The following is a 57,249-nucleotide window of genomic DNA, read 5'->3' on the forward strand; positions in this document are numbered from 1 at the left end:
TCATCGTCCGCTCCCTCGCAGTGCCACCAGATCCGCCAGCTCGGCGTCGGACAGTTCCGTCAGCGCGGCCTCGGCCGACTCGCCGGTGCCGAGGACCGCGTCCGCCAGCTCCCGCTTGCGCGTCAGCATCTCGGCGATGCGGTCCTCGATCGTCCCCTCCGCGATCAGCCGGTGGACCTGCACCGGCTGCGTCTGGCCGATGCGGTACGCACGGTCGGTGGCCTGCGCCTCGACGGCCGGGTTCCACCAGCGGTCGTAGTGGACGACATGGCCCGCCCGGGTGAGGTTCAGACCGGTGCCCGCCGCCTTCAACGACAGCAGGAACACCGGGACCTCACCGTCCTGGAAGCGCCGCACCATCCGCTCGCGCTGCTCCACGGGCGTACCGCCGTGCAGGAACTGCGTGGCGACCCCGCGTGCGGCCAGATGCTGCTCGATGAGCCGCGCCATCTGTACGTACTGGGTGAAGACCAGCACCGCACCATCCTCGGAGAGGATGGTGTCCAGGAGTTCGTCGAGCAGCTCCAGCTTGCCGGAGCGGTCCGCGATGCGTGGCTGCTCCTCCTTGAGGTACTGCGCGGGGTGGTTGCAGATCTGCTTCAGCGCGGTGAGCAGCTTCACCACGAGCCCGCGCCGCTCGAAGCCGTCGGCGCCCGCGATCTCCGCGAGGGTCTCGCGCACCACCGCCTCGTAAAGCCCCGTCTGCTCCTTGGTGAGCGAGACGGCCCGGTCGGTCTCCGTCTTGGGCGGCAGCTCGGGCGCGATGCCGGGGTCGGACTTGCGGCGCCGCAGCAGGAACGGGCGGACCAGGCGGGACAGCCGCTCGGCCGCCGCCGGGTCCTTGCCGCTCTCGACGGCCTGTGCGTACTTGGTACGGAACGTACCGAGGCGGCCGAGCAGCCCCGGTGTCGTCCAGTCGAGGATCGCCCACAGCTCGGAGAGGTTGTTCTCGACCGGCGTTCCGGTGAGCGCCACGCGCGCGCGGGCGCCGATGGTGCGCAGCTGCCGGGCGGTCGCCGAGTACGGGTTCTTGATGTGCTGGGCCTCGTCCGTGACGACCATGCCCCACGCCACCTCGCCGAGCTTCGCGGCGTCGAGCCGCATCGTCCCGTACGTGGTGAGGACGAACTCCCCGTCCGCGAGGCCCTCCAGGCGCCGCGCGGAGCCGTGGAAGCGACGCACGGGCGTGCCCGGCGCGAACTTCTCGATCTCCCGCTGCCAGTTGCCCATCAGGGACGTCGGGCAGACCACGAGCGTGGGGCCGGCGGTCGCCGGGCTGCTCTGGCGGTGCAGGTGCAGGGCGATGAGGGTGATCGTCTTGCCGAGGCCCATGTCGTCGGCGAGGCACCCGCCGAGGCCGAGCGAGGTCATGTCGGCCAGCCAGTTGAGGCCCCGCAGCTGGTAGTCGCGCAACCGCGCGGCGAGCGCGGCGGGCTGCTCCACGGCGTCCTGGCGCGCGCCCTCGGGGTCGGCGAGGCGGTCGCGCAGGCCCGCGAGCCAGCCGGAAGCCTCGACGTCGACCCGGCGTCCGTCGACCTCCGTCGAACCGGTCAGGACGGCGCCGAGCGCGTCGACAGGGGTCACCTTGCGGTCCTGTGTCGCGCGGGCGCGGCGGACCTCCTCGGGGTCGATCAGGACCCACTGGTCGCGCAGCCGCACCACCGGGCGGCTGGCCTCGGCCAGTTGGTCCAGCTCCGCGCGCGTCAGCTGCGTGTCGCCGAGCGCGAACCACCACTCGAAGGCGAGCAGGGCGTCCGCGGAGAGCGTGGACGGGGCCGCGGACTGCGTACTGTCCGGCCGCGCCTCGGCCGTGCTCCGCTCCGCTGTGTCCGGTACAGGCCCGATCACCGCGCGCGTGGTGAACTTTCGCGCGAGGTCCTTGGGCCAGTGCACCTGGACACCGATCGCGGCGAGCGTGCGCGCGGCCCCGCCGAGCAGCTCGCCCACCTCCTCGTCGGCCAGTTCGATCGCGTCCGGCACGGCCGCCGAAAGCAGCGGCGCGAGCGGCGCCCACGCGCGCGTGGCGCGACGCAGCGCAAGGAGCGCGTCCATCCGCGCGTGCGGACCGAACGCCCCGGAGGTGGCCCCGGGCTCGCCCCACACCTCGGCCGCGTCCGCCACCAGAGCGGGGTCGCTCACGCTGTGCAGCTGGAGCACGGCCCGGAAGGCCGGTCCCGCCGCGTCCGGGTCCGCCGACTCCAGGCCGGGCAGTTCGACGCGGAGCGAGATGCGCACGCCCGCGTCGTGTCCGGCGGCCACCTCCGTGGCCCAGGCGCGCTGTCCGGGCAGCCGCTGGGGCGGGTCCGCCGCGAAGGCGGGGGAGCCGGTCGCCAGGGCGGCGGCGGGCGTGCGCGGCAGCCCGTCCGCGACCGCGTCGAGGAACTGCCGTACCAGCACCTCGGGTTCGGGCAGCAGCAACGGTTCGCCACCGGCGTCGAGCGGCACCGCGTGCGCCTCGGGCGGCATCGAGGCCGCCAGCTCACGGACGCGCTCCAGCTCGTCGGCGCCCAGCGGCCCGATCCGCCACGCGTCGTGGTCGGTGGCGGTGAGCCCGGGCAACAGCAGCCCGCGCGCGGCGAGTTGCAACGCGCGCAGCGCGGCCGTACCCCAGAAGGCGGCGGCCCGCGAGGCGTCGGCGCGGGGCCGGGCCCTGGTCAGGACGGGCAGCGCGTCGCGTACGGGCAGAACAACCGCACGCACCGCGTACGGCTCGGCATCGGCCCCCACCACCGTCAGCTCCTCGGCAGGCTCCTCGGCGCGGCCGGAGAAGACCTGCGGGGCGGAGCCGTCGGCGTGCCAGAAGGCGACGCGGCCGAGTCGGGCGGGGTCGGCGGGCAGGAAGGTGACGTGGCAGTGGGCGAGTTCGTCGATCTCGGAGGGTGTGGGCGCGGGAAGCCTGTGTACGGCGATGACACATTCCTCAAACTTGACTACTGCGGTTCCGGAATCGCCGAGAATACACCGGGCGACGTGCTGCCGGGCGGATCTACGCCGTGATCTGGATCACTTAACCCATGTGCTGGACTCGCTCGCCTCGCCCGTCTCGCTCGCCGGGGTGGCGTCAGCACCACCATGCCGCCGGGACAGGCCCCCGCCCGGTCCGGGTGGTGGCGCCATAGCGGCCAGGGGCCCCGGATTCGTACGTTTCATGAGGTCAGCGCAGGGGACTGCGGGAAACCAGCGACCGGAGACCGACCATGCCCCAGGCCATTGCGAACGCCGAGACCGGCGCGAGCGCCACCCTGCTCGCGCCCCCGCGCCCCACCGCACGGGGCAGCGAATTCGCGCCCCTCCTGAAGGCGGTCAAGGGACAGGGGCTGCTGGAGCGGCGCACCGGCTGGTACGCGCGGGGCATCGCCGCCAACCTCCTCGCCCTCGCCGCGACCGCGACCGCGATGGCGCTCACCGGAGACACCTGGTGGACCCTGCTGTACGCCGTGCCGCTCGCGGTGTTCTGGGCCCGGACCGCGTTCTTCGGCCACGACGCGGGCCACGCCCAGATAACCCGCAGCCGACGCGCCGGCCGGACCATCGGCCTGCTCCACAGCAATCTGCTGCTCGGTATGAGTTACGCCTGGTGGAACGACAAGCACAACCGCCACCACGCCAACCCCAACCACGTCGACAAGGACCCGGACGTCGGCGTCGGCGTGCTCGTGTGGACCGAGAAGCAGGCCGAGCGCCGTGAGGGGTTCGCACGCCGGCTCACCCGCAACCAGGCCCGGCTGTTCTTCCCGATGCTGCTGCTCGAAGGCATCGCCCTGAAGGTGTACGGATTCCAAGACCTGCGCAGGCAGCCCCGGCGGGAACGGGCCGTCGAGGGCACGCTCCTCCTGGTGCACCTCGCCGCCTACGCGGGCCTCCTGCTGACCGTGCTCCCGCCCGGCAAGGCGCTGGTCTTCGCGCTGCTGCACCATGCCCTCTTCGGGCTTCACCTGGGGATGACCTTCGCACCCAACCACAAGGGCATGGAGATGCCCGACGCCGACGACGACGGCTGGGGTCATCTGCGCCGCCAGGTCCTCACCTCGCGCAACGTGCGCGGCGGACCGCTCACCGACTGGTTCCTCGGCGGACTGAACTACCAGATCGAGCACCATCTCTTCCCGAACGTGCCCCGGCCCCACCTGCGGCTCGTCCAGCCGCTGGTCCGCGCCCACTGCCGGGCCGTCGGCATCCCGTACGCCGAGACCTCCTTGATCGACTCCTACCGGCAGGCCCTGCGGCACATGCACGCCGTCGGAGCGCCGCTGCGCCGGGGCGCTGCCGCGTAGCTGCCGCATGGGGGAATCGGACACGGAACCGGGCCACGGAATCGAGTCGGGGCACTGTCGCACCGATGCCGCATAGTGGAAGCAGACGGTCGGCGTGCCGCGCGGAAGCGGACGCCCGGCCGGGAACCGGAGGACGCGGCCACGCGTTCCCTGGACAGAGAGCGGCAGCAGCAGCGGCCGCGAAGGAGGCGACGGACATGTCGAAGCGCGCGATGATCGCCGCCGGTGGAGTAGTGGTGGGACTCATCCTGATCCCGCTGATCGGATTCCTGCCGGCGCTGCTGGTGCTCATAGGGGTGCCCGTCGTGGCCTATCTGATGCTGGACCCGAGCCAGCGCCGCAGGCTGCGCCACATCACCCGCAAGGAACTGCGCTGACGGTGGCACTGGGCGCGGGTCAGGCCCCGGATCCGGCCCTGGCCGGGCTCTGACGCTGGCTATGGCTCCCGCCCGGCCCGGCCCTGGCAGGCGTCCCCTCATTCGTCGAGGCTGCTCCCGGATCTCGGCTCGCCCGCGTAGTAGTCCCGCATCAGCTCTGTGGACCACTCCGGCTGGACCGTCCCGCCGCGTGGGCCGAACTCCGCCATGTACGGCTTGATGTCGAGCACCGGGGTGCCGTCCACCGCGTCCAGGCCGGTGACGTGGACGTCCAGCCCTTCCACCTTCACCACACGGCAGCGCGAGACGCCGAGCCGGTTCGGGCGGTTCTTGCCGCGCTGGGCGAAGATCCCGACCAGCGGCCAGTCGGCGTTTCCGCGCGGACGGCGCGCGCCCGACTCGATCTTCTCGGGCGCCACCCGGTCGAAGTGGTACACGACCTCCAGATGGGAGAAGTCCGTCAGGCCGAACAGCGCCTCAGGGCCGAACTGTTCGGCGTCCAGCCGGATCACCGCCGACTCACCGCCCCAGTGGTCGTCGGCCACTTCGGCCCGCCCGCCGACCACCCGCCCCACCGCCCGGCACACCACTTCCGCGCCGCGCTCGTGGGCTCCGTCCTCCACCATGTGCTTCCTCCCGTACCCGATCCGTATCCGACGGCCGGCTCCGTATGCGATTCGAGGCCGCACTTGGAACAGGGACGTCTCCCGGCCCACCTGCCCGAAATCGCATTGCCCATCGATCGAAAGGCTGCCAGGATCGTACGCATGATGATCCGAAAGGAGGCCTCACGATCCCACGGTGATCGTTGATGGCCCATTCCACTCCGCCCCAGCCGCTGACCCCCGAGTGGATCAGCACCCACTTCGACTCCCTGCCGTTCCCGGCCCGGATGCCCGCCCTCGCGCGCTACGCGCGAACGCTCGCCCCGGACGCGTACGCCACCCTGCACCGCGCGCTCGACGCTGGTGACCAGGACGAACGGCACACCGGACTCTTCCTCGCCGTCGCCCGCCGCGACCTCGACAGTGTGGCCGCCGCACTCGACGACCCCGCGCTGCGCCGCCGGGCGCTCGCCGCGGCCATCAGGCTGCCGGTGCCGGAAGAGCCGCTCGCCGCCCACGTGTTGAGCGACATCCGCGCGGTGCGCCACTCCGCGTACCGCGTACTGCGGCTCAGCCGCCGTCGCAGTCTCGCCGACCGGCTCCTGCCCGAGGTGCACGAACGCCACGGCGCCCAGGAAGCGGCCCGGCTGCTCATCGCCTGCTCACCCGGGACGGTCGCCCGCTGGCTGCCCCGGACGGATGTCCCGCCGGGGGTGCTGTCCACCCTCGCCCGTACCGCGCCGGCCGCCGTCGCGGCCCTGCTGATCAGGGAGTACGGCGAACGGGCCGACGGTCCGTATGCCTACCGCTATGCGCAGGGCAGGAAGCTCGTCGCCACCGTCGTCGCGGAACGCGCCCCGGCGGCGGGCCTGTCGCTGCTGCGCGACGCGCCCCGGCTCATCGGGGAACGTGCGGCCGTCGCACTCCTGCGACGCCCCGCCGAACTCCTCGACGTCCTGCGGGGCCTCCGTGCACTCTCGCCTGTCCCGCCGGGGGAGGAGGCCGGTCCCTTCGAACTGACCGTACCGGCGGGCCCCTTGGGGCAGGCGACCGTCGCCGCGCTCCGCGCCCTCCCTGCGCCCGACCTCGTCGAACTGGCCACTCGTTGCCGTGCCACCGGCGGCCATCTGCGGGCACCGGGACGGCAGGAGGTGGCCGCCGACCCCCTGCTCGCGCTGTTGCCCCCGGCCGAACGGCGGCGGCTCGTCTCCGAACAGGCAGGCGACTGCACGGGGCACCGGGTCCCGCTGGCCGCCCTGGCCGCCCTCGAACCGGCCGACCGCGCCGAGTTCAGTGACGCACGCCTTGAGCGCTGGAAGCGACGCCCGGTCCATCTCATCGCCGTGGCCGTCGGCCTGCCGCTCGCGGACGCCGAACCGATCCTGCGAGAACAGGCTTCCCAGCATCGGATCCACCAGCGAGTGTTCGCCTGGCCCGCGCTGCTGGCCTGCGCCGAACTCAAGGGAGATCCGGACGAGTTCGCCCGTATCGCGCTGAGCTGCGAACGAGCCTGGCACGACCAGGAAGAGGTACGGCGCTACACGCTCCAACAACTGGCGGGAACTGCCGCGCGCCTGCTGACCGCCCTACCCGAACAGGTCCTCCGGGACGCCACACTGACGGCCGTCCAGTCCCGCGACTCCAAGGCGGAGACGCTCGCCGCCACCGCGTCGCTGCTGCGCCGCACGGCGGAGAGCGCCGCCGGACGCGGCGACCGGGAGCGCGCGGCGACCGCCGCCCTGCTCCTCTGCCAGGTCGTCACCGACCCGCGTCACCGTGGCTCGTATCGTCCGCTGCGCGTGGATCTGGCCTCGGCACGTCATATCTGGGCGACGGCATCCCCGTCTGAGCCGGCCCAGCCGGCACCACCCGAAGACCCCGCTCTGCGCATCGCGCTGGCCGAGCTGCTCGCATCGCACCTCACCGAACTGCCGGACGCCGACGCCCTGATGCGCCGGACCGCGCTCACGGACGACGACCCACGGGCCGCCGCCCGGGCGGCCGCCGTGTGGGTGACCCCGGCCGGTGTGCGGGAGGACCGCTGTGCCCAACTGATCGCGGCGGACCCGTCGTTCGCCGCCGTTCCCGAAGTTCTGACCACGATCACCGAACGCCGCACCGACCTGCTCGCACCCGTCCTGGCGGCCGTGGAAGCGGGCGACGCGCGGGGACTGCGCGGCAGGATCCGGCCACGAGGCGGAACATGGGTGCCCCGGCCCAGAGCCGGAGCCACCGGACGCTGGCGGCCGAAGGAACGCCAGGAGTGGTACGAGGTGCTGGCGGCGGCCGCCACCGACGAGCGGGCGCCGATGCGCGTCCGCGCCGACGCGGCGACCCACCTCCGCTCACCCGCCCACCTTCACCCCCTCGCCGAGCACGCGGCCCAGCCGGTCTCGGCCGCCGCCCTCACCGCCCTCGGTGAGACCGGTCCGACCACGCCGGAGCTCCTGGCCACGCTGCTGCGGCACGCCGGAACCGGTGGTGTGCGCGGCCGCGCGGCCGTCGCCTCCCTGCGCCGTCTCCTGGCCGAGGCTCCCGACGGCCAAGCGATCGCACTGCTCACCCCTCTTCTCAACTCCCGGGCTGCGCCGGTTGGTTCCCGCAAGGAGGCGGCTCGTACGCTCGGAGTTCTGGGCGGGGAGGGCGTCGGCGCGGCACTGATCGAGGCGTGGGACCAGCCGCACCAGCACCGGGACGTACGGGCCGCGATCGCCCCGTTCCTGCTGCGGCTCGCGGACCGGGACGACATCGCCCGCCGACTGCTGGAGGGCGTGGGCGAACCGGCCATCCGGGACGCGGTCATCACGCGATCCGTGACGTCCGCCGTGTACATCGCGTTCCTCGCGCGCGTGGTCCGCGAGGGCGACGACGACAGCGCCGCCGCGGCCTGCGCCACTCTGGCCGGGCGGGTCGTGGGGGAGAGCCCCGTCATGCGCGACGCGGCCCATGCGCTGGGCGAGGCCGCGGTTGAGGAGAGGCGGCCGTGGAAGGTGTGGCATGCGGCGGTCGCGGCGATTGCGGGGATGAACTCAAGTGCCGTAGGTGCCGAGGGTGCCGAGGGCGATGAGAGTACCGACGTTGCCGTGGTCGCTGAGGCGGCTGAGGTCACTCGGGCTGCTGAGGTCGCGATGGGGCGCCCGTCGAGTGATGTTCTGGGGCATGTCCTCAGCGTCCTCGTGGAAACGGCGACGGCGAGTTCGAACACGGAGCACGTGAGGAGGCGAGACGCCCTGCGGCGACTCGAAGGGTGCGCGAACGCGGTCAGTTCGGGCTACGGCTCGTACGTGGAGGTGCGCCGCGCCGACGCACTGGCGACAGCTCTGGAGGACGCCGGGCTGCTGCGCGAGGCCGCGCGCCTCGCCCTCGACGCGGCGTGGGCCGCACTCCGGCGTGGCGACCCGGCGCCCGAACGGTGGGCGAAGGCGCTGCGGCTGGCCGACGACCACCCCGGGCGGCTGCCCGACCTGAGCGGGTTCAGCCTCGGAGCCACACCCGTCCGCCATGCCGAGACCACGCTCCGCACGGCCCGCATGCTGCGTGAACGCGGCACGCCGTCCGCCGGACTGCTGGCGGTGGTCCTCGTACGGGCATCGGGGGCGCGTACCGGTTGGGACGCGGCATGGCGCACCGAACTGTCCGCGCTCCGCCGCCATCCCGACCCCGATACGGCGATGGCGGCGCTGCTGACCGAGCCTGTCAGGGGTGGGTGAGGGGAGCGGAGCCGGGGCCGGGCTGAGACGGCGGGGGGCTTTGGGCGCGCGGGCGTCGCTCAGGACGGCCGTACGGCGATCGCGTCCAAAGCCTCCAGGAGCTCCGGCAACTTGGGCCCGCGCCCCACCGGCGTCACCTCGCCCGGCTCGTCGTCCAGCAGCACGAACGCGATGTCGTCGGTCCTGGCGACCATCGACCACCCAGGACCGTCAGCCCGCAACATACGCGCTCCACCCGGCGCGAAGCTCGACCGGACACGCCCGAGCGGGGGAGGGGAGTCGAGGTACTGACGTACCTCGACGAGGACTCGCTCTACGCGCGCGTTGAGGTTGAGGATGCCAGTGGCGGCGGAGGTGTCGGCGTCGGGCTCCTGCGGAGTCTCGGAAGCCGACGGTTCGGCAGAGTCATCCGATTCTGCGGACGCCGTCGGCTCCGCGTCCTCGCCGCCGCCGTTGCTGTCGGCCTCGCCTTCGTCCTCATCGTCGCCGTCGGCTATCTGACCGCGCCACATCGCCCACTGGAGGGCGACTTCGTCGGCGCCGAGACGCCGTTGCGCCGAGCCCCACACGCTCGTGTCGGGCGGTGAGAGCGGCGGCCGCATGGTGCCGTCTTCGTCCGGCTCGGGCTCGGGGTCGTGCGGCGGCGCCACTCCGGGCGCGGCGACGGCGAGTTCCAGCGGCCAGCCCGGCAGCGCGGCCAGCACCGTACGCTCGTCCGGAGACAAGTCGTACTCCATCCCGCAGTCCCACGACGCGATCGCCACCGCGACCAGCGACACGTCGTGGATGACCACGGTCCAACGGGCACCGCTCCCGTCCTGGCCGAGGACCAGGCCGTAGCCACCCGGGTACGGTTCGAGGCCGAGGGCCGCGCACGCCTCCGGGAAGTCGTCACCGAGCACGCTGGGGAACTGCGCGGGCGTGAGCAACACCGCCGTGAGCACATACAGCGCGTCGTCATCGACCGCGTCGGCTGCGGCTGTGGCAGTCGCGGCCTCGTCCGTCCCGGTCACGGAACCCTCCCCTTCGGATCGCTCGTCGGCGCACCATAACCAGTCGGTAACCCGATCGTCGAGGGTTTGCCGCACCGGAGGACGCCGCGAAGGAAACCGATGGGACCGGACAGGGCGAGAGGTCGGGCGCGGCGCGCGGAGAGATCGGGTGACATCGGAGGGGATGGGACGAGATCACATGGAATCGGCCCAGATCGCGTGTCCTGACCCCGCACCGACCCAGCCGGTACGGGGTCAGGCGACCGGCAACCCCATCAGCGAGCGCGCAACGGCCTGCGGCGACTCGTCGCGCTCCCGCGCCAGCGCGATGAGCGCCCGGCACGCCAGCTCCTGCACCCCGAAGGACATCGCCTCCGGCGACACCCACCCGACCGCCTCGTCGAGCGCCTCCTGGTCGTCGTCCGCGCAGGCCGCGACGTAGGTGGCGGCGGCCTCGAAGATGTTGTGCTGCCGCACGGGCTCGCGCCGTTCCGGCTTCCGGAATTTGCCGAACATACGAAACATCCGGACCGCCTTCCCTACGGGTGCGCTCGCCTGGTGCGAATCAACGTGCCTTTCTCAAGCTAGAGTTGACGACCTGGTGACAGATAGGGGTCGGAGCGGGTGGTTTGACGTGAACCGCCGGCGAGTGCCGTGCCGTGAACGGCTCACGAGCGGTTCGAGCCGCGCGACCCCGTTGCGCCGGTTGCGTCGGCCGTATCGGTCGCACCGCCCGGTTCGGGTGATCCAAGCGACCGGAGCGTGGCACGCAGCCACTTCAACTCCGCCGCACTCGTGGCCCGGGCCACGGTAAGAATCCCCTGCCGGAACGGGTCGTCCAACTCCTCTGCCCTGAGCGGCCGTTCGCCTTCGTAGAAGAAGCTCGCGGGCTCCTCAAGGAAGCGCAGTCGTCGCCGCAGCACCTCGGCCTGCCGGGCGGGCTCGGGCAGGTGCCGCAGAAACGCGAGCAGCGTGAACCACCGGTTCTCGTCCGTGATCTCGACCTGCTCGGGTTCCGCGAGCCGCCGCACCAGCTCCGCCCTGCCCTCGGCGGTGAGCGTGAGCGTGTGGCGGGGCGCAGCCACCGCGCCGGGCTGCGTCTCCCGCGCCAGTAGCCCCGCCTTCTCCAGCCGCTTGATCGCCGGATAGAGCGTGCTCTCGGCAACAGGTCGTACGTGCCCGGTCAGCGCGGTGATCCGTTTGCGCAGCTCATAGCCGTGCAGCGGCGCTTCGTACAGAAATCCCAGGATGGCGAGCTCAAGCATGCCCGCATTCTGCCGTATGAGCGCTGTACATCGGTGTCGTAATACATCGGTGTCGATGTATAGTCGCCGCACCGGAGCAAGCACTGGAAGCGCCTGGCGGGCGCGAGCAGAACGGGGGACGGAACCGTGCGACAGACGGCATTCGACAAGCAGGGCAGTCAGATCCGCTGGACCGAGTCGGAGGGACTGCCCGAGTTGGGGGGACTGCCTGAGGCGGAGCGGGTCGAGACGGGTCGACCGGAGGCGGAGGCGAGCCGTGGCGAACGCGGCCCGAACGCCCCCAAGCCGCCACTCGTGTACGTACACGGCCTCGGCTCGACATCAACCGTCTACCACGCCCACATCGCCGCCGACCCCCGCCTCGCCACCCGCAGGCAACTGTTCGTGGACCTGCCCGGCCACGGCATCAGCGACCGCCCGGCCGACTTCGGCTACAGCCTGGAGGAGCACGCCGACGCCCTCGCCGCCGCACTCGACGCGGCGGGCGCCGCCGGAGCCGACATCGCCGGGCACAGCATGGGCGGCGCCGTGGCCATCGTGCTCGCCGCCCGCCGCCCCGACCTCGTGTCCCGCCTCGTCCTCACCGAGGCCAACCTCGACCCCCACCCCACCCCGACGGCCGGGAGCAGCGGAATCGCCACATACACCGAGGACGACTTCGTCCACGGCGGCGGCTTTGCGGCCGTCCTCGACCGCATCGGGCCGCTGTGGGCGGCGACGATGAGGCTCGCCGACCCGCTCGCGCTGCACCGCACCGCCCTCGGCCTGGTACGCGGCACCCAGCCCACCATGCGCCACCTCCTGATGGGCCTGCCGATCGACCGCACCTACCTGGTAGGCGACGTCGACAACGACCTCCCCGGCCGCGAAGAACTCACCGCCTCGGGCGTCCACATAGAGGTCGTACCGAACGCCGGCCACAACATCATGTTCGACAACCCCCAGGCCTTCATCAACGCGGTGGCAGGCGGCAGCAGTCCGGCGGCGGGCCGCTACCAGTCCTGACCGGAACCGTCAGGCAGTACGGGACGGGGGCCCCTCCCCCCCTCCCTCCCCCCACCCCCGTCACCCCTCCCGCACGGCAATCGCAAGAAAGCGCGCGTCCTCGTCCACGTACGACACCATCCGCCAGCCCGCCTCCGCGAGCAGTGGCCGCAACTGCGGCTCCGCCCGGAGGTCGTCCGGTGTGATCTGCCGTCCCTGGCGTGCGGCGAGGGCCGCGCGTCCGATGGGGTGGAAGAGCGCCAACTGTCCACCCGGCCGCACCACCCGCGCCAACTCCCGGAGATTCGCCTCCGGTTCCGGAAGGTGTGAGATCAGGCCCGCTCCGAACACCGCATCCAGCCCCCCGGCTCGCAGCGGCAGCCTGGTCACATCGCCAAGCGCCAGCCACCCGGCCCGGCCACGCCCGGCCCGTACCGCCGCTTCCAGCATCTCGGGTGTCAGGTCGAGGCCGAGCACCGTGCCACCGGGTCCCACCGCGTCCCGGAGCGGCGGCAGTGCGCGTCCCGTCCCGCACCCGGCGTCCAGTACGACGGCTCCGGATCGCAGCCCCAGCTCCGCGACCGCCGCCGCGTACGCCGGCCCGTCGTCCGGAAAGCGGCTGTCCCAGTCCGCTGCCCGAGCTCCGAAGAATTCCTGAACGTGCATGTGGTCATCGGCCATATGCCCATGATCTCTCACAGGCGCGAACGGTCCACCGCTGACTAGTCTGGCTGAAACAAGTCCTCGGTGCGCACGTTCGAACGCGGCACGATCGTTCAGAGGTGCAGTCGTGTCAATTTTCAACAGCTTTCGAAATGCGCCCCAGTCGTGCGCCCCCGGCCGGACTACCGTCCCGGGGCCATGGGACACCTGGACCACGCCGCCTTCGGCTGGCTGACCCCCGTGCTGTCGTACGCGATGGCCTGTATCGGCGCTGCCCTCGGGCTGCGCTGCACCGTCAGGGCGCTCTCGGCGACTGGCCGCTCCCGCCGCAACTGGCTTGTCACGGCGGCGTCCGCGATCGGCACCGGCATCTGGACCATGCACTTCGTGGCGATGCTCGGCTTCGCCGTCACCGGCACGGACATTCGCTACAACGTGCCACTCACCCTCCTCAGCCTCCTCGTCGCGATGCTCGTCGTCGGCGCCGGGGTCTTCGCTGTCGGCTACGGCAAGGACCGAACCCGGGCCCTACTGCTGGGCGGCCTCACAACCGGCCTCGGCGTCGCCAGCATGCATTACCTCGGCATGGCGGCCCTGCGACTGCATGGCCAGGTCCACTACGACCCCGCGCTCGTAGGTCTCTCCGTGCTCATCGCGGTCGTCGCCGCCACCGCAGCCCTGTGGGCCGGACTAAACATCAAGTCGCCTGCCGCTGTTGCCGTCGCAGCCCTGGTCATGGGCGCGGCCGTGAGCAGCATGCACTACACCGGCATGATCGCCGTGAGTGTGCACGTCACCCCGTCTGGCGCAGATCTGCCCGGAGCGACTGCCATGCAGTTCATCTTCCCCCTCGCGGTCGGTCTCGGCTCCTATCTCTTCATCACCTCCGCCTTCGTCGCGCTCTCGCCCACCGCCGGTGAGCGCAGCGCCTACCGTTCCGCCGAACTCACTGATGTGGACGTGCCGCTGGCTTCCCCTCGTGACGCGATCGCCCCCTGACCGCATTCGAGCCTCTGGCCCCGTTCACCCCTCGCCCATCCACTCTCCACAACGACCGCTCATGGCCCGAAGTTCCGCTCGCAGAACAGCCGTTCCCAGATTTTTTGCAGAACCGTTCCCGTAAGCGAGGCGATCCGTGCGCACACCCCGCAAGGCCCCGGGCGCCGCCCCTGGGCCGCTTCCCCCGTCACCCTCACCCGCACGCGGCCGACGCGCGCACGCCGGGCCGCCCGCTGCCGAGGACCACTCCGCAGGGGCCGGCCGGATCGAGGGTCCAGGGGTGTATGAGCGAGTTGTTCGCGCTCGCACGGAATCAGGGGAGCCGGGGGATCCAGGGGTGCGCGGGCGGCTCCGCCCGACGACCGTCCGGGCCAAGATCGTGTCTCTGCTGATGGTTCCGGTCGTCTCGCTGCTGGCCCTCTGGGGATTCGCCACCGTCACGACCGCGCAGGACGTCTCGGCCCTACGCCAGTTGCGCCGCGTCGACGAGCAGGTGCGCACGCCCGTGGCCGCTGCGGTCGCTGAGCTCCAGGCTGAACGGCGAGCGGCGGTAAGGTACTTGGCCTCCCCGGCCGACGACCGTGCGGCCGCGTTCACCCAGCAGGCCAAGCGCACCGACGGCGCGCTCGCCGAGCTTCGCCTCGGTGACAAGAACACCGTCGCGGACGGCGGCGACCTTCCCGGCGGCGCGGCCGACCGGCTGCGGCAGTTCGTGTCCCGCGCCCGGCAACTGCCGGCCCTGCGGGCGAACGCCCTTGGCCGGAAGGCGGGCTGGGGTGCCGCCTACCAGCAGTACACCGACACCATCGCTCTCGCCTACGACGTGACCGGTGCGCTCACCGGTATCAAGGACGGCTCACTCGGCTCCGACGCGCGCGTGGTCCACGAGTTCAGCCGTGCGGCGGAAATGCTCGCCCGTGAGGACGCCCTGCTCAGTTCGGCCCAGCTCGCGCGCACGTTCACCTTTGCCCATCACACCGCATTCGCCGGTGCCGTCGCCTCGCGCCGCACTCTCACGGAAGCCGCCGCAGCCGACCTGGACGGCGCGGAACGCGCCGCCTGGCGCACCCTGAGCGGGCAGCCCGCGTACGCAGCGCTCCGCGCAGCCGAGGACAAGGTGCTGACCGCGACGCCCGGACGCGACGCGGCCCAGGCCGTACCGGAGGCTTCCTGGGACGACTCGCTCACCACTGTTCAGAAGGGCATGCGCGACATCGAGTCCGGTGCCGCGCGCGATGTCGTGGGCCGGGCCGATCCGTTCGCCCGAGGGCTGCTCACCCCGGCCGGGGCGGCCGTCCTCTTCGGACTGGTGGCTGTGGCCGCCTCCCTGGTCATCTCCGTCCGGATCGGCCGCGGTCTCGTCGTCGAACTGGTCAGCCTGCGCAACACGGCCCTGGAGATCGCCCGGCGCAAACTCCCCGCTGCCATGGGTCGGTTGCGGGCGGGCGAAGACCTCGACGTCGAGGCCGAAGCACCCCAGGGCCCGGCGTCCGAGGACGAGATCGGCCAGGTCGGGGAGGCGCTCGGCACCGTACACCGGGCCGCGCTGGCCGCCGCCGTGGAACGCGCCGAACTCGCCAGCGGCATCTCGGGGGTCTTCGTCAACCTCGCCCGCCGCAGTCAGGTCCTCGTCCACAGACAGCTCAACCTCCTCGACAACATGGAACGCCGTGCCGAAGACCCGGGGGAGCTGGGCGACCTGTTCCGCCTCGACCACCTCACCACCCGGATGCGCCGCCACGCGGAGAGCCTGATCATCCTGTCCGGGGCCGCCCCCGGGCGCGCCTGGAGCGTGCCCGTCCCGCTCACGAGCGTCGTACGGGCGGCGGTGTCCGAAGTCGAGGACTACGCGCGCGTAGAGGTGCGCCAGCTTCCCGAGGCGGCCGTCACCGGAGGCGCCGTCGCCGACCTCACCCATCTGCTGGCCGAACTCGTCGAGAACGCGGCGCAGTTCTCTCCTCCCCACACCAAGGTGCGCGTCAGCGGTGAACCCGTCGGCAACGGCTACGCCCTGGAGATCGAGGACCGGGGCCTGGGCATGGGCAGAGAGAGCCTCGACGAGGCGAACCACCGGATCGAACACTCTGAAGCCGTCCACCTCTTCGACACCGACCGCCTCGGCCTCTTCGTGGTCAGCCGACTTGCCGCACGGCACGGCATCAAGGTCCAGCTGCGCACCTCGCCGTACGGCGGCACCACTGCCGTCGTCCTTCTGCCCACGGCGCTGCTGGACAGCGCCATCACGGCCGTCGCGCGACAGGCAACGCGCTCTGGCCCCGACGCGGAGCGGGTACCGCTTGCCAGGTCCGGCGCAGAGCGCGATGACCGAGCGCCCACTGCCGCGGGACAGGAACAACGTAGGACGCTCGCCCCGGCGCCGGGCCCTCTGTCCGAAAGGGCAGACGACGATCGCCTTGAGAGCCCCAACACGGTCGCCTCCACCGCGCCGGCTGCGGTGCGCCCCGCCCTCGTCGCCCAGCCCGGTACTCCATCCACGCGCGCGGCGACCGTGCCCGCGACGGTCCCCGCGCCGCCGCCCGGTGTGGCCACGCTGCGTCAGCGGGCCCGGACTGTCGCTCCCGACAGCGCCCATGGGGACGGACTTCCGCGCCGCGTACGCCAGGCGAGCCTCGCCCCCCAACTGCGCGAAGCCCCCACCGAGGAACCCCCGACCGACGAAGCCGCCGACACGCGCACTCCGGAGCTGGTCCGGGACCGTATGACCGCGTACATGGGCGGCTGGGCCCGTGGCGGCGCTTCCCATGGAGGTGTCTCCCGTGTCGGCGTGGCCCAAGGCACAACCTCTCGCGCCGGTGCGATCGGTGCCGATACCGATCGCACCACCACCGGCCCTTCCACCGTCGAAGGCGCCTGCGGCGACGACCACACGAGCGAAGGAGACCATGCATGATCGACCACCAGAGGCTCGATTCCCCGCTTCGCGCCGGGGAAGTCGACTGGCTGCTCGACGACCTGGTCCTGCGGGTCGGAGAGGTCCGGCACGCCGTCGTACTGTCCAACGACGGACTGGCCGTCGGCGCGTCCAACGGCCTCAGCCGCGAGGACGCCGAGCATCTCGCGGCCGTCGCCTCGGGGTTCCACAGTCTCGCCAAGGGAGCCGGACGCCACTTCCACACCGGAGGTGTGCGACAGACGATGGTCGAGATGGACGAAGGTTTCCTCTTCGTCGCCGCGGCCGGGGACGGTTCCTGCCTCGCCGTGCTGAGCGGCCTCACCTCGGACATCGGGCTCATCGCCTACGAGATGGCCCGCCTCGTCAAGCGTGTAGGCGAGCATCTGCACACCCCGCCCCGGCACACCGCGCGGCCGCCGGCCGCTGGTTGACCGGACGACGAGGGACGTCACATCCCATGACCGAGTACGAGGAGGCCGCCCGGGGTCCGGTGGGAAACCGCTGGTACGACGCCGACGCGGGTCCGCTCGTCCGCCCGTACGCCATGACGGGCGGCCGCACCGAGCCGGCCGCCGGTGGCATCCGGCTCGACTTCATCGCCCTGGTCTCCATGGCGACCGACGCGCCGGGCGCCGCCGAGGAGTCGTTGCTGGGGCCCGAACACCGGTCCCTGCTCACCCTGTGCCGGACGGAGACCCAGTCGGTCGCCGAACTGGCCGCCGACGCGGATCTGCCCGTCGGGGTCGTCCGGGTCCTCATCGGCGACCTCCTCGAAGCCGGTCACATCAGCGTGCACCGGCCCGTACCGCCGGCGCAGTTGCCCGACGAGAAGATCCTGAGAGAAGTGATCGATGGCCTCCGAGCACTCTGACCCCACTCCCGCCCTCGCGCTGAAAATACTGGTCGCGGGCGGATTCGGGGTCGGCAAGACCACCCTCGTCGGCGCCGTGAGCGAGATTCGGCCCCTGCGCACCGAAGAACTGCTCAGCGAGGCGGGTGAGAGCGTCGACGACACCGATGGCGTCGACCACAAGACGACCACCACGGTGGCCATGGACTTCGGCCGCATCACCATCCGGTCGGGTCTGTCGCTCTACCTTTTCGGTACCCCTGGACAGGACCGCTTCTGGTTCCTGTGGGACGAGTTGTCGCAGGGCACGCTCGGCGCGGTCGTCCTGGCCGACACACGCCGCCTGGAGGACTGTTTTCCCGCCGTCGACTACTTCGAGCACCGCCGCATCCCGTTCGTCGTCGCCGTCAACTGCTTCGCGGGCTCGCGCGCCTACGGTGCCCATGAGGTCTCCCAGGCCCTCGACCTCGACCAGGGCACCCCCGTCGTGCTGTGCGACGCCCGCGACCGCGACTCCGGAAAGGAGGTTCTGATCCGCCTCGTCGAGTACGCCGGGCGCGTTCACACCGCCCGGCTGCTCGACTCCGTCGGGTGAGCGGTGCCGTTGTCGCCCGGAAGCCCTGCTTGCCCCTACGCGAACCATGGGTAAGGCTTGCCGCAGACCTGGGGGGAAACGGGGAACGCATGAGTGGGGTGAGGCTGTAATGGCACTGAACAAGGAACTCGACTGGCTGCTCGACGACCTGACCAAGCGGGTCGAGCACGTGCGGCATGCCATCGTCCTGTCCAACGACGGTCTGGTCACCGGCGCCAGCGCCGATCTGCCCCGCGAGGACGCGGAACACCTCGCCGCGGTGTCCTCGGGGCTGCACAGCCTGGCCAAGGGGTCCGGCCGGCACTTCCGGGCCGGCCGGGTGCGACAGACGATGGTCGAGTTCGACGAAGCGGTCCTCTTCGTCACGGCGGCCGGCGACGGGAGTTGTCTGTGCGTGCTGGGCACCGCCGAGGCCGACATCGGCCAGATCGCGTACGAGATGACGCTGCTGGTCAATCGTGTCGGTGAGCACCTCGGCGTCGCGGCCCGGCGGCCCGGCCCCCCGGTTTCCGGCCTCTGAGCAGCGGTTCTACGGCGCAGACTGTCCCGCTTGCGAAAGTTATCCACAGGCCCAGCGGGATGTCTGCACGGAGGGTTACGGTCGTCACCGAGAGTATTGGCAACTCGCGGGGGAGGACCTCATGACCACCACGACCACGGCCGAAGTGAGCGGAAAGACAGCCGCGTTGGGCCGAGCGGCCCAGCAACTGGAGCTGAAACGCGGCGAATTCGACCTCGCCGTGCAGCTCGGCCATGTCCGCACCGTGCGGGAAGACCTCAGCGCGCGCCCACGGGTCGCCCAGGAAGAGATCGAGCGGATCCGTTCGGCCGAAGGCTTCCCGGAAGCGCTGCGTGAGCGAGTCCGTGTGGTGGGCACGGCGGAGGCATCGCAGCTGCTCGACGTTCCCGCCCACCGTTTCACACGGCTCGCCCGCGGGGGCCACTTCACGCCGGTCAAGTGTTACCTCAACCGCTATAGGGCTGTCGTCTGGCTCTACCTCGCGGAGGAGGTGACCGACCTGGCCCTTCGGTATCCGGAGCTGCTCAACGACCGGCAGCTGCCCAAGGAGACGCTGGTCCGACTGGGCGCGGGCGAGGACCGGCGGCCGCGCAACTGGCGCGGCCGCCGCGCCGCCATGCTGCTGCAGCAGACCGAGGACCCCTGGGAGCGCGCCGCAGGCATCGCCTCCGCGCTCGACGCCGCGCATCTGGCAGAGGTGGTCACGGACCCCTATGAGCGGGCGTATCTGAGCCGGCTCCGACCTGAAACGGTCCGGGTCGGCCCGGATTCGCCCGCCGCTCGGGAGATCATCGAGCGGCTGCAACTGGCCCAGGACCCGGACGAGGTGCTGTGGTACCGCATGGATCTCGCCCAGCACCTGGGCACCGCCCGCTCGGCCCGTCAGGCACCGAGGCCGGAGTGGGGGCGACCCGCGATCGATGCGGCTGTCACCGCGCGCCCGGTCCAGGTGCGTGGGCCTGCTCCCACTCCCGGACCGGCGGAACCCAAGCAGAGTGCGCCCAAGCAGAGTGACCTCAGGCAGAGCGAACCCAAGGGGAGGGAACTTGAGCCGGTCGGGGTCGAGCGGGTGGAGCCGAGGGCCGGCCACGGAAGGCTGAGGCGCGGCCTGGCACGCTTGCGGCGGCCCAGGGCGTCCGCCCGCTCGACGACCACCGCGCCCTGATCCCGGCGGCAGCCATGGCAGGGAGAGGAATCCTCAGCGGAATCGGAGCTGCGGTCGGATCAGCTCTGCAACGAATGCTGTGCGGTGGCCGGAGGCCGTCCGCGCCGCCCGTGTCCGCGCCTGCGTGTGCGGTCCCGCTGCGGCCACACCAGCACGTACGTCGTGGAGATCACCACGAACGCGAGACGTATCAGGCCCTGTGTCGAGTCGTCCGGGATGACGAAGACACTGCCGTACAAGGCGATCAGCGCGAGCCAGCTCCACCACGGCACCAGTCGGCGCTGCCCGATCACGTCCCAGAGCAGTGTGCCCAGCAGGACGGACGCCGTGTAGTACGTGTAGACACTCGGGTCGAGGACGATGCGGGCGTTGGCACCGAGGAGCACCACGGCCGTCCAGCGTTTGCGCCAGACCGCGATGCCGCCGAGCGCCAGGCTCAGCGCGGCCTGGGCGGGCCGGTCCCAACCGGGGGTCTCGGCATCGCCGACGCCCAGCCAGCGCAGCGCGGAGGCGGGTTGGTTGGGTATCGCGAATCCGGTGGCGGCGAAACTGTCCGCGTTGCCGAGGAAGAACGGCAGCCAGGCCAGGGCGACGAGCGCCGCGCACCACAGCCCGGCCCGCAGCCACGACCTTCTGGGCAGCGCGAAGAGCAGCATGGCGAAGCCCAGCGCGGTCGGTTTGGAGTCCATGGCCAGGGCGAGCCAGATGCCCGTCCCGGCGGCGTTGCCACGGGTGACGGCCCGCACGGCGAGGGTAGTGAAGAACAGCGCCAGCACATCGTCGAGGTGGCCGAACCGGACCGAGACCTCGATCCACATCGGGATGAAGGCCAGTCCCGCGATGAGGACGCGCTGGCGCAGCCGCTGATGGTTGGTGCCCGTGCCCAGGAAGTGCCAGGCGGCGCTGCGGCCGACCAGGACCAGGATCACCAGGCCGAGCACCGACATCAGCGCCGCGGCGAGGAACTGCCCCGTCGAGTCGGGGAACGGGTTGAACAGCCCGGCGATCAGAAAGCTGACCGGCCCCATCTGCAGCTCGGGATGGTGGGCGTACAAGTTGAGCCCGCCGGTGCCGTCGCCGGACGGCCCCTGGTAGATCAGCTCCCCGCCGGTGCGCAGGTAGTGCCAGGAGAAACCGCCGTTCGGCTCCACCACGACGAACCAGAGAACGGTCCATGCGGTGAGCAGCACGAGGTGCATCCGCTGACTGATGGCCGGCACGTGTGTTCAGCTCCTGTTTCCCCACCGGGTACGTCGACTGCTCGCAGGGGCCTGCGGAGCCCGGCAGGGAAGACGGGAGTCCGGTACGACTCGTTCATCGGGGCGCGCAATTGTGCTTCCGCCCACACCCGAAGGGTGACGAATGGGTCAGCTCACGCTGATCACCTTGGCGAGGCTCGGGACGCCGTCTGTATTGAGGGCGAACAGGAGGTACGTGCCGGGGAGCGCGACTCCCGGGTCGCTCGGGATGGAGAGGTCATAGGAGCCTTCGCCGACCTGCCGGAACGTCAGCGGCACGCGCCGCTGGTCGTTGTCGATGGAGTGGGTCGCGGCCCCCGAGCGGACCAGGGCGAAGGCGCTGACGGGCGACCCAGTGGTGACCGGCAGCGTCGAGCCGAGCGCCACATGGGTCGGTGGGGTGCTGGTGATCACGGGCCGGGGCCGCTCGCTGCCGTCCGGGTTCAGCAGATAGGGCGGGGTGAAGATCGCCCCGTCCAGGTGATTGGTCGCGCAGTTGCCACAGAGCCCGCCGCCACCCGAGAAGATCCGCCCGTCGGGCAGCAGGTTCGCGGTGCTGTGGTAGTTGCGGGGGACCGCCATCGTGGCGAGCGGTGTGAAGCGGCCGGTGACCGGATCCCAGATCTCCGGGGTCATGACCGACGTGGCGTCGCTGAACGGAACCGGGGTCTCCTGGCCGCCGAAGACCGCGACCTTTCCGTCCGGCATCACCACGCTGTTGCTGAACGCGCGGGCGGCGGCCATGTCGCCGGTGCGGGTCGCCGTGGGCCGTCCGCCCCCGTTGAGGTCGACCGTGTAGGCGCGGCGGGTGGCGGGGGTGTCCTGGTAGGCGGGCGCGCCGCCCAGGGTGAGCAGCTTGCCGATGTCGTACGAGATGGCGTTGCCGTTCATGGCGTCCTGGCTGTCGGCCCGTGTGCCGGCGGGAGTGATGCTGCCGTTGCCGTCGGTGGTGATCCAGTTCATCTGCTTGCTGGGGCCGAGCTGGAGGACGCGCCCCTGGGAGGTGGCGTGCAGCCACATGTGGTTGTCGGCCCGGTAGGCGCCGGCGGGGTCGGCGGTCATGGCACTCTCGACCGGCACGCCCGGGAGTCTGCGCCAGGTGTGGGTGGTGGCCGACCACACTTCGCCGTCCTTGGGTCCGCCCCCGCCGCTCCAGGACCCGCCGAGGACGAAAGCGTCACCGTTGGAGAGCAGCGTCATCGCCTGGTAGCCGCGCGCGATGTTCATGTCGGCCGTCGAGGACCAGGTGTCCGTGCGCGGGTCATAGATGCTCGCGCGCGACGCGTTGCTGCCGCCCGTGACCAGCACCCGCCCGTCGGCGAGCATGGCGATGCCGGGGCAGAACATGTCGTGCCCGGTGTTGTCGACACGACGCTGGGTCACGCGGCCGGTGGTGAGGTCCATGACGGCGGTCTGGGTGTAGCCGTTGCTGCCGCCGTATCGGTCGACGGCGTACGCCGACCAGGCCAGCAGTTTGTTGCCGGGCAGGACGGCCGTGGCGACCGGTACCAAGGGGAAACCGGTGACCGGACCCCAGGAGCCCGACACGGAGGGGTCGCTCGGGCCGCTGAGCCGGATCTCGGCGGCGGAGCTCCAGAGGCCGCGCTGCCCTGCCTCGCTGAGGGCGACGAGTCGTATGTACCGCGCGGAGACGGTGCGGGTGAAGGTGGCGGTCTTCACGGTCGCGTCGTCCTTCCAGTGGCCGCTCGCGACCGGTGCGTCGAACGAGGCGCCGTCGAGGCTGGTGGAGACGGCATAGGTGCCGATGCGGCCGTTCACGCCGGTCTGGCGCGGCTGATAGGTGAGTGCGGAGACGGCGGTCGTGCGGTGCATGTCGATGACGAGGGCGTGCGGGAGCCGTACGGTCTTCGGTGACCATCTGCTGTGCCACAGGGTGCTGGGATCACCGTCCAGGACGTTGGCGGCGCGGTCGTTCCCCTGGGCCGTCTCCTCATCGGTCGCGGAGGCCGTCCAGCCGTCGACCGGCAGGAAGGTGGTGGACGGCGCCGCGAGGCCGGGGTCACCCAGGAGTTGGACATCGGCTCGGGAGGCGGGGGACGCGGGCGGGGAGCTGGGGGATGTCCGCTCCGTTCCGGCGGCCCAGCCGACGCGACCAGCGGCCGGTGTCGTAGCCGAGAGACGTACGTAACGGGTGCCCTGGGCGGCGAAGTTGAGGGTCTTGGCGGTGGTGTCGTCAGCCAGGGTTCCGGTGGCGACGGGTTTGGTCCAGCGCCGCCCGTCCGTACTGAGACGGATGGCGTACTCGGTGACGCGGCTGCCGCCGCCGGTCCTGCGCGGTTGGTAGACGAGCGCGGAGACGATGTCGGTGCGGTGCATGTCGATGGTGAGGGAAGTGCCGCTCGTCGTGACGCTCCAGCCGGACTCGGCCAGGACGGGGGCGGTGGGGCGCATGGCGTCGGCGGGTGCCACTCCGTGGTGGGGAGACATCGGAGACGCGTTGGGGTCGATCACAGGGGAGGCCGGGCGGCCGGGGACGGCCGCGTCGCTCGGGGTGACCAGCGGCAGCAGCGCGGCGGTCGTCGTCGCTGTGGCGAGGAGGACGAGAACACGTGGTCTGAGGCGGGTGAGACGGAACGACGTACGCGAGAACCTGAATGTCACACGAGCCCCCCGGCTGAGGTGCGGCGGCAATGTTCTGGCTGAAACTAAGACATGTGGTTGCCATGTCAAGGTGAGTGGCCGGAATTGCCTCGGGGGCCGGGCTCGGACAAGTCCCGGCGCAGGAGCTGCGGGTGCCCCCTCTTGACCCTTGATGGTCCAGACCAATAGCGTCGCCGGCGTACGCGCACCGCATGTCTCTTCGCACCCTCGGGCACCGTCCGCGCGCCTTTCGGCAGGCGAATCCATCCGCATACGTACGTACAGAAGAGAGCCTCATGCGTCGAAGACTTCTCGGCAGAGCGGCCGTCACTGGCTGCGCCCTCGCCCTCCTGGCGGCGATCGCCCCGGTGGCGTCGGCCCGCGATGGACAGAGCACGGAACGGGCCGCCGAACACGGCTCCGGTCAAGGTGCCTCGTACAAGAAGGTCGGCTACTTCACTCAATGGGGCGTCTACGGGCGGAACTTCCAGGTCAAGGACCTGGACACCAGCGGTGCCGCCGGCAGGCTGACCCATGTCAACTACGCCTTCGGGAACGTCTCGGCCGACGGCAAGTGCTTCACCGGCAATGTGCCGGGTGAGGCGGACGCGTGGGCCGACTATGTCCGGCCGCTGGACGCGGCGAGCTCCGTCGACGGTACGGCGGACACCGTTGAGCAGCCTCTCGCGGGCAACTTCAATCAGCTGCGCGAGCTCAAGGCCAAGCACCCCGGACTCAAAGTCATGATCTCGCTGGGAGGTTGGAGCTGGTCCACGCACTTCTCGGACGCTGCCCGTACCCCGGAATCGCGCAAGGCGTTCGTCTCCTCCTGCATCGACCTCTACGTCAAGGGCAATCTGCCGGTGGACGGGGCGCGCGGCGGAGCGGGTGCGGCGGCAGGGCTGTTCGACGGGGTCGACATCGACTGGGAGTGGCCCGGCTCGGCGGGAGACACGGACACGGTGTTCCGGCCGGAGGACAAGCGGAACTTCACGGCGCTGGCGCACGAGTTCCGGACGCAGCTCGACGCGTACGCGCGATCGCAGAAGTCGCGTAAGTACTATGAGCTCTCGGCGTTCGTGCCGACCGCGCCCGCCAAGATCGACGCGGGTTTCGAAGTACCCAAGATCATGCGGGACTTCGACTTCGTCAACCTCCAGGGATACGACTTCCACGTCTCCGGCGAGCCCACCACCAACCAGCAGTCGGCTCTCTACGCCCGCGACGACTTCAGCGTGGACGGAACGGTCGACGCGTGGCTCAGGCGCGGTGCGCCCGCGCGCAAACTCGTCATGGGCATACCGTTCTACGGGCAGGGCTGGACCGGTGTGGCAGGTGGCGGCGACGGCCTCCATCAGCCGGCGGCAGGTCCCGCTCCCGCCACCTGGCAAGCGGGTTACGAGGACTACAAGGCGCTCAAGGAGCTGGCTGACTCCGGGGCGTACAAGCTCTACCGCGACCGCAGGGCCGGGTCCGCGTGGCTCTTCGACGGCACGACGCTGTGGACGTACGACGATCCGCAGGTGCTGCGGACCAAGACCGCGTACATACGCGGCCGGGGGCTGGGCGGGTCCATGGTCTGGTCGCTGGACGGCGACACCGCGAACGGCGAGCTGATGGCGGCCATCGACCGCGGGCTGTCCCACCGGTGAGGCGCCGGCCGGCAGTTACCCGAAGCGGGGGCCACTGCCGGCCAGACCATCGCGCAGGCTGGACCGGCGGGGGTGAGGCGGTTTAGCGCGCCGCCGTGCGCCGCTAACGTGGCCGCGCTGCGTAGTGCTCTGCAGAGCAGCCACTCCGCCTCGCCCCTCCGAGCAGAGCCCCCGCCCGGCCCGGCAGGCTTTAGCGGGCGACCTCGTACGCCGCCACGCCCGCTCGGCGGCCCGCGAGGGCCAGCAATGCGGCGCCCGTCAGGGTCCCGGCGACGAGTACGGTCGCCCCGGTCCACGCGGCGTGGCCCACGGCGTCCGTGAAGGCCGCGCCCGGGTTGTTGGCGCCTGCTGCCAGCCGGTCCGTGAAGCGGGAGGTCATCAGGGTGCCCAGGATGCTGGTGCCCAGGACCGCGCCGACCTGGCGGGCCGCATTGACCGTGCCGCTCGCCTCGCCCTCGCGGCCGCGCGGGACATGGCTGACGCCGAGCGCGGTGGAGGGCGCGTTGGCCAGTCCGCAGCCGAGGCCGAAGACGACGAGGGCGGCGGCGTACCCGCTGAAGGTGTCGCCCGGCTCGACGGTGGCGAAGAGCGCCGCGCCGAGGGCGGCCAGGAGGAGCCCAGTGATGATCAGCGGCCGGGGACCCCACTTGCGTACGAGGATGCCCGCCGCTACCGACGCGGCGATGAAGGTGCCGAATTCTGCCAGGAGTTGGACGCCCACCTCCAGGGCGCTCAGTCCGCGTACCTGCTGGAGCCACAGGACTTGCAGCAGTGAGATCCCGACGAAGCCGAAGAGGACGGTGGCTGCGAGCAGCAGGGAGGCGCTGTAGGACGGGTCGCGCATCAGGCGCAGGTCGACCATGGGACGGTCGCGACGGAGTTCCACGGCGATGAAGGTGCCGAGGAGTGCGACTGCTCCGGCGAGCGAGGAGAGTGCGCGGGCGGAGCCGTAGCCGTGGTGGCCGCCGTCTATCAACCAGTAGATGAGCAGGGCGAGTCCGGCCGTGCCGAGTACCTGGCCGGCCCAGTCGGGGCGGCCGCCGGGGACGCGTGACTCCTCCACCCGGGTCAGCGCCACGAGGACGGCCAGGGCGCCGAGTGCGAGGTTCAGCCAGAAGGCCGCGTGCCAGGTCCACCATCGCAGTGCGAGCCCGGCTGTGACGGGGCCGATGGCCAGGCCGAGCCCCGAGGCCGCGGCCCAGGCGGAGATGGCGCCCGCGCGGCGGCGCGGGTCGGGGAAGGCGTGGCTGACCAGCGCGAGCGAGCTCGGCGTGATGAGCGCCCCGCCGAGGCCCGCGAGGGCCTGGCCGACCAGGACCGTCGGCAGGCTGGACGCGAGGACCAGGACCAGTCCTCCCGCGCCCATCGCCACGGCACCGGCCAGGAAGACCCTTCTGCGGCCCCACCGGTCCGAGAGGGCGCCGGCGCCGAGGACGAAGGAGGCGACGACCAGGGTGTACATGCTGGGCACCCAGACGAGGTCGGCGGGGGCGATGTCGAGGTCGTCCTGGACCGCGCTGAGGGTGCCGATGGTCTGCGTGGTCTGGAGGAAGACGGTGAACAGACCGAGGCAGGCGGCCACGAGGACGGCCATGGGGCTGCCCTTGGAGCGGAGTTCAGTGCGCGGCATGCGGAACCCCCGAGAGCGCGGCCTTGACCTGGCGGGTGATCTCGTCGGCGAGCACTTCCTCCCGGCCCGCCTCGACCGCGTCGAGCACCTGGTGGGCGACGTCGACGGGGCTCGTCTTCGGCTGGTCGACGCCCGCCGCCATGTCGGTGTCGATGAAGGCCGCGTGTACGGCGACGGTCAACGTGCCCTGCGGGCGCAGCTCTTCGCGTATCGCGTTGGTCATCGACAGTGCGGCCGCCTTGGAGACACCGTACGAACCGATCTGCGGGAGGGTGTGCCACGACAGTACGGAGAGCATGTTGACCACGGCGCCGCCACCGTTGTCGGCGAGTACGGGGGCGAAGGCGCGGCACATCGCGAGGGTGCCGAACAGGTTGGTCTCCAGCTCCGCCCTCGCCCCTTCGAGTGAGTCCGTGCCGATCAGGGAACTCCCGCTCAGAATCCCCGCGTTGTTGAGGAGAAGGGAGGTGTCGGAGCAGAGTTCGGCGGCTGCGGCGACCTGAGTGGGGTCGGTGATGTCGAGTGCGACCGGGGTGAGACCCGGGTCGGTCACCGTGTGCGGATCGCGCGCCGCCGCGTAGACGGTCTTGGCGCCCCGCTCCAGCAGGGCGAGGGCGAACGCACGCCCCAGTCCTCGGTTTGCGCCGGTCACGAGTGCCGTGGTGTTGCGCATGCGTGTCTTCTCTCGGGAGTCATGGAAGGCCGTCCGGTCCGGAGCCCAGTGAGTTGGAAATCTGGACTCACCATAGCGGAGTGGGTTGGATATTCAAATGGATAGGGGTCCGTGTGGACGAGGGGCGACTGATGGGCGCGAGGAAGGTAGGGGAGGGGAGCGTGAGAGGTGAGGGGTGGTTGAGGGGGAGGGTGTTGTGGTGGTTGATGTGGTGGTGTGCGGCGGCGGGGGTCAGATCGCCGCTTCGACCTCCAGGTGGCGGTGGCGGCGCGCTCCCCGGTATTCCAGCGCCTCCCAGCCCAGCGGCCGCAGTGCGTCCGCGCACCGGCGCAGCGCCTCGGGTTCCTCCTGGGGCGCGCCGCCCCCTGCCGGACCCAGCCACTCCACGCGTACGACTCCAGGCTGATCGGCCGGGCCCACGCGGTAGCCCGTCGCGGTCCGCTCTCCGGCGGTGTCCACGGCCGACGGTGGAATGCCCGCGGCCTCCAGTGCCAGGGCGACCGCGCGCACCATCTGGTTCCGCTCCCAGGCGGCGGGCGCGGAGAGCGGGTCGGGGTGCTCGGTGTTCATCAGGCGCCGGATCTGTCGCAGCCCCTCGAAGGCGACCCGTACCGCGGCCTCCCGTAGGGCGGGCGGCTCCGTCGGCGCGGGCCCGTCGCCGGTCGCCGCCTCGAAAGCCGCCGCCGAAGGCCGGTCGCCGTGCTCGTGGGGAGGCGTCACCGTAATCCCTTCTCCGGGTGTCGGGGGGAGGGCAAGTGTCGCCGACTTGGCGGGGGTGTGGAGCCTGAGGGCCGCGAGGGCCACTTTAGTGAGCAAAGTTTGCACCATGTGAGACAGATTTGTATCATGTGAGGCATGGGAGGATCGTCATGCTGAAAGATGAAGCGCTGCTCGACGCGGCAGCGCGCGTACTCGCGGACAATCGCGGTGCCTCGCTGGTCCAGGTCGCCACTGGCGTCGGCATCAGTCGCGCGACGCTGAGCAGGCGCTACCCGACCCGGGAAGTGCTGATCAGAGCCGTCGCGGCGCGGGCCATCGACGTCATCGACGAACGGCTGGCCGCGACCGACCTGCCGGACGACGCGGACGCGGCGGTGTTCGACGCTGCACTCGAACGGCTGATCGCGGATCTCGCGCCCGCCGTGGACCTGTACGGCTTCACCGCCCACGACGGCCTCGTCCTCGCGGACCCCGTCTTCCGGGCCGGCCTGGAGCGGCACGACCAGCGCGCCCTGCGTTTCGTGACCCTCGGACAGCGGCTCGGGCGTCTCCGCGGCGACCTGCCGCCGTACTGGATCTGGTACATGCTGTGGGGACTGCTCGACGCGGCCGCCGAGGGCGTCCGTGACGGTCACCTCGGGCACCGGGAGATCCGCCGCCTGGTCAGCACCGTGTTCCGCAACGGCGCGGAACCGCCGGACGCCTCGCCCTGACAACAGCGTCCCCTCGCCCGTATCGCCTGGGCAACACCTCACAGGCCGGTACGGCACTTCGAACGAACCGCTTCGAACAGCTCCGAACGGAACACCCATGTACGCCCCTGTCTCCCGGCCCGCCGCCGACCTCACCGAACGCCTGGATCCCCGGCGCTGGATCGTCCTGACGATCCTCTCCGGGAGCCTTCTGCTGATCGCGATGGACACCACGATCCTCAACGTGGCCTTCCCGTCGCTGGTGGCGGACCTCCAGCCCGGCTCGGTCGAGCAGCTCTGGATCATCGACGTCTACGCCCTGGCCCTCTCGGGCCTGCTCGTCACCGCCGGTGGCCTCGGTGACCGCTGGGGGCGCAAGCGCCTGCTCCTGGTCGGGTTCGGCATCTTCGCGCTGGCCTCGCTGCTGGCCGTGTTCGCCACCGCGGCCTGGCACGTCATCGGCGCGCGGGCCCTGCTCGGCGTCGGTGGCGCCGCGATCATGCCGTCCACGCTGTCGATCCTGCGGGACGTCTTCACGGACGCGCGCGAAAGGGCGTTCGCGTACGCCGTGTGGGCCGCGGTTCTCGGCGGCGGTATGGCCCTCGGGCCGATCATCGGCGGCCTGCTCGTCCAGGACCACGGCTGGCAGTCGGCGTTCCTGCTCAACATCCCCGTCGCGGCGCTGGTGATCGGGTTCGGGCTGTGGTTCCTGCCCGAGTCGCGCTCCGCGCGGAGCGGCAAGTGGGACTGGTGGGGCGTGGGGCAGTCGATCGTCGGCATGCTCGCCCTCGCGGGCGGGATCAAGCAGCTCGGCAAGAGCGGCGTCGGCGACCCGGTGCCGTGGATCCTGCTGGCCGTCGCGGCGCTCGCCCTGACCGTGTTCGTACGCCGCCAGCTCCGCCTGGAGGTTCCCCTTCTCCAGGTCCGGCTCTTCGCCAACCGGTCCTTCAGCCTCGCCGCAACCGCCATCTTCCTCGGCATGGTCGGCATGGGTGCGGTGCTCTTCCTGGTGACGCAGTGGTTCCAGTACGCACAGGGGTACACACCGCTTCAGGCCGGTCTGCGGCTGCTGCCCGCGCCGCTCGGCCTGATCGTCACCTCGATGACCACACCCGCGCTGATGCAGCGCTTCCCCATCCGGCATGTGATGGGCGCCGGACTGGTCGCGATGGCGGCGGGGCTCGTGCTGCCCTGGGTCGTCCAGCAGTTCGCCGAGGTGGGCTACCCGGCCTTCGGCGTCGCCCTGGCGGTGCTCGGCCTCGGCGTCGGAGTGGCCACCACGGTGGCGTCCGTGACTCTCATGGCCGCCGCACCCATCGACGACGTCGGCGGCGCGGCCGCGATCGAGGAGACCTGCTACGAACTGGGCGCGGCCATGGGCGTGGCCATCCTCGGCAGCCTCGCCACCGTCCTGTACACGGCCAACCTGCCGTCGCTCGATCTGACCGGGCCGGGCGCCGACAAGGTGCGTGACTCCGTAGGTGAAGCGGCGCACGTGGCCGACGAGATAGGCGGCCCGGCCGGCAAGGCGCTGCTTGACACCGTCTCGCACGCCTACAGCACGGCCGTGACCCCGGCCTTCCTGGTCGCCGCGGGTCTCGCGCTTGCCGCCGCCGCGATGGTGTGGGCGTGGATCCCGAGGAACCTGCGCCCGACGGAGAACGCGCACTGAGGGCACTGAGGGAACTGAGGCATACGGCCCGCGGCCCCGGCCCGGTCAGTCGCCGTGACCGGGCCGCAGACCGTCCAGCTTGTCGGGGTTGACCTGGAAGCGCAGTTGGTGGATGCGTCCGTCCAGCAGATCGAAGGTCAGCGCGCCCACCGGGTGGCCGCCCACGCTGAAAAGCAGGCCCTGCTCGCCGTTGAGGGACGCGGACCGGGCCTCCAGGGCTTCCAGGCCGGGCTTGGCGAGGACGCCGAGCATCCACCGCGCCACATGGTCGCGGGTGTGCAACGGCCGGCGGGCGGCGGTGACCTTGCCGCCGCCGTCCGACCAGGCGGTCACGTCGGGGGCGAGCAGCTCCATCACGGCGTTGAGGTCGCCGCCCTGGCAGGCGGCGATGAAACGGCGGGTCACCAGGGAGCGCTGCTCCGCGTCGGTGTCGTACCGGGGGCGGCGCGCCTGGACGTGCTCCCGTGCCCGGTGGGCGATCTGACGGATCGTCGGCTCGGGGCGTTCGAGGACCTCGGCGATCTCCGCGTGGCTGTAGCCGAAGACCTCGCGCAGCAGGAACACGGCCCGTTCGACGGGGCTGAGGGTTTCCAGGACGACCAGCATCGCCATGGCGACGGTGTCGGCCAACTCCGCCTCCTCGGCGATGTCTGGAGTGGTGAGCCAGGGTTCGGGTAGCCAGGGGCCGACGTATGCCTCGCGGGTGACGGCGGCCGAAGTGAGCCGGTTCAGCGCCAGGTTGGTGACCGTGCGCACGAGGTACGCCTTGGGGTGCCGGACCTCGCTCCGGTCGGTCTGGGACCACTTGAGCCAGGCGTCCTGGAGGATGTCCTCCGCATCGCTGACGGTGCCGAGCATGCGGTAGGCGTTGGCGAACAGCAGCCGCCGGTGCTCGGTGAACGGGTCGGGGGCAGCGTCTTCGGCGGTCGTACGGATCACGGCGGTCAGGCTGTCAGACGCCCAGGGTGCGGGCAAGCGAGCGCACTCCTTCGACGCTGTCGGTGTGGCTCGGCTTCCAGCCCAGCTCTTCCTTGGCCTTGCTGCTGTCCAGGCGCAGATTGGTCGCCATGACGGTGTGTGCGAGCGGGGCGGGCTTGAGCAGCCACAGCGGGATGCGCAGTGGAGCCGGTGTGCCGAACGCCTCGGCGACGGCGCGGACGTGGCTGCCGAAGCCGGTCGGCAGGTCGTCCGCGATGTTGTACGCCTGCGAGGGCCGGCCCCGCTCGACGGCGGCCGCGACCGCGCGGGCCGCGTCGTCCACGTCCACCCACGCCAGCTCCCGGCCGTGGTCGGCGACGACCGGCAGCCTGCGCTTGCGCAGCATGGTGAGGACCGTCGTGTCGGTGACGTCCTTGCCGTAGAAGAGGCCGAAGCGCAGGCTGACCGCGTCGATCCCGTCGGCGGTGAAGGCGAGTTCCTCCTTGGCGCGCATCGCGCCGACGTGCTGCTCCAGCCAGGGGTTGGTCCCCGCCGGGCCGAACGGCGTGCCGTCCTCGGTGAGGAGCCGGTCGCCGTGGTCGCCGTAGCCGTAGCCGAACATCATGTTCTCCAGGACGATCCGGCGGGCTCCGGTGGCCCGGGCGGCGGCCAGCAGGTTGGCCGTGCCCTGGACGCGCAGGGCGTTGGTGCCCGCCATCTCCTGGTGGCGGATCAGGGACGTGCCCTGAAGCGCGGTGGCCGCGTGGATGACGACGTCGAACGCCATCCCGTCGACCGCCCGCAGCACCGCGTCCCCGTCCAGCAGGTTCACCCGTACCGTGTTGGACGCGCCGCGCCCGAGTCCGGCCACCTCGTGGCTCGCGGCGGTCAGCTCCCGCACGGCCCGCTGCCCCAGCACCCCGCTCGCCCCTGCCAGCAGAATCCTCATCGCCGTTGCCTCCGTCTCGCGTCTCCACCGTGGTGACGTCTATGGGACAACCGGGGGAGCGCGGACGTGACAGCCTTGAATGTGACCTACGTCACACTCTTCAAGTGGTCGATGCCGATCTTGTCGGTGGTGTCGGGATCGCCGCCGAGCCGGTGGACGAGGACCCAGGTGCCGTCCGGCAGGGCGCCCGCGAAGACGGAGGCGTCCTTGGTGGCCCCGTTGTGCCAGAGCAGGCGACCGGCGCGCTGCCAGGACGGGGCGGGCTCGCCCAGCCGGCGTTCGACGAGCAGCGAGGTGACCAGCCGGGAGGCCGCGACCGGGGTGGCCCACAGGCCCCCGGCCGGGAGGATCGCACCGGTCATCGTCCACGGTCTGACGGGGCGGCCGAAGAGCCGCGCGACCAGGCGCCGCTCCGGCGCCGGAGCGGAGGTGACGTCGGTGATGTCGAGCGGGCTCAGGACGTACTCGTTGAGCAGTTGCTCGTACGGGGCGCCGCCCGCGGCCGCGAGTGCCGAACCCAGCACCGCGTAGCCGAAGTTGGAGTACTCCTCGTCCTGGCCCGGGGGTGCGGTGGCCAGGGTGTCGAGGCGGCGGACGAGCGCGTCGAGCGCCTCGGCGTCGAACGGGGCGTACGGATCGCGGCGGTTGAGGCCGGGAGGCAGCCGGGGCAGGCCGGAGGTGTGGGTCGCCAGGTGCCGCAGGGTGATGCCGGTGCCCGTCGGGGCGGGCAGAAAGCGTTCGAGGGGATCGTCGAGATCAAGCGCGCCCGCGGCGGCGAGGCGGACCAACAGCGTGCCGGTGAGGGCCTTGGTCAACGAACCTATCTGGACGAACAGTTCGGGGTGGTGTCCGTGCTCCACCCGAGGCGGGGCGGAGCTGCTGAGGACGCAGAGGGGTATGGGGCGCACCCTTCCATGATCACTTATTTCGGTGCGCGGGTGTGCGGCGGGCCCGCCCCGATCGAGGCGAGGCGGGCCCGCGAGCTGCTTCCGGCGTCAGCCGCGGGGCAGCGTCAGGCCCTGGACCTGGGGAAGCGCGGTCCAGTCGTTGGACGCGATGGTCGCGTGGGACTTGGCGAGCAGCGCGATACGGGCCTGGGCGTCGGCCGGAGGCGGGTTCTTGCCGTCCAGGGCCGGTGCGACGTTGTGGGCGTCGGTCATCACCAGCAGATAGTGGTGGGCGTCGTACCAGGCGGTGTCGATGGTGCCGTTGAGATAGGTGGCGGCGTCACCGTCGAACAGGACGAACCACGGGCGCAGCGAGGCGTCCGCGTAGCGGGCGCGGGGGTCGCCGGACTGGGCGCCGTGGACCGTGGGGAAGATCTGGGCCTGGGCGGTGCGTCCGGCGGTGTGCAGATCGCGGAGGTACGTCGCGTACTCCTTGTCCGTCCACAGGGTGTCGGTCGGATTGCCCTCCTCGACCGTGCCCGGGATGATCTCCAGGATCACCTTTCCGGCGAGCTGTGCGCGGGTGGGCCAGTTCCCGGCCGTGGCTGCCTCGTCGAGGGTGGCGTACTGGCCGCCGCCCGGCTTGGCCAGCAGGTCGGCCGGGCGGAAGACGGCCGACCCGAGGTGGGCGCTGATCGCCTGGTCCAACTGGGCCGGGCCGAGGCCGAAGCGGGACTGGAACCCTGCCTTCATCTCCAGCTTGATCATGAGCGGCGCGTGCCCGGGGTGGGCGCCGAGCCAGACGCGTACGTCGTCCAGGCAGCTCTCCAGGTTCTTGTTGGCGCCACCGGAGTAGAGCTGCGCGGGCGTGCTCGCGTTGACGCAGTTGTTGCTGTTGCCCAGGGGGTTGGAGTGGCTGACCTTCCACTCCTTGGTGATGAAGTCGTCCCACACGTCGAGCTCGATCATGGAGGTGCCGGTGTCGAGCGCCTGCGCCAGATACGGGAAGGCGGCCGGGTCATAGGTGTTGTGCAGGCCCGACGAGGTGGCGCCGGACAGCGGCAGGCTCTCGGCTCCGGCGGCCGAGGCGCTGGTGCCGCCGCCCGCGCCGACGAGCGCGAGGCCGAGGCCGATGGCGGCGGCGCCGGCCAGCGCGGCGCGCAGACGGGGAACACGGCCTCTGGGCAACGGTTCTGACACGGGGACCTCCTGTGGGGGGACGACTCTTCGTCGGACGGTGACAGCAGAGTGTGAATCGACGAAGTCATGACAAGCAACACAAGCTGCATTCCGGTTGTCTCCGCAGAAACGAGCGACGGTGGAAGGGGGTTGGGTGGGCGGCACACTCGGCGCCCCGTCGTCGGCTGTTCCGGCCGCGGCCGTTCCCGCTGACCGAAAGGCGCTCTGGCCGCCCCGCGGTCCGCACAGCAGGATGCTGTCCGGCTCGGGTGGTGCTCGGCGCGTCGCCCACGCGGCCGGGAGAAGGGGGATGTTGATGACCGGAAGAGCGCCGGCCCGAAGAGGGCTGGCCCGCGGGGCGAGGAACCGGAGGTTGTTGATCCGTAGGCCGATGGCCCGTAGGCCGTTGACTCGTCGGCCTGTTCGGCAACTGCTGCGCGCGGCCGTCGCGTTGGGCCTCCTCTGTGTGGGCGGCACGGCCACCACCTCGGCCGCCGCCGCCTCCGCAGCCCGCCCCACCCCGGCCGTCGCCGCCTGCACCCTGGACACCGCGGCGCACGGGCTCGCCGGCAGCCCCGTCGCGGGGAGCCTGCTCTCGGTGCCGCGCGCCGACGGGCGGGTCGACGAGTTCCAGCTGTTCTACGACTCCACCGCCACCGGCGGGCTGCCCTTCGTCTGGCATCGCGACCAGTCCGCACCGGGCGGCGCCTACGGGCCGTGGACCCGGGTCAGCGCCGCGACGGTCGGGCCCAAGGCCCCCTATGTCACCGCCGCGGAGAACACCCAGGGCCACATCGAGCTTCTCTTCGCCACCTACGGCCAGTTCTGCCACGCGGTGGAGGACGACCGGCACGGCTGGACGGCGCCGGAGCCGTTCGGGCTCGCCCCCGGGCCGTACATGGGCGGTGTCGTCCTGTTCAAGGAACGCGACGGCAGCCTCGACGCCTTCGCCTCGACCACGGCCGCCGGGCGTTCGATGGAGGTCCGCACCCAGCGGAGCCCGAGCCCGGACTGGGGTCCGGCGCAGTCCATGGGCAAGGTGCCCGACCTCAATGTCGGGCTCAGCCGGCCCAGTACGGTCACCGAACTCCCCGACGGGCGGCTGCATGTGACGGTCCGGGAGTGGAACCGCGACCGGTACTGGCAGAACACCCAGCTCGCCGCGCACGGCACCTGGGGCGCCTGGGAGCTGTGCGGCAACGCCCAGTGCACCTGAGGAGTGCCCGCACACCGGAAAACGCCCGCGCACCGAAAACGCCCGCGCGCCTGAGAAGCATGCGCGCGTCTGAGAAAACACCCGCGCACCTCAGACCCGTACGTCCCTCAACCGGCTGGGAGGCCGAGGCAATGACCCGTACCGCATCCCGTACCGCACGTTCCAGACGCAGACGCGCGTTCCTCGGCGCGGCCGCGGCCTGTGGCACCTTCGCGCTCGCCCTCGTCGGCGCGCAGCCCGGTTCGGCCGCGCCCGCTCCCGACGGGCCCACCCTCAAGGTCGACCGGACCACCGGCATCCGCGACGGCGACATCGTCAGCTTCCAGATCACCGGCGGCCCGCCCAAGGAGTACGTCTGGGTCGAGCAGTGCGTGGCGGCCCCCGGCGGGGGTACGGCCTGCGACGAGAACACCGCGCGCCAGTTCCGCGTCTACCCCGACGGCACCTACCAGGTCTCGCCCAAGAAGCTCTATACGCGCCTGGACACCCCGGCCGGGCCGGCCGACTGCCGGGCCGCCACCGCCGCGAACCGGTGTCTGCTGGCGCTCACGGACAACGCGGGCGCCGTGCTCACCACCGTGCCCCTGCGCTTCCTGCCGCTCGCCCCGCTCGAAGCGCCGCCGACCCTGCGCGCCACGCCGAACAGCGGGTTGACGGACGGCCAGAGCGTCCACCTCAGCGGGCAGCGGTACGAGCCGCAGTACCACATCCCGATCCTGGAGTGCCTGGCCGGAGCGACCGACACCTTCGCCTGCCGCCCGGGCGGCCGTCCGCCCGCCACCACCGACCAGGGCCGGATCGACCAGGAAAGCACCCTCTCGGTCGCCTTCACGACGATCGACGGGCGCGCGGTCGACTGCCGCAAGGACAACTGCGAGCTGGTCGCGTTCGCCTCGCGCTACCACGGTCCTTCGACGGTCCGCACCCCGATCAGCTTCGCCCCGGTGCCGTCCGCGTCGCACTGACGCCACCCCACCCGACGGGTCCGGCCGTCCGGGTGCGGGGCGGCGGCGCCACTTCGCCCCCACCCGGATGGCCACCCCCGGCCGTGTCGTACGGCCGGGGCGGGCTCTTTCCCGTCGATGATGCGCAAATGCGCAGGTTCAACGCCAAACAGGTACTGGTCGGGCGTCCGCTGGACACCTCGCGGCTCGGCGAGACGCTGCTGCCCAAACGACTGGCCCTGCCCATCTTCTGCAGCGACCCGCTCTCCTCGGTGGCGTACGCGACCGAGGAGATCCTGCTCGTCCTGGCGCTCGGCGGTGTCACGCTGCTGCACCTGGCCTGGTACGCGGCGGCCGCGATCGTCTTCCTCCTCGTCGTGGTCGTCGCCTCCTACCGGCAGACCTGCTACGCCTATCCCGGCGGTGGCGGCGCCTATGTGGTGAGCGCCGAGAACCTGGGCGCCACCGCCGCCCTCACCGCGGCGAGCGCCCTGCTCGTCGACTATGTGCTCACCGTCGCCGTCTCGGTGGTCTCCGGTGTCGCGGCCATCACCTCCGCCGTGCCCTCGCTCCACGACCACCAAGTGGCGCTGTCCGTGGGCTTCGTCACCGTCCTGACCCTGCTGAACCTGCGCGGCGTGCGCGAGTCCGGCCGCATCTTCGCCATTCCCACCTACGGCTTCGTCGCCGTCATCTACGTGATGTTCCTGATCGCCGGCGTCCGTCTCGCCACCGGCACCACCATCCGGGCCGAGTCGGCGCACCTGCCGATCCACCAGGCGGGCACCTACACGGGGATCGCCCTGGTGCTGCTCGCGATGCGGGCGTTCGCGTCCGGCTGTACGGCGCTCACCGGCGTCGAGGCGATCAGCAACGGGGTGCCCGCCTTCCAGAAGCCCAAGAGTCGCAACGCCGCGGCGACCCTGGCGGCGATGGGCTTCCTGTCGGTCACCATGTTCGTGGGTATCACCATGCTGGCCCTGGTCTACAAGGTGCACGTAGCGGCGGACCCGACCGAGCTGGGGCTGCCGCCCGGCACCGCCACCTCCACCGCGCTCGCCCAGATCGCCCGGGCCACCTTCGGCCACGTCGACATCCTCTTCTACCTGGTGCAGGCGTTCACCGCGGGCGTCCTGGTCCTCGCCGCCAACACGGCCTTCAACGGCTTCCCGATGCTCGCCTCGATCCTCGCCAGGGACCGGTACGCACCGCGCCAGCTCTACAACCGGGGAGACCGGCTCGTCTACTCCAACGGCGTGGTGCTGCTCGCCCTCGCGGCCATCGCCCTGATCATCGCCTTCGACGCCGAGCTCACCCGGCTGATCCAGCTCTACATCATCGGCGTCTTCGTCTCCTTCACGCTCTCCCAGGCGGGCATGGTCCGCCACTGGCGCAAGGAGCTGAGCACCGGCCCGGCGGCCCCGCGGCGGCGCAGGATCCACCGCTCCCTCGCCATCAACGCCGTCGGCGCCGCCCTCACGGCTCTCGTCCTCGTCGTCGTGCTCATCACCAAGTTCACCCACGGCGCCTGGCTGGTGATCATTGCGATGCCGGTGCTGTTCGCCGGGATGAAGGGGGTTCGGCGGCACTACGATCAGGTGGCCCGGCAGGTCGCCGTCTCGCCGCAGGACAGGCCGCGCAAGCCCGCGCGCCACCATGTGCTCGTGCTGGTCGCCTCGGTGCACGCCCCCACCCTGAAGGCGATCGGCTTCGCGCAGGCTCTGCGGCCCAGCACGCTGACCGCGCTCACCGTGGCGGCCGACGAGGACGTGGAGCGGCTGAGGCGGGAGTGGGACGAGCGCGATCTGGACGTACCGCTGAAGATCCTCCACTCGCCGTACCGCGAGGTGGTCGGGCCCGTCATCGCCCATGTCCAGGAGCGGGCGGCGGCAGACCCGGACGCGATGGTCTCCGTGGTCATCCCCGAGTACATCGTGGGCCACTGGTGGGAGCAGCCGCTGCACAACCAGAACGCGCTGCGGCTCAAGGCCAGGCTGCTGTTCACCCCGGGCGTCGCCGTCATCGACGTGCCGTATCTGCTCCAGTCGGCGCGCCCGAGGGAGACAGCGGCGGTTCCCGGGCCGGGCGGCGACTGAGTCTCCCGGCGGCGAAGACGCCGAACGGGCCGGACGCGTGTGCGTCCGGCCCGTCGTCGTGCGGGGGTTGTCAGCCCGTGATCGAGAAGACGACCCGTATGCCGTTGGTGGAGTTGATGCGCTCGTTGATGCCCCAGATCCGTCCTGTGTCCGGCGAGTAGCCCAGGTTCTGGGTGAGGACCGGGGAGGTGGTGTACACGTGCGGGGCGTCGTCGGGCAGCGCCCGGTGGATGCACGAGTAGTCGATGGCGTCGCCGGATCCGCCGCCGGTGCCGGTGGGGCAGGTGCCGCTCATGTACCAGTACTGGCCGTTCGTCGCGGCGCCCTGCATCGCCCAGACCGGGGACGAGTAGCCGACGGTGGCGTGGCTGACGCCGTGGCCGGACGGGTCGGTGGTGGTGGGGAGCGCGGTGAGGTAGTTCAGCGGCCAGCGCACGACCCGGCCGCCCGCCCCGCCGGGCTTGTACTCGGCGGAGACCAGGCCGTCCTGGCCGGTGCGGTCCAGGCTCAGCGAGTTCAGACAGGGGCTGGTGCCGGTGGCCACCACACAGGCGGTGTTGTCGTCGGCGGTGGTGCGGTAGCGGCCGACCATCGGCAGCGCGTAGTTGCTCCAGCGCGCCGAGGACGTCGTGCCGGTGATGCCGACCGACTCCTGGCTGGAGTTGACCTTCCAGATGTGCTGGAGGTCGTACACCTGCAGCCAGCGGCCGTTGGCGACGAAGACCTTGTTGCCGTACCAGACCACACCGTCGGCGTGGGTGCCCTGGACGGCCCGGAAGTTGCCGTCGCCGCCCGCCCGGGTGCCGGTCGGCTCGACGAGCAGCAGATGGTTGTACGCGATCTTGCCGTTGTCGGCGTTGACCAGGCTGACGCGGGCGAACTCGTTCGCCACCGGGTTCGCCCCGCCCATGCCCCGGCTGAAGTGCCAGGAGGCCAGGAACGCCTTGTGGCCGTCCCACAGGCCGCCCGGCTGGGCGTCGTAGGAGCCGGTCAGGCCCTGCGGCGTCCAGCCGCCCGCGTCGGTGTACGAGTTGGACGTGTCGTCCGCCTTGTCCCAGCAGAAGCCCGCGGGGCTCAGGCCCGACGCCAGACCTGTGGTGTGGCACAGGCCGTTGGTGCCGGTGCGGCCGCCCGAGGTGAGCACGCTCGTGGCGTTCACCTGGGCGACCGCGCCCTTCGCCTCCACCGCCTTGATCGCCTCGTCGTAGACGTCGAAGGTGTTCTGGCGCTGCCCGCCGAAGTCCGCGACCGGGTCGAGGGCGAACTGGCTGACGACGGCGCTGTCGATCGAGCCGAACGGTGTGGCCGCCTGGGCGGGGCCGGCCGTCGCCAGGGAACCGGCGACGGCGGCGAACCCGGCGGCCAGGGCGGTGAGCCCCGTCTTCCATGATCTGGTCATGGGCAGGAAGGGTATGCGTCAGAGCGGCGGGCGCACATCCCGGGCCGGGGACGTGAAGTGATATATGGGGCCTTGTTCGGCATGGGGGAAGGTCAGCAGGGTGATCTCCACCGTGCGGTGGTGCTGGTCGCGCACCTCGCGGTGGATCTCCAGCTGCGGGACGCCGTCGGAGCGGTCGTCGCCGGGGGCCATGGTGAGCTGCTCGTTGTGCTCCAGGCTGAGTCCCGCGTCCGCCGCCCAGGCGTACAGGCGGCGCAGATCGCTGTGGGTGTGGTGGGACAGCGTCCGCTCGTAGCGGGCGAGGAGCGGGATCTGGGCGATGAGGCTGGGGGAGAGGTAGCTGACCGCGTGCTGGATCACCCTGTCGCCGGCCGAGGCCGTGTAGTAGTGGACGAGGGTGCGGGAGCCGGGCCGCAGGCCCAGCTGCGTCGCGTACGTCGCGGGAGCGGCCTCCCAGACCAGCCGGGTCGAGGCGGCGATGCCCGCCCTGGGGCTGAGCGCGCCCAGCGGGAACTGCGCCTCCGGAGGCGCCTGGAGCAGCCGTGCGTGCGCCTCGCCGGGGCGGTCGCCGCGGACGAAGGAGCCGCGCTTCTCGGTGCTGATGAGCCCCTCCTGCCGCAGTACGTCCAGGGCCTGACGGATCGTCTGGCGGTTGCTGCGGTAGTGCTCGGCGAGGATGCGCTCGGCGGGCAGCCGGTGCCCGGGGGTCGAAGTGCCGGACTCGATCGTGGACTTGAGGTCGCGGGCGATCTCCAGATATCGGGGAACGGGGGGCAGGGAATGACCATGTGTGCCGGGCATGTGTCTCCCTAGAGTGATCACTGCGGGTGTCTGAACGGTTCTGTGGAGCGACTGCCTTTGTATCATTGGTCTAGACCGCCAAGGCGATCCGGGCCGTCCGATTGGCGAGATTGCAACACGCCCGACGGGCGGCGCGGGGGTCAGGCGGGCAGGAATGGCCGGAGCGCGTCGTTTGCGTCCGGAAATCCCCTCAGGTCGGCCTCTGTCGCGAACTCGTGGTCCGCGTAGTCGAAGCCGGGGGTGACCACCTCGGCGACGAGGCCCTGTACGGCGTCGTCGACGAGGTGGGAGGCCTTCCAGTGGCCGCCCGGGACGAGCAGGAACCTCTCGTCGTCCGCGCCGAGGCGGACCCGGTCGAGGCTGCCGTCCGGGGCGAGTGTCACATACTCGACCGGACCGCCGTCCACCAGGAAGTGCAGGATGTCGCTGCGGTTGCGGTGCAGGCGGCCGCGCGGCTCGTCCCGGGTGAGCAGGTAGTAGATGGAGGTGGCGGCCGGGCGGGCGCCCCGGGGCAGCGACAGTCTGTGCTCGCTGGTGTAGATCCGCCGGAAGTACCCGCCCTCCGTGTGGGGTTCGAGTCCGAGCTCCGCAACCCAGTCCCGCATGGCGCGCACCCTTCCGATCGCCTTCGCCGCCTCGGAGCCCCATAGTGGCAGGCCCGGCCGGACATCATGGCCCCGAGGCACATGTATCGGTCTGCAAGTCCTCCACCAATGCGAACAGTCTGGCCTCGTTGCCCGCCAGGCCCGCCGCCCGCAGGGACTCCTCCGCTTCGGCCATCGGCCCGGCGAGCAGCGCCAGGGCGCGAGGCGCCGTCGCCGGGTCGGCCAGCACGGCCTGCGCGGTCTGCAGCAGCCGGACGTACGCCTTGGCGGCCGTGCGCTCCGGTTCGGTCATCTCGGCTTCTCCCTCGTGTCCTTGGAAAGGTGTCGGACCGTCAAGCATCTCTCGCGGCACTGACAACGAGGGTCGCGCGGCGCGCGGAGGGGCCGGGGCGGCGTGTCCCGTACGGCTTTACGTCGCGGGCTCGGGGATCACGTCGCAGGTTCAAGGATTCCTCATGGTCTGGTCCAAGTCGTTGACGTGCCCCGGACACGGCTCGATTCTGCTGGGAACCCCTCCCCCCTCCGGCCCCGCCGGGCCCACAACGGCCGCATGTGGAAGGCCAAGTGGTGGACCCGGAACGAGGAGCCCGGGACCACCGGCCAGTGGGGCGGGTGGCAGGACGAGGGGGCGTGCTGATGCGTCCCGACGCGTCCGTGTGTCCGGCGCGCCCCCTTGACCGGGGGCGCGCCTGCACGTTTTCGGGGGTCGATGGGGGCAGTTGAGTCGGTTCGGGCGCGCGGTGCGTATGTGAGGTGGTGGAATCCGTCACTAACACCACTGTCCATTTCGTCATAGAGGACATAGAGACGACGCTGGTGCCCGTCCCGAGGGGGGAGACATGGAAGAGATCTGCGTACCGCTGTATGTGGAGCTGCTGCACGAGGGGGGTGATGCCATGACGCCGGTGGAAGCCGTGATGACCTATGACTCCGACGATCCGCTCGCGGTGTCCGTGGACTTCGTGTGCGGCAACGGCACTCACACCACCTGGACGATGGGCCGGGACCTGGTGGCCGAGGGGCTGACGTCCCGCCGCCCGGTCGGCCTGGGTGATGTGCGGGTCTGGTACTGCGGCGACGGGGGGTTACGGATCAGGCTGGATTCGGACGAAGGCAGCGCCGACCTGCTCGCCGGTCTGGAGGACGTCGCGGAGTTCCTTTCCCGTACGTACCAGCTCGTTCCGGAAGGGAGTGAGTTGGACGGCTACGACGTGGACGCGGTCCTGGACCTCTTGTTCGCGCCGACCCCGTCACCGGCCCCGGCCTGCCGCTGGTGCGGCCGGGAGTGTCCGTGTCTGGACCACGGCGCCCAGTAGACCCGACGGGGGGAACGGATTCCTGAGCCCGCCGCCCGCCCCGGCGCTTCCCGGAGCGGGCGCGGCTCGAAAGCGTCCTGCGTGAACGTGTGTGGCTCCTGCGGCTATTGACAGTCCTGTCAATGACATGGACATTACAGTCGCTCATTCGGTTCCGCCGCGGCGCACCACCCCGCGCCGCCGCCGGACCGTGCTCCGACCCCCCACCGTCGTACCCCATGACGTCCGGACCCCGGGTCCGGTCTGGAGGAGCCACGTGAACAGACACACGCCCACCCGAGCGAGGTCTGCCAGATCCGCGAGAACCGCCCTCGCGGCCGCCCTGCTCGTCACCGCCGCGGCACTGGGCACCGTGCGGAGCGCCGGGAGCGCCGCCGCCCGGCCCGCCGAACGCCCCGGCGCCGCGCCCTCGCCCGACGCCCCGCACCACGGCGCCGTCGCAGGAGCCCGCGCCCCCGGCCACGACACCGGCCGCGACCGCGCCGTCGAGGCGCTCAAGGACGGCCGCGCCGCCCACCGCCCCGCGCGCGCCGCCGCGCTCACCCACAACTGGTGGGGGATCTTCCCCCAGCCCGGCACCCACGACGGCATCACCGCCACCCACAGCGTCGACGCCGCCTATCACGTGAGCGACGCGGACAACTTCACCTACGCGCCCACCACCAAGGCGCAGAACTCCTGCATCGAAGTGGTCACCGCGTACTGGAACAGCGGCAACGAGCTGTGGGCCTGGGACTGGTGCTCGCAAAACGGCGGCCCCGCCAAGATCCTTCCCCTGGACGCCGACTTCCGCGCGAAGTACACCACCGCCGTCGACGGCCGCCCCGCCTTCAGCATCCAGCTCGTCAAGGACACCGGTTCCGGCAACCGCTGGTCCTCGTACCTGTACAACCACCGCACCGCGCAGTGGGAGCTGCTCTACCGCCAGTCCGGCACCGACCAGAGCGACCTGGACTACGGCTGGGACATCTTCGAGATATACGCGAGCGTCAACCCGGTCACCAAAGTGGGCTACTACTGCACCGAGGCGAGGAACACCGTCTTCGACAGCAGCACGATCCAGCTGCGCAAGAACGGCGTCTGGAAGCCCGCGCGACCGGCCGACTCCCCGTGGACCGAGGCGAACCCCTCCGGGCGGGACTTCCTCTGCCCGCCGCTGAAGTTCCTCCAGGCGGGCGCCAACGACCACTGGACCGTACGGCAGTGACCGAGTCCTGACCCGCCGACCGGCGTCCGGCCGTCTTCCCCCGGCGGCCGGACGTCACGGCGCGTCGGCCGTCCACCACCGCGCTTTGTACAGGCTCGACCCCTTGAGCTCCTCCTCGCCGCCGGGCCCGTGGAAGCGGATGCGCGAAGTGCACCAGGAGCAGGGGGCGCCCGGCTCGGGGCTGACGGTCAGGACCTGCCCGGTGACCGGGTTCTGGCTGACGCTCTTGACCGTGGGCCGGTCGACGGCGCTCTGGTCCGCGTACGGGACGAACGCGCCGGTGCGGACGGCGAACCGGCGCACATGGCCGCTCGTCGACAGCCACATCGGGGCGTCCGCGCCGAGCGCCCGCGCCAGATCGTGGCCGCCGGACTCGGGCAGCGCGAGGGTGCGCGCCGCCGTCAGCCGCGGGCCCGCGGCGCCGCCCTCCACGGCGAGGCCCACGATCAGCTCGTTGCCGAGCGCCCACAGCAGCCCGCTGCCCGCGTCCCAGAGCAGCCCGTGCGCGCCGGGCAGCGCGAACGAGGCGTACACCCCGGAGCGCGCGCCCTGCGAGGCGGTGTAGACGCGGACGAAGCCGCCGGTGCTCGCCGCCACCGCGATGTTGCCGTCCGGCAGCAGCTCGACGCTGTGCGGGTTGGTCCACGCGGGCAGCGACGCCGCCCAGTACACCGCCCCGCCCTCGCGGTGGACCGCCGCCACGAACCCGCCGGAGGCACAGGTCAGCAGGAGCGGGCCGGAGGCGGTGGACCGGGCCTTGGCCTCGCTGACGTTCCGCCAGCCGCTGCCCGGATCGAGATCCGCGAGGCCGGGGTCGTCCACGGGCGTCCAGGACCACAGCGGCAGCAGATCGGCGGCCCGCGCCGTCCGGTCGGGATTCCCGGAACGCCAGTAGGCGCTGGTCGCATCGAGGAGGAGCACGGACTGGGACGCCTGGTCGCAGGCGAGGATCAGGGTCTGCGGCGCCCCGGGCGCCCGGGACGCGGAAGCGGTGGACGGGGCCCGCCCGGCCGCGTGGGCCGTCGGCGCCGCCAGCGCGGCGAGCCCGCCGGCCACAGCGGCGCGCAGCAGGGCCCGGCGGGGGGCGCGCGGAGAGGATGCGGATCGCGTCGTGGACACGGGGCCCTACGTTGACAGGCGCTGTCATTTCATACGGCGACGGGGCGCCGAGTCCGCGCCCACTCCACCCGGACGGGCCAGCGGGTCCCCGGGCGCACCGGGCTCGGCGGGCGGTGCCGTCGCGCGCACCCGACTATGGAGCGGTGAACACCACGTCGCACATCGCACCCGGGGGGTTTCTGACGCGCCCGATGGACAAGGCCGACGTGCCCGCCTGGCTGGACCTGCGCGGCGACGCGGAGCGGGTCGACCGCACCGGCCACCACGTCGACGCGGACGACCTCGCCGAAGAGCTGGAGAACCCCAAGCTGGACCTGGAGCGGGACACCCTGACGCTCTGGGACGGCGCGCGGATGGTCGCGTACGCCCTGGTGCACGCCCCGGACGGCGCCGTGGACGCGGCCCGCTTCCGCGGTGACGCGGCGGTCCGGCCCGAGTGGCGGCGCCAGGGGCTCGGCCGCCATCTGGTCGCCTGGATGGACTCCCGGGCCCGCGCGCTCTACGCCGAGGGCTTCACGCACCTGCCCGGCGAGCTCCTGATCAGCGGGAAGTCCGGCGACGCCAACCTGCTGGCGCTCGCCGCGAGCGCCTCCTTCACCGCCTGCCGCTGGTGGTTCGAGATGATCCACCCGCTCAACACGGGCCGCCCGATGACCGGAGGCGTACCGGAGGGACTGCGGCTGGTGGCGTTCGAGCCCGGATACGACGAGGTCACCCGGCTGGCCCACAACGACGCCTTCCGGGACCACTGGGACTTCACCGAGATGGACGGGACCGACTGGCGGACCTGGGTCGTGGGCGCCCGCTCGTTCCGCCCTGCCCTGTCGCGGCTGCTCCTCGACGGGGACGAGGTGGTGGCGTATCTGATCGCCGAGGAGTACGACGCCGACACCGCCGCCGAAGGCACCCGCGACTGCCACATCGGCTATCTCGCCACCCGCCGCTCGCACCGGGGCCGCGGCGCCGCCCCCGCCCTGATGGCCGCCACCCTCGATGCGGCCCTGACCCGCGGCTACGACAGCGCCTCGCTCACCGTAGACACCGCCAACCCGTCCGGCGCCCTGGGCCTCTACGAACGGCTGGGCTTCACCACCCACCGCGAATACGTCACCTACGCCCGGCCGCTGGGGTAGCGCCGAGCCGCCGCACACATGGGGCGGCTCGGCACGGGCAGGGCTCGGGTCAGTTCACGTTGACGGCGCTCCAGGCCGCCGCCACCGCCGCGTACTCGGTGCTGCCTGCCCCGTACAGCTCGCGGGCGGCGGCGAGCGTGGAGGTGCGGGCGGCGCGGTAGTTCGCGTTGGAGGTCAAGTACTGGGTCAGGGCGCGGTACCAGATCGCCGCCGCCTTCGTGCGGCCGATGCCGAGGAGCTTGGCGCCGTTGACGGTGGGGCTGTCGTACGTGATCCCGTTGATCACCCGGGGGCCGCTGCCCTCCGCGAGCAGGAAGAAGAAGTGGTTGGCCACGCCGGAGCCGTAGTGCGGGTCCAGGTTGGGCAGCGACGGTGACCAGTAGTCCGGCGAGACGCCGTCGCGGGAGGGGCGGTCCATGTAGCGCAGGGGTGTGCCGTCGCCGTTGAAGTCGGGCTTCTCGCCGATGAAGTAGTCCGGCACATCGGCCGGGATGTCGGCGTAGAACTCGACCATCGTGGCGAAGATGTCCGAAGTGGCCTCGTTGAGCGAGCCGGGTTCGCCGCTGTAGCCGAGCCCGGCGGTGGCCGAGGTGACCCCGTGCGTGATCTCGTGGGCGCCGATGTCGAGAGCGGTGAGAGGGTGTGCGTTGCCCGGCCCGTCACCGTAGTTGATGCACCCGCACGCGTCGCTCCAGAAGACGTTGGGGTAGTTGGAGCCGTAGTGCACGACGCTGCGGACGCCCTTGCCGTCGTTGCGTACGCCCAGGCGGTTGAACGACGACTTGTAGTAGTCCCACACCGACGCCGCCGCGAACTGGGCGTCCACCCCCACGGACTGGCGATTGGTCGGCAGCCCGTTGCCCCATACGTTGTCGGCGTCGGAGAAGATGGCGTGCGTCTGCCCGTCCACGGTGTTGGTGTTGCCCCGGGTCGGGTCCTGGAGCAGGTACGACGTGGCCGTCCTCGTGGTCGTCAGCGGCACCTTGCCGTCGAAGATCCCGGTGCCGCTGCCCAGGGCGGGGGAGTCGGCCGCGGCGGGCGGTGCGCCGGTCAGGCCCGCGACGGTGGCCGATACGGCGAGTACGGCCGCCGCGAGCGCGGCCCGGCCGCGTCCGGTGGTGTGCGTGGATCTGGTGCCGCGGTTCCTCTGTCGGTCCATCTGCTGCCTGCCCCTCGGTCGGCGACGCGGGCGCGGTGGCGCCTCGCTCTCGGGGCGCCGGGTGGGCGCCGGGTCGCAGCATGGGGGAGCGGGGCGCGGGTTGGCAGGATCCCGTCAAGAAAATGGCTCGGCTTCGCCGCTGGGGCGATGGAATCCGGTCATTGAACGGCGAAGGCGCCCCCGCGGCTCTCGCGGGGGCGCCTCCTCGGATCTACGCCGGACGTCAGTGCTTCGGCGTGTTCGCCGCGGTGACGTTGACGGCGGCCCAGGCCTTGTCGACCGTCTTGTACTCGACGCTGCTCGCGCCGTACAGGTCGGTCGCCGCCTTCAGCGTCGCCGTGCGGGCGTCGTGGAAGTCGGTCGTGGAGACCATGTAGCGGGACAGGGCGCGGTAGAAGATCTGCGTCGCCTTGTCCCGGCCGATGCCGGTCACGGTCGAGCCGTCGTACGTCGGCGAGTCGTAGTCGACCGCGCCGATCGTCTTCTTGCCGCTGCCCTCGGCGAGCAGGTAGTACGCGTGCGAGGAGACGCCGGAACCGGCGTGCACCTCGGTGTCGTACGACGCCGCCGACCAGTAGTCGACCGTGCCCTCAAGCGTGTCGAGCGACGGCTTGTCCAGACGGCGCAGGAAGGTCTGGGCCAGGCCCAGCTTCTCGCCCATCAGGTAGTTCGGCGCGTTGTTCGGGTTGTTGGTCTGGAACTCGACCGCGCTGCCGAAGATGTCCGCCAGCGACTCGTTGAGCGAGCCCGCCTCACCGAACTGGTTGTCGTTCGCGTCGACCCGGGTCGGCTGCAGGTTGGCCGTGGCGTCGACGACGCCGTGGCTGAGCTCGTGGCCCGTGACGTCGAGCACGACCAGCGGCTTGGTGAAGGTCTGGCCGTCACCGTCGCCGTAGAGCATGCAGCCGCAGTCCGAGTACCAGAAGGCGTTGCCGACGTTGGTGCCGAAGTGCACCATCGCGCGGGCACCGGCGCCGTCGTTCTTGATGCCGTTGCGGCCCAGCACCTTCTTGTAGAAGTCGAGGGTGCTGGCGACACCGAACTGGGCGTCCACGGCAGCCGTCTGACGGCTGCTCAGGGCGCTGTTGCCCCAGGTGTTGTTGGTGCTGGTGAACGGCTTGCCCTGGGAGAACTGCACCACCTCGCGGCCGCCCGCGTCGCGCGTCTCGGTGTTGCCGCGCGAGGCGTCCTTGAGCAGGTAGGAGGTTGTGCCGGTCTTCAGCGTGTTCAGCGGGACCTTGCCGACGTACAGCGAGTTGCCGGAGCCGATCGAGGGGATGCCCGCGGTCTTCGGCGGGTTGAACGGCCGGGCCGGGGAGGCCGAGGCGGCCGCACCGGAGGGCGCGGTCGCACCGGTCTGGGGCGTGACCTTCTCGCCGCGCTGGCGCAGCTTCGCCTTCAGCTGCGGCGAGACGAACTGGTCGTTGACCGGGGCGTTGCTGAGCACGGCACCGGTGGCGGCGTCGACGACGACCGTGCGGGCGCCGCCCGCCTCGGTTGTCTTGCTGCCGGTGACCTTGATCTGGTACGCGAGTGCCGTGCGGCCGGCGCGCGCGTCGACGACCAGCTCGGCCGAGTCGGCGTCGCCCTTCGCCACCGAGGCCGCCTTCGCCTTGGCCTGCTCGGCCGTCAGCTTCGGGGTCTTGGCGGGAACGGCGACCTGCTTGCGGGTGGCCCGGGTCACGTCCAGGTACGCGGACTTGGCGTCGAGGTGGACGACCAGGTCGCCGCCGAGGACCGGCAGGCCCTTGTGGGCGCGGACGAACCGGACGTGCTGCTTGCCGTCCGGGTCGATCAGCGTGTCGGTGGCCGTCAGGGTGTCGTCCTTGGAGACACCGGTGGCGGAGGCGTGCGCGAAGGCGGCGGCGCGCGCCGCGTCCACGACCGACTTGGCGGACTTGACGGAGGCGACGGAGGAAGTCCCGGTGGCGGCGGAGGTCGCGACGGCGGTGCCCACGCCCCCTGCCGTGATGGTCGCGGCCGTGGTGACGGCCAGGGCGATCGCCAGTCTGCGTATGTGGGGTGTACGCACTATGGGGGGTCCTTATGTGTTGCGGGGGCGGCCGGCTACAACCGCCCGTACGCGCGGTGCCCTTGAGCACCGCGGGGACTGTGTGGCCCCGAGCGAACCCTGCTACGCCTGACATGTGCATGTAAAGGCGTTTGTTCGGCTTATGTGCCTTTGGAACTCAGATTTAACAATCGTCCCCGCGCAACCGAACGGAGGGCGACGGGCTGTGTGTTCTCTGTGTTCCTTCTGTGTGCCACTGGTCCAGATGCGCGCACGGCGAGGTTGGTTGCGCCGCCCGCGCACTGTGCTGGTGATCACAGTGCACGGGTGGTGCTTCCTCCATGTACGTACGGTGCTTTCTCCGCGTACGGGGCGAAACGCGCATGTTCCAGCAGGTCGGCCGGGGTGTGATCCTCTCACCCCACCCGCTCCACGGTCGGTGCGGGGGTGTCAGCCCCCCGACGGGCCGGTCCAGTCGGCGGCGACATGGCCGATCCGCACCCGCTGCGGATGGTCGCCGACCGCGACGGACACCGTCTTCTGCCCGGTCGCGAAGTCGATCGCGGTGATCCGGTCCGCCCCGGCCTCGGAGATGACGCAGGACTCGCCGTCCCCGCTCACGGTCGCCCAGTACGGCTTGGACGCGGGAACCAGCGGGCCCTCCCGCAACGTTGTACGGTCGACGACCGTCGCGTAGTCGTCCATCGTCCCGGCGACGCAGAGCTTGGCCCCGTCGGGGCTGATCGACAGCCCGTGGTGGCGCGAGTCGTTGACCCAGGTGGTGCGGTCCTCGCTGGTCGCGGGGTTCTTGGGGAGCGTCTTGGACCGGGTGATCCGGTCGTTGGCGATGTCGTATTCGAGGAAGCCGTTGAAGAACGACACCTGGAAGTAGAGCTTCGACTCGTCGGGTGTGAAGACCACCGGCCGGACGGCGTCGGAGAGGTCCTTGCGGCCGAACGCGTCGAGCCGGTCGCGCATGTCGATGGTCTTGACGGGCTTGAAGGTGTGCGCGTCCACGACGGTGATGTGCCGGTCGCCCTTCGTCCAGTCCAGCCACGGTTCGTCGAGGGCCGTGTTGACCTCGCCGATCGCCATGTTCCACAGATACCTGCCGCCGTCGGTGAAGACGTTCTCGTGGGGTTTGTCGCCGGTCGCGAACGAGCCGAGCTGCCGGCCGGTCGCGATGTCGAGCACATGCACGGTGTTCGAGGTGGAGGCGGAGACGGCGACCCGGGTGCCGTCGGGGGAGACGGCCATGTGGTCCGAGCGGTAACCCGACACGGGGAAGCGCCAGTTGATGCGTCCGGTGGCCAGGTCGATCGACACGACGTCGGCGAAGCTGGGCCGGGAGACCACTACGGCGGAGCCGTCGGGCGTGGAGTACATGTCGTCGACGAACTGGTCGTGGCCCTCGCCGGGCCCCTGTCTGATGCCGAGGAAATAGGCCAGTTTGATCGGGTTGAGGTAGATCTCGGCCATCCGCTGGTCCTTGTCCGGGATGACGTTCACCCGCCCGATCCGGGCCAGGTCGCCGCTGGACCTGACGACGTCGGCGGTGCCGTCCCAGTTGTTGCCCACGAACAGGACCTCCCGCAGTACCGCGGCGCCGGAGGGCTTCGCCCCGGTCGCGGAATCGGAGGCCGAAGGGGGCGCGGACGCGGTCGCGGCCGCGGAGGACCCGGCCACGGCCAGGGTCACCACGGCCGCCAGGGAGCCGAGCGTTCGGTAGACGGGCATCGTCACTCCGGATGATCTCGTGGGGGGCATGACAATCACGGTGCGATGTGGCTACGGGACGGTAATGAGCGGCGGCCGACAAGACAAGAGCCATGACGGCGGCGGCTGCCGGGGAAGCGGGCCCGTGTCGGACACACGCGAACCGCCGCCCACCCGCGACGGGTGGGCGGCGGTCCGTGTCGGTGGACCCGGGGGTCAGCTCACATCGAGCGCCGTGTCGTCGATGACGAACGACGTCTGGAGCTGGGAGCCCTCGGCGCCGGTGAACTTCACGGTGACCGTCTGCCCGGCGTACGCGCCGAGGTCGAAGGTCCGCGTCGTGTAGCCACTGGCGGCGTTGAGGTTGGAGTACGTGGCGAGGGTGGACAGCACCGTTCCGCTGCCGTTGACCACCTGCGCCTTCAGCGTGTCGTAGGCCGTCGTCGTGGTCGTCTCGGCCGTGTCGACGTGCAGAGAGAAGCTGAGCTTCGCGCTGGTGCAGCCCGCCGGGATCGTCACCGGCTGGGAGAGCGTGTCGGTGTGCGCGGAGCCGTAGCCGTTCAGCCAGGCCTTGTACGTGCCCGTGCGCGCGGCCTCGCCGGAGTCGGTGGTGATGACACCGCTGGTGCCCGACCACGATGAACTGCCCGACTCGAAACCGGGGTTGGCGAGCAGCTGGGCGGCCGTGCAGGTGCCGCCGCCCCCGCCACCACTCGAGCCCGCGGCGCCCGCGAGCCACTCCGTACCGTTGAGGGCGAGGGCCGCGTCCGTGCCGGCCGGGTCGTTCCAGCCGTCGTAGAGGGTGTTGCCCGACTGGCCGGTGCCGTCGTCGATGGGCGAGCTGTCGCCCCAGAACGCCACCCGGCCGCTGCCGAACGTGCTGGTCGCGAAGAACGCGCCGGTGTTGCCCGAGGAGCCCGTGCGGTACACCAGACCCTTGACGGCCGGGTTGTCCGCGGGCTTCAGGGTGACCGTCGTACCGTTGCGGATGATGCTGCCGGTGACCTTGCCGAAGGAGCCGTTGAGCACCGGGTCCGTCGTGCTGGAGACGGCCCTCGGGTTGTCGGTGCCGATGTTGAGCGAGTCGATGGAGAACCCGAAGGGGTCGGTGCTGTCCACGCTGTTGTTGGTCATCAGGTCGTTGAGGACCTCGACCGCGTCGGCGCCGTCGTTGTTGCGGTCCGCGTCGGTGTGGTCGGAGATCATGAAGAGACCTCCGCCGTTCTGCACGAACTTCATGACGGCGGTTTTTTCCGACGCCGACAGCAACACGTTCGGCTCGGGCAGCACGAACGTGTCGAAGTTCTGGAGGTCCAGCGCCGACGACGTGCCGTAGGTGATCGTGTTGCCGGAAGGCAGTGTCTTCAGCGAGTAGTCGCCCGTCTTCTGGAGCGCGACGCCCCAGGACGACAGTCCACCGGTCCAGTCCTTCTCCGCCGTGGGGTTGGCCTTCTGGCCCAGCGGGTCCGGCTGGCTCGTACCGATGATCCAGTCGGCGTTGCCGGCGGTCTCGGCCTTCGAGTTGTCGAAGAGCACACGGTGCGGGGTGGTGGCCGCGGCGGCCGGGGGAGCGGTGACGGCCAGCGCGGCGGTACCGGCGCCGAGCATGCCGAATACGGCGAGCGTGGTCGTGAGTCTCTGCCGTGACCTTGGGGAACTCCGGGGTCGGAGCATCCTGCTACCTCCATGAGGGGTGGGGGAGAGGCGGTGCGGGCGCCCAGTCTGCGCGCGTAGAACGGCAGTTGGGGTACTGCCGGACGACACGTATTTGAACGGTACATGGCGAGATCGCGTCGGTGCAGTGTCCGGGCGGGGCCGATGTGAACCGGCCACCGTCCACCGCGCCGCGCGCGGCCACGCGAAGGCCCCCGCCGGCCGTGCCGACGGGGGCCTGATGAGCCGTCAAATCACCTAGGGGGTAGGGAGGCTGTAGAAGCCGCGTCCGAAGGTGGCCGCCACCAGCCGGTGGTGGGCCGGGTCGTATGTGATGTCCGACACCGGCACCAGCGGAAGCCCGCCGCCGAGCCGCCGCCAGCCGCCCCGGCCGCTGATGAACACGCCCTGGTCCGTGGCGGCGTAGAGCGTGTTCCGGCCGCCGAGTACCACGTCGTTCACCGGGGCCTGCGGAAGGTTTCCGGACAGATCGCTCCAGCTCGCGCCCGCGTCCCGGGTCCGCAGCAGATGCGGCTGCGACGAGCCCGACCGGTACCCGGAGAGCGATACGTACGCGGTCGCCGGGTCGTCCGGGTCCACCGCGATCCGGGTCACCCATGGCCGGCCGTCGAGGACCCGGGTCCAGTGGGCGCCGAGGTCGCGGGTCACCCACACCCGGCCGTCGTCCGTGCCCGCCCAGACGGTGTGCCCGTCGCGCGCGGCCGCGACCGTGGTGATCGTGCCGTACGGGTAGGAGTCGTGGCCCGGGCCGCCCGTGAGGTCGGGGCTGATGGGCTGCCAGGTCGCGCCGCCGTCGGTGGACCGGTTGAGGCGGTTCCCGCCGTAGTAGAGGACGCCGGGGTTCACCGGGTCGAACTGGACGGGGGTGAGCCAGTTGCGCCGGTCGGCGGTGGTGGAGTCGGTGTACTCGGTGAGCGTGGCGCCGCCGTCCGTGGAGCGGAAGCAGTTCCCGTACTGGTAGCAGGCGTACACCCGGTTGACGTCGGTGGGGTCGATCAGGTTCTGCAGCCCGTCGCCGCCCAGGTACTCGTTGAACCGGTCGCCGCCCCAGGACCGGAGGGAGCCGTTGTCCTGGGCTCCGCCGGAGATCCGGCCGGTGTCCTGCGGGGTCGCCGCCACGGTGTAGAGCTGGGTCCACGGCTCGTACGTCGCCTTGGTCCAACCGCCGTCGCCGCGCGAGTCGGAGCGGTAGACGCCGCCGTCGTTGCCGAGGTAGACGCGGCCGGGAGTGCGCGGGTCCCAGAGCATGGCGTGCTGGTCGGCGTGGACGGCGTCCTCCTCCGTCCAGGTGGTCCCGCCGTCCTTGGTGGTGAGCAGGTCCACCCCGGCCACGTGGATGTGCCGGGCATCGGCCGGGTCGACCCACACCTTGCCGAACCACCAGGAGTAGCTGGACTGGGACTCCTTCAGGGTCGCGTTGTCCGGCAGCTTCGTCCAGCTGTCGCCGCCGTCGGCCGACGTGAGGAAGGAACCGAAGGTGCCGTCGGTGGCGCCGACCAGGGCGTACAGACGGCCGGGCTCGGAGGTGGCAATGCCGAGGCCGATGCGCCCCGAGTCGGCCGTGGGCAGCCCGCCGCCGAGCCGCCGCCAGTGGGCGCCGCCGTCGTCCGACCGGTAGACGCCGGAGCCGGTGCCGCCGTAGGTGCGCCTGTCCGGCTCGCGCCGGTGGTCCCAGAGCACGGCGTACACGCGGTCGGGGTTCACCGGGTCGCGCTGTACGTCGACGGCGCCGGTGAACGCGTTGGGCACGTCGAGCACCCGCTGCCAGGAGCCGCCCGCGTTGTCGGAGAGGTACACGCCCCGGTCGCCGCCCGGGTTGTAGAGCGAACCGGTGGCCGCGGCGAGGACCCGGCGCGGTCGGCGCGGGTCCACGGCGAATGCGCCGATGGCCCCCGAGTCCCGCAGCCCGACCGCCCGCCAGCTGCGGCCCTGGTCGGTGGAGCGGTAGACGCCGGTCCCCTCGTACGTGACGCTGCCGCCGCCCGGGTTGGGCTCGCCGGTGCCGGCGTAGAGGGTGCCGTCGGGGGCGGCGGCGAGCGCGCCCATGGCCTGGGTGCCGCGCTCCGGCCAGGAGGGGGTGAAGGTCCTGCCCGCGTCGGCCGAGCGCCACACCCCGCCGCTGGCGGCGGCCGCGTACAGGGTGTCGGCGTGGTGCGGGTCGAGGGCGAGCGAGACGACCCGGCCGCCGATGTTGGTGGGCCCGACGGGCTGCCAGGTGCCACCGGTGGCGGGCAGGGCGGCGGCCTGCGCCGCCGCGGTGTCGTAGGCGTGCCGGGGCAGCGGCTGCCCGGGTATCGCCTTCTGCAGATAGCTGTATTCGGCGGGGGCGGCCGGGCCGCCCTCGTCGTCCTCCTCCTGGGTCCCGGCACCGGCGGCCGGGCCTCCGGGGACCAGCAGTCCCGCGATCGCCAGGAGGACGACCGCGGCCGTACGCATCCCTCTCGATCTCCCTGTACGCATGGACGGCTCCTTCCGCGGGCCGGTGCGACCGGCGCGCGACGAGTGGAAGAGCGTTCCTCGGCACGTAACAGGGGGAGAGTGTTCATCAACTGCCGCAGTGGCACCAGTAGTTGGGGCGAACGAAGGGCGTGAATCCGCCGCCCGGCCAGCGAAGCGGAAGTCGCCTCCCGAGCCGCCCGTCGCCTCACCCGCTCTGCCGCTCATCTGAGTGCTGGTTCATCACGATCGGGTCTCGGAGCGTGGGAAGGGGCTTGTCCATGGGCCTGTAATCGATTCCAATCCTCCGTGTAATCGATTCCACGGGCTCACAAGGAGGTGGTCCGGCGCATGGCGAGCATCAAGGACGTGGCGGCCCGCGCGGGCGTTTCCGTCGCCACGGTCTCCCGGGTCCTCAACAGCCACCCGTCCGTCAGCCCCGAGGCGCGCGCCCGCGTCCTCGCCGCCGTCGACGCACTCGGCTACCGGCCCAACGCAGTGGCCAGATCCCTGCGAACCGACCAGACCCGCACCCTCGGCCTGGTCATCAGCGACGTGCTCAACCCGTACTTCACCGAACTGGCCCGCTCCGTCGAGGAGGAGGCCCGCGCGCTCGGCTACAGCGTCATCATCGGCAACGCCGACGAGCGGCCCGAACTCCAGGACCACCACGTCCGCACGCTCCTCGACCGCCGGATCGACGGGCTGCTCGTCTCGCCCACCGACGGCGGCTCCCCGCTGATGCTGGACGCGGCCCGCGCGGGCACCCCCATGGTCTTCGTCGACCGCTGGATCCCCGGCGTGGACGTCCCCGTCGTCCGGGCCGACGGCCGCGCCGCCATCCGCGACCTGGTCGCCCATCTGTACGGCCTGGGCCACCGCAGGCTCGCCATCATCGCGGGCCCGGCCGCCACCACCACCGGCAGCGAGCGCGTCGAGGCCTTCCGGGACGCCCTGCGCGAGCACCGCCTCGCGCTGCCCGAGGAGTACATCGGCCACGGCGACTTCCAGGCCGACAGCGGCCGCCGCTGCACCGAACGCTTCCTCGCGCTCCCCGAGCCGCCCGAAGTCGTCTTCGCCGCCGACAACCTGATGGCGCTCGGCGCACTAGACGCGATCCGGGCGCACGGCCTGCGCGTGCCGTACGACATCGGGCTCGCCGCCTTCGACGACATCCCGTGGTTCGTCCACACCGATCCGCCGATCACCGCGATCGCGCAGCCCACCGGCGAACTGGGCCGGGCCGCCGTCCGCGCCCTGGTCGACCGGATCGAGGGGCGGCCACCGCAGTCCGTCACCCTGCCCGCGCGCCTGGTCGTCCGCAGCTCCTGCGGCGAGGACGCCCCGACCCGTAGGAGCAACCCGTGAGCGTTCCCCACGACCTGCTGCGCGTCGAAGGCATACGCAAGGCCTTCCCCGGAGTGGTCGCGCTCGACGGCGTCGACTTCGATCTGCGCCGGGGCGAGGTGCACGTCCTGCTCGGCGAGAACGGCGCGGGCAAGAGCACCCTCATCAAGATGCTCTCCGGCGCCCACCGCCCCGACAGCGGCCGCATCCTCGTCGACGGACGCGAAGTGCGCGTCCACGGCGCCCAGGACGCCGAACGGCTCGGCATCGCCACCATCTACCAGGAGTTCAACCTCGTCCCCGACCTCACGGTCGCGGAGAACATCTTCCTCGGCCGTCAGCCGCG

The 57,249-nt window shown here is 71.4% G+C and carries 49 protein-coding genes (2 of these 49 only partly in view); 23 read left to right on the plus strand and 26 right to left on the minus strand.

Translation table 11 applies throughout. The features are described from left to right. Positions 1-4: the beginning of an SWF or SNF family helicase gene (locus OG965_RS34655; protein WP_371656013.1), read on the minus strand. 1,289 nt of this gene lie to the left of the window's left edge; the window shows 4 of its 1,293 coding nt (coding positions 1-4); it begins with the start codon at positions 2-4; the stop codon falls past the left edge of the window. Then, positions 1-2,871, minus strand: coding sequence for a DEAD/DEAH box helicase (locus OG965_RS34660; protein WP_371657143.1), 2,871 nt, complete (start codon positions 2,869-2,871; stop codon positions 1-3). Before OG965_RS34660 ends, OG965_RS34655 begins: the two co-directional genes overlap by 4 nt. Here OG965_RS34660 and OG965_RS34665 point away from each other — a divergent pair. From OG965_RS34665 to OG965_RS34675, 3 genes are all read left to right on the plus strand, one after another. After that, positions 2,794-2,997 carry a hypothetical protein gene (locus tag OG965_RS34665; RefSeq protein WP_371656014.1) on the plus strand — a complete coding sequence of 68 codons (204 nt, stop codon included), beginning with the start codon at positions 2,794-2,796 and terminating at the stop codon, positions 2,995-2,997. The two genes, OG965_RS34660 and OG965_RS34665, sit on opposite strands and share 78 nt — an antisense overlap. A gap of 200 nt (positions 2,998-3,197) precedes the next feature. After that, positions 3,198-4,274, plus strand: a complete 1,077-nt coding sequence (locus OG965_RS34670) for a fatty acid desaturase (RefSeq protein ID WP_371656015.1) — start codon at positions 3,198-3,200, stop codon at positions 4,272-4,274. Positions 4,275-4,471: 197 nt separating this feature from the next. Then, positions 4,472-4,651 carry a hypothetical protein gene (locus OG965_RS34675; protein WP_266986170.1) on the plus strand — a complete coding sequence of 60 codons (180 nt, stop codon included), beginning with the start codon at positions 4,472-4,474 and terminating at the stop codon, positions 4,649-4,651. Positions 4,652-4,749: 98 nt separating this feature from the next. On the opposite strand, the gene OG965_RS34680 is transcribed toward OG965_RS34675, so the two are convergent. Beyond that, positions 4,750-5,277, minus strand: a complete 528-nt coding sequence (locus tag OG965_RS34680) for an SAM-dependent methyltransferase (RefSeq protein WP_371656016.1) — start codon at positions 5,275-5,277, stop codon at positions 4,750-4,752. A gap of 185 nt (positions 5,278-5,462) precedes the next feature. On the opposite strand from OG965_RS34680, the gene OG965_RS34685 reads away from it, so the two are divergent. After that, entirely contained in the window at positions 5,463-8,966 is a 3,504-nt protein-coding gene (locus OG965_RS34685) for a hypothetical protein (protein ID WP_371656017.1), read from the plus strand. 59 nt (positions 8,967-9,025) lie between these two features. Here the strand turns inward: OG965_RS34685 and OG965_RS34690 are convergent, their stop codons facing one another. The 3 genes from OG965_RS34690 to OG965_RS34700 all read right to left on the minus strand — a co-directional run bounded on the left by OG965_RS34690 (position 9,026) and on the right by OG965_RS34700 (position 11,223). Then, on the minus strand, positions 9,026-9,979 hold the full coding sequence (locus OG965_RS34690) for a hypothetical protein (protein ID WP_371656018.1): 954 nt from the start codon (positions 9,977-9,979) through the stop codon (positions 9,026-9,028). Positions 9,980-10,213: 234 nt separating this feature from the next. Next, on the minus strand, positions 10,214-10,474 hold the full coding sequence (locus tag OG965_RS34695; protein WP_371656019.1) for a hypothetical protein: 261 nt from the start codon (positions 10,472-10,474) through the stop codon (positions 10,214-10,216). A gap of 152 nt (positions 10,475-10,626) precedes the next feature. Further along, positions 10,627-11,223, minus strand: coding sequence for a PadR family transcriptional regulator (locus tag OG965_RS34700; protein WP_371656020.1), 597 nt, complete (start codon positions 11,221-11,223; stop codon positions 10,627-10,629). 126 nt (positions 11,224-11,349) lie between these two features. Between OG965_RS34700 and OG965_RS34705 the strand changes: the two genes are divergently transcribed. Beyond that, positions 11,350-12,228: an alpha/beta fold hydrolase gene (locus OG965_RS34705; protein WP_371656021.1), complete on the plus strand. Its 879-nt coding sequence runs from the start codon at positions 11,350-11,352 to the stop codon at positions 12,226-12,228. 60 nt (positions 12,229-12,288) lie between these two features. On the opposite strand, the gene OG965_RS34710 is transcribed toward OG965_RS34705, so the two are convergent. Beyond that, on the minus strand, positions 12,289-12,888 hold the full coding sequence (locus tag OG965_RS34710; protein WP_371656022.1) for a class I SAM-dependent methyltransferase: 600 nt from the start codon (positions 12,886-12,888) through the stop codon (positions 12,289-12,291). 180 nt (positions 12,889-13,068) lie between these two features. Between OG965_RS34710 and OG965_RS34715 the strand changes: the two genes are divergently transcribed. The 7 genes from OG965_RS34715 (at position 13,069) to OG965_RS34745 (ending at position 19,913) form a co-directional block, all read left to right on the plus strand. Beyond that, the gene (locus OG965_RS34715; protein WP_371656023.1) at positions 13,069-13,869 is read left to right on the plus strand and encodes an MHYT domain-containing protein; all 801 of its coding nucleotides are present in this window, start codon (positions 13,069-13,071) and stop codon (positions 13,867-13,869) included. Positions 13,870-14,005: 136 nt separating this feature from the next. Further along, the gene (locus OG965_RS34720) at positions 14,006-16,780 is read left to right on the plus strand and encodes a nitrate- and nitrite sensing domain-containing protein (RefSeq protein WP_371656024.1); all 2,775 of its coding nucleotides are present in this window, start codon (positions 14,006-14,008) and stop codon (positions 16,778-16,780) included. Next, positions 16,777-17,214, plus strand: a complete 438-nt coding sequence (locus OG965_RS34725; RefSeq protein ID WP_371656025.1) for a roadblock/LC7 domain-containing protein — start codon at positions 16,777-16,779, stop codon at positions 17,212-17,214. Before OG965_RS34720 ends, OG965_RS34725 begins: the two co-directional genes overlap by 4 nt. Before the next feature lie 26 nt (positions 17,215-17,240). Next, a complete protein-coding gene (locus tag OG965_RS34730; RefSeq protein WP_371656026.1) occupies positions 17,241-17,654 on the plus strand; it encodes a DUF742 domain-containing protein in 414 nt (137 codons plus the stop codon). Continuing rightward, entirely contained in the window at positions 17,635-18,228 is a 594-nt protein-coding gene (locus tag OG965_RS34735) for an ATP/GTP-binding protein (RefSeq protein WP_329403093.1), read from the plus strand. The genes OG965_RS34730 and OG965_RS34735 overlap by 20 nt, the downstream gene beginning before the upstream one ends. Before the next feature lie 109 nt (positions 18,229-18,337). Continuing rightward, entirely contained in the window at positions 18,338-18,748 is a 411-nt protein-coding gene (locus OG965_RS34740; protein WP_101391259.1) for a roadblock/LC7 domain-containing protein, read from the plus strand. 121 nt (positions 18,749-18,869) lie between these two features. Next, a complete protein-coding gene (locus OG965_RS34745; protein WP_371656027.1) occupies positions 18,870-19,913 on the plus strand; it encodes a DUF6397 family protein in 1,044 nt (347 codons plus the stop codon). 59 nt (positions 19,914-19,972) lie between these two features. On the opposite strand, the gene OG965_RS34750 is transcribed toward OG965_RS34745, so the two are convergent. Together OG965_RS34750 and OG965_RS34755 are read right to left on the minus strand one after the other, a co-directional pair. Beyond that, the gene (locus OG965_RS34750; RefSeq protein ID WP_371657144.1) at positions 19,973-21,112 is read right to left on the minus strand and encodes a hypothetical protein; all 1,140 of its coding nucleotides are present in this window, start codon (positions 21,110-21,112) and stop codon (positions 19,973-19,975) included. A gap of 168 nt (positions 21,113-21,280) precedes the next feature. Continuing rightward, positions 21,281-23,773, minus strand: a complete 2,493-nt coding sequence (locus tag OG965_RS34755) for a discoidin domain-containing protein (RefSeq protein ID WP_371656028.1) — start codon at positions 23,771-23,773, stop codon at positions 21,281-21,283. A 275-nt stretch (positions 23,774-24,048) separates the two neighbouring features. Between OG965_RS34755 and OG965_RS34760 the strand changes: the two genes are divergently transcribed. Then, the gene (locus tag OG965_RS34760; protein WP_371656029.1) at positions 24,049-25,404 is read left to right on the plus strand and encodes a glycoside hydrolase family 18 protein; all 1,356 of its coding nucleotides are present in this window, start codon (positions 24,049-24,051) and stop codon (positions 25,402-25,404) included. 190 nt (positions 25,405-25,594) lie between these two features. Here OG965_RS34760 and OG965_RS34765 read toward each other — a convergent pair whose 3' ends face one another. From OG965_RS34765 to OG965_RS34775, 3 genes are all read right to left on the minus strand, one after another. Then, complete coding sequence (locus OG965_RS34765; protein ID WP_371656030.1) at positions 25,595-27,034, minus strand: MFS transporter; 1,440 nt, start codon at positions 27,032-27,034, stop codon at positions 25,595-25,597. Next, complete coding sequence (locus OG965_RS34770) at positions 27,021-27,707, minus strand: SDR family oxidoreductase (protein WP_371656031.1); 687 nt, start codon at positions 27,705-27,707, stop codon at positions 27,021-27,023. The genes OG965_RS34765 and OG965_RS34770 overlap by 14 nt, the downstream gene beginning before the upstream one ends. 231 nt (positions 27,708-27,938) lie before the next feature. Further along, complete coding sequence (locus OG965_RS34775) at positions 27,939-28,427, minus strand: hypothetical protein (protein ID WP_371656032.1); 489 nt, start codon at positions 28,425-28,427, stop codon at positions 27,939-27,941. 149 nt (positions 28,428-28,576) lie between these two features. Between OG965_RS34775 and OG965_RS34780 the strand changes: the two genes are divergently transcribed. Continuing rightward, positions 28,577-29,140: a TetR/AcrR family transcriptional regulator gene (locus tag OG965_RS34780; RefSeq protein ID WP_371656033.1), complete on the plus strand. Its 564-nt coding sequence runs from the start codon at positions 28,577-28,579 to the stop codon at positions 29,138-29,140. Positions 29,141-29,237: 97 nt separating this feature from the next. Then, entirely contained in the window at positions 29,238-30,791 is a 1,554-nt protein-coding gene (locus OG965_RS34785) for an MFS transporter (protein ID WP_371656034.1), read from the plus strand. A 45-nt stretch (positions 30,792-30,836) separates the two neighbouring features. On the opposite strand, the gene sigJ is transcribed toward OG965_RS34785, so the two are convergent. From sigJ to OG965_RS34805, 4 genes are all read right to left on the minus strand, one after another. Next, on the minus strand, positions 30,837-31,649 hold the full coding sequence (gene sigJ / locus OG965_RS34790) for an RNA polymerase sigma factor SigJ (protein WP_371657145.1): 813 nt from the start codon (positions 31,647-31,649) through the stop codon (positions 30,837-30,839). Positions 31,650-31,743: 94 nt separating this feature from the next. Continuing rightward, positions 31,744-32,658, minus strand: coding sequence for an NAD-dependent epimerase/dehydratase family protein (locus tag OG965_RS34795; protein WP_371656035.1), 915 nt, complete (start codon positions 32,656-32,658; stop codon positions 31,744-31,746). A gap of 86 nt (positions 32,659-32,744) precedes the next feature. Next, positions 32,745-33,566 (minus strand): serine hydrolase domain-containing protein, encoded by an 822-nt coding sequence (locus OG965_RS34800; protein WP_371656036.1) that lies wholly within the window; start codon positions 33,564-33,566, stop codon positions 32,745-32,747. An 87-nt stretch (positions 33,567-33,653) separates the two neighbouring features. After that, the gene (locus tag OG965_RS34805) at positions 33,654-34,745 is read right to left on the minus strand and encodes a phosphatidylinositol-specific phospholipase C domain-containing protein (RefSeq protein ID WP_371656037.1); all 1,092 of its coding nucleotides are present in this window, start codon (positions 34,743-34,745) and stop codon (positions 33,654-33,656) included. Between the two features lie 385 nt (positions 34,746-35,130). On the opposite strand from OG965_RS34805, the gene OG965_RS34810 reads away from it, so the two are divergent. The 3 genes from OG965_RS34810 (at position 35,131) to OG965_RS34820 (ending at position 38,980) form a co-directional block, all read left to right on the plus strand. Next, positions 35,131-35,940 (plus strand): hypothetical protein, encoded by an 810-nt coding sequence (locus OG965_RS34810; RefSeq protein WP_371656038.1) that lies wholly within the window; start codon positions 35,131-35,133, stop codon positions 35,938-35,940. 131 nt (positions 35,941-36,071) lie between these two features. Next, positions 36,072-36,905 (plus strand): neocarzinostatin apoprotein domain-containing protein, encoded by an 834-nt coding sequence (locus OG965_RS34815; RefSeq protein ID WP_371656039.1) that lies wholly within the window; start codon positions 36,072-36,074, stop codon positions 36,903-36,905. A gap of 128 nt (positions 36,906-37,033) precedes the next feature. Beyond that, on the plus strand, positions 37,034-38,980 hold the full coding sequence (locus tag OG965_RS34820) for an APC family permease (protein WP_371656040.1): 1,947 nt from the start codon (positions 37,034-37,036) through the stop codon (positions 38,978-38,980). A gap of 70 nt (positions 38,981-39,050) precedes the next feature. Here the strand turns inward: OG965_RS34820 and OG965_RS34825 are convergent, their stop codons facing one another. The 4 genes from OG965_RS34825 to OG965_RS34840 form a co-directional block, all read right to left on the minus strand. Continuing rightward, a complete protein-coding gene (locus tag OG965_RS34825; RefSeq protein ID WP_371656041.1) occupies positions 39,051-40,379 on the minus strand; it encodes a hypothetical protein in 1,329 nt (442 codons plus the stop codon). Positions 40,380-40,397: 18 nt separating this feature from the next. Next, positions 40,398-41,180, minus strand: coding sequence for a GntR family transcriptional regulator (locus tag OG965_RS34830; RefSeq protein ID WP_371656042.1), 783 nt, complete (start codon positions 41,178-41,180; stop codon positions 40,398-40,400). A 140-nt stretch (positions 41,181-41,320) separates the two neighbouring features. Further along, on the minus strand, positions 41,321-41,785 hold the full coding sequence (locus tag OG965_RS34835; protein WP_371656043.1) for a cupin domain-containing protein: 465 nt from the start codon (positions 41,783-41,785) through the stop codon (positions 41,321-41,323). A gap of 64 nt (positions 41,786-41,849) precedes the next feature. Further along, positions 41,850-42,077, minus strand: a complete 228-nt coding sequence (locus OG965_RS34840) for a hypothetical protein (RefSeq protein ID WP_371656044.1) — start codon at positions 42,075-42,077, stop codon at positions 41,850-41,852. Between the two features lie 547 nt (positions 42,078-42,624). Between OG965_RS34840 and OG965_RS34845 the strand changes: the two genes are divergently transcribed. After that, positions 42,625-43,101 carry an SsgA family sporulation/cell division regulator gene (locus tag OG965_RS34845; protein ID WP_371656045.1) on the plus strand — a complete coding sequence of 159 codons (477 nt, stop codon included), beginning with the start codon at positions 42,625-42,627 and terminating at the stop codon, positions 43,099-43,101. A gap of 256 nt (positions 43,102-43,357) precedes the next feature. Beyond that, on the plus strand, positions 43,358-44,308 hold the full coding sequence (locus tag OG965_RS34850) for a carbohydrate-binding protein (RefSeq protein ID WP_371656046.1): 951 nt from the start codon (positions 43,358-43,360) through the stop codon (positions 44,306-44,308). A 54-nt stretch (positions 44,309-44,362) separates the two neighbouring features. Here the strand turns inward: OG965_RS34850 and OG965_RS34855 are convergent, their stop codons facing one another. Further along, positions 44,363-45,427, minus strand: coding sequence for a DUF6528 family protein (locus OG965_RS34855; RefSeq protein ID WP_371656047.1), 1,065 nt, complete (start codon positions 45,425-45,427; stop codon positions 44,363-44,365). A gap of 143 nt (positions 45,428-45,570) precedes the next feature. On the opposite strand from OG965_RS34855, the gene OG965_RS34860 reads away from it, so the two are divergent. Further along, positions 45,571-46,560 (plus strand): GNAT family N-acetyltransferase, encoded by a 990-nt coding sequence (locus OG965_RS34860; protein ID WP_371656048.1) that lies wholly within the window; start codon positions 45,571-45,573, stop codon positions 46,558-46,560. A gap of 49 nt (positions 46,561-46,609) precedes the next feature. On the opposite strand, the gene OG965_RS34865 is transcribed toward OG965_RS34860, so the two are convergent. The 5 genes from OG965_RS34865 to OG965_RS34885 form a co-directional block, all read right to left on the minus strand. After that, positions 46,610-47,719 (minus strand): M4 family metallopeptidase, encoded by a 1,110-nt coding sequence (locus OG965_RS34865; RefSeq protein ID WP_371656049.1) that lies wholly within the window; start codon positions 47,717-47,719, stop codon positions 46,610-46,612. Between the two features lie 223 nt (positions 47,720-47,942). Next, positions 47,943-49,751 (minus strand): M4 family metallopeptidase, encoded by a 1,809-nt coding sequence (locus tag OG965_RS34870; RefSeq protein ID WP_371656050.1) that lies wholly within the window; start codon positions 49,749-49,751, stop codon positions 47,943-47,945. Positions 49,752-50,180: 429 nt separating this feature from the next. Further along, positions 50,181-51,467, minus strand: a complete 1,287-nt coding sequence (locus tag OG965_RS34875) for a YncE family protein (RefSeq protein WP_371656051.1) — start codon at positions 51,465-51,467, stop codon at positions 50,181-50,183. A gap of 195 nt (positions 51,468-51,662) precedes the next feature. Next, positions 51,663-53,054, minus strand: a complete 1,392-nt coding sequence (locus tag OG965_RS34880; protein WP_371656052.1) for a hydrolase — start codon at positions 53,052-53,054, stop codon at positions 51,663-51,665. 303 nt (positions 53,055-53,357) lie between these two features. Continuing rightward, complete coding sequence (locus tag OG965_RS34885) at positions 53,358-55,556, minus strand: WD40/YVTN/BNR-like repeat-containing protein (RefSeq protein WP_371656053.1); 2,199 nt, start codon at positions 55,554-55,556, stop codon at positions 53,358-53,360. A 351-nt stretch (positions 55,557-55,907) separates the two neighbouring features. Between OG965_RS34885 and OG965_RS34890 the strand changes: the two genes are divergently transcribed. Then, the gene (locus OG965_RS34890) at positions 55,908-56,924 is read left to right on the plus strand and encodes a LacI family DNA-binding transcriptional regulator (protein ID WP_371656054.1); all 1,017 of its coding nucleotides are present in this window, start codon (positions 55,908-55,910) and stop codon (positions 56,922-56,924) included. After that, on the plus strand, positions 56,921-57,249 hold the start of the coding sequence (locus tag OG965_RS34895) for a sugar ABC transporter ATP-binding protein (protein ID WP_371656055.1). It continues 1,210 nt past the right edge of the window; only the first 329 of its 1,539 coding nucleotides appear in the window; its start codon is at positions 56,921-56,923; the stop codon falls past the right edge of the window. The genes OG965_RS34890 and OG965_RS34895 overlap by 4 nt, the downstream gene beginning before the upstream one ends.

This window comes from Streptomyces sp. NBC_00224 (assembly GCF_041435195.1).
In the GTDB taxonomy this organism is placed as follows: domain Bacteria; phylum Actinomycetota; class Actinomycetes; order Streptomycetales; family Streptomycetaceae; genus Streptomyces.

Bases quoted from the DNA above. Each gene is read 5' to 3' on its own strand.
- OG965_RS34670 (WP_371656015.1), top strand. From the start codon at position 3,198: ATGCCCCAGGCCATTGCGAACGCCGAGACCGGCGCGAGCGCCACCCTG.
- OG965_RS34675 (WP_266986170.1), top strand. From the start codon at position 4,472: ATGTCGAAGCGCGCGATGATCGCCGCCGGTGGAGTAGTGGTGGGACTC.
- OG965_RS34680 (WP_371656016.1), bottom strand. From the start codon at position 5,277: ATGGTGGAGGACGGAGCCCACGAGCGCGGCGCGGAAGTGGTGTGCCGG.
- OG965_RS34685 (WP_371656017.1), top strand. From the start codon at position 5,463: ATGGCCCATTCCACTCCGCCCCAGCCGCTGACCCCCGAGTGGATCAGC.
- OG965_RS34695 (WP_371656019.1), bottom strand. From the start codon at position 10,474: ATGTTCGGCAAATTCCGGAAGCCGGAACGGCGCGAGCCCGTGCGGCAG.
- OG965_RS34700 (WP_371656020.1), bottom strand. From the start codon at position 11,223: ATGCTTGAGCTCGCCATCCTGGGATTTCTGTACGAAGCGCCGCTGCAC.
- OG965_RS34710 (WP_371656022.1), bottom strand. From the start codon at position 12,888: ATGGCCGATGACCACATGCACGTTCAGGAATTCTTCGGAGCTCGGGCA.
- OG965_RS34715 (WP_371656023.1), top strand. From the start codon at position 13,069: ATGGGACACCTGGACCACGCCGCCTTCGGCTGGCTGACCCCCGTGCTG.
- OG965_RS34725 (WP_371656025.1), top strand. From the start codon at position 16,777: ATGATCGACCACCAGAGGCTCGATTCCCCGCTTCGCGCCGGGGAAGTC.
- OG965_RS34730 (WP_371656026.1), top strand. From the start codon at position 17,241: ATGACCGAGTACGAGGAGGCCGCCCGGGGTCCGGTGGGAAACCGCTGG.
- OG965_RS34735 (WP_329403093.1), top strand. From the start codon at position 17,635: ATGGCCTCCGAGCACTCTGACCCCACTCCCGCCCTCGCGCTGAAAATA.
- OG965_RS34740 (WP_101391259.1), top strand. From the start codon at position 18,338: ATGGCACTGAACAAGGAACTCGACTGGCTGCTCGACGACCTGACCAAG.
- OG965_RS34745 (WP_371656027.1), top strand. From the start codon at position 18,870: ATGACCACCACGACCACGGCCGAAGTGAGCGGAAAGACAGCCGCGTTG.
- OG965_RS34750 (WP_371657144.1), bottom strand. From the start codon at position 21,112: ATGCACCTCGTGCTGCTCACCGCATGGACCGTTCTCTGGTTCGTCGTG.
- OG965_RS34760 (WP_371656029.1), top strand. From the start codon at position 24,049: ATGCGTCGAAGACTTCTCGGCAGAGCGGCCGTCACTGGCTGCGCCCTC.
- OG965_RS34765 (WP_371656030.1), bottom strand. From the start codon at position 27,034: ATGCCGCGCACTGAACTCCGCTCCAAGGGCAGCCCCATGGCCGTCCTC.
- OG965_RS34770 (WP_371656031.1), bottom strand. From the start codon at position 27,707: ATGCGCAACACCACGGCACTCGTGACCGGCGCAAACCGAGGACTGGGG.
- OG965_RS34780 (WP_371656033.1), top strand. From the start codon at position 28,577: ATGCTGAAAGATGAAGCGCTGCTCGACGCGGCAGCGCGCGTACTCGCG.
- OG965_RS34785 (WP_371656034.1), top strand. From the start codon at position 29,238: ATGTACGCCCCTGTCTCCCGGCCCGCCGCCGACCTCACCGAACGCCTG.
- sigJ (WP_371657145.1), bottom strand. From the start codon at position 31,649: ATGCTCGGCACCGTCAGCGATGCGGAGGACATCCTCCAGGACGCCTGG.
- OG965_RS34795 (WP_371656035.1), bottom strand. From the start codon at position 32,658: ATGAGGATTCTGCTGGCAGGGGCGAGCGGGGTGCTGGGGCAGCGGGCC.
- OG965_RS34815 (WP_371656039.1), top strand. From the start codon at position 36,072: ATGACCCGTACCGCATCCCGTACCGCACGTTCCAGACGCAGACGCGCG.
- OG965_RS34820 (WP_371656040.1), top strand. From the start codon at position 37,034: ATGCGCAGGTTCAACGCCAAACAGGTACTGGTCGGGCGTCCGCTGGAC.
- OG965_RS34825 (WP_371656041.1), bottom strand. From the start codon at position 40,379: ATGACCAGATCATGGAAGACGGGGCTCACCGCCCTGGCCGCCGGGTTC.
- OG965_RS34830 (WP_371656042.1), bottom strand. From the start codon at position 41,180: ATGCCCGGCACACATGGTCATTCCCTGCCCCCCGTTCCCCGATATCTG.
- OG965_RS34835 (WP_371656043.1), bottom strand. From the start codon at position 41,785: ATGCGGGACTGGGTTGCGGAGCTCGGACTCGAACCCCACACGGAGGGC.
- OG965_RS34840 (WP_371656044.1), bottom strand. From the start codon at position 42,077: ATGACCGAACCGGAGCGCACGGCCGCCAAGGCGTACGTCCGGCTGCTG.
- OG965_RS34845 (WP_371656045.1), top strand. From the start codon at position 42,625: ATGGAAGAGATCTGCGTACCGCTGTATGTGGAGCTGCTGCACGAGGGG.
- OG965_RS34865 (WP_371656049.1), bottom strand. From the start codon at position 47,719: ATGGACCGACAGAGGAACCGCGGCACCAGATCCACGCACACCACCGGA.
- OG965_RS34875 (WP_371656051.1), bottom strand. From the start codon at position 51,467: ATGCCCGTCTACCGAACGCTCGGCTCCCTGGCGGCCGTGGTGACCCTG.
- OG965_RS34880 (WP_371656052.1), bottom strand. From the start codon at position 53,054: ATGCTCGGCGCCGGTACCGCCGCGCTGGCCGTCACCGCTCCCCCGGCC.
- OG965_RS34885 (WP_371656053.1), bottom strand. From the start codon at position 55,556: ATGCGTACGGCCGCGGTCGTCCTCCTGGCGATCGCGGGACTGCTGGTC.
- OG965_RS34890 (WP_371656054.1), top strand. From the start codon at position 55,908: ATGGCGAGCATCAAGGACGTGGCGGCCCGCGCGGGCGTTTCCGTCGCC.